The organism is Arthrobacter sp. TmtSoilC79 (assembly GCF_059739405.1).
The window spans coordinates 109731-166125 of sequence record NZ_AP046051.1; the positions used below are offsets into that span (position 1 = coordinate 109731).

General features: G+C 63.8%; 53 protein-coding genes (2 of these 53 only partly in view). 36 read left to right on the forward strand and 17 right to left on the reverse strand.

Going from position 1 to position 56395, the window contains the following annotated elements:
* The 3 genes in view from AC6JA3_RS00545 to AC6JA3_RS00555 are tightly spaced (at most 49 nt apart) and all read right to left on the reverse strand, a layout consistent with a single transcriptional unit that may run on beyond the window.
* A protein-coding gene (locus AC6JA3_RS00545) for a heavy metal translocating P-type ATPase (protein WP_497919814.1) crosses the window boundary here: on the reverse strand, positions 1 to 1906 show its 5' portion. It extends 659 nt beyond the left edge of the window; only the first 1906 of its 2565 coding nucleotides appear in the window; its start codon is at positions 1904 to 1906; its stop codon lies beyond the left edge, outside the window.
* A gap of 8 nt (positions 1907 to 1914) precedes the next feature.
* Entirely contained in the window at positions 1915 to 2148 is a 234-nt protein-coding gene (locus tag AC6JA3_RS00550) for a heavy-metal-associated domain-containing protein (protein ID WP_026541102.1), read from the reverse strand.
* 49 nt (positions 2149 to 2197) lie between these two features.
* The gene (locus tag AC6JA3_RS00555; RefSeq protein ID WP_497919815.1) at positions 2198 to 2563 is read right to left on the reverse strand and encodes a metal-sensitive transcriptional regulator; all 366 of its coding nucleotides are present in this window, start codon (positions 2561 to 2563) and stop codon (positions 2198 to 2200) included.
* A gap of 167 nt (positions 2564 to 2730) precedes the next feature.
* Between AC6JA3_RS00555 and AC6JA3_RS00560 the strand changes: the two genes are divergently transcribed.
* The 3 genes from AC6JA3_RS00560 (at position 2731) to AC6JA3_RS00570 (ending at position 5126) form a co-directional block, all read left to right on the forward strand.
* The gene (locus tag AC6JA3_RS00560) at positions 2731 to 3390 is read left to right on the forward strand and encodes an alpha/beta fold hydrolase (protein ID WP_497919816.1); all 660 of its coding nucleotides are present in this window, start codon (positions 2731 to 2733) and stop codon (positions 3388 to 3390) included.
* Positions 3391 to 3625: 235 nt separating this feature from the next.
* A complete protein-coding gene (locus tag AC6JA3_RS00565) occupies positions 3626 to 3949 on the forward strand; it encodes a prevent-host-death protein (RefSeq protein ID WP_431768451.1) in 324 nt (107 codons plus the stop codon).
* 166 nt (positions 3950 to 4115) lie between these two features.
* Positions 4116 to 5126, forward strand: a complete 1011-nt coding sequence (locus AC6JA3_RS00570) for a YdcF family protein (protein ID WP_026541106.1) — start codon at positions 4116 to 4118, stop codon at positions 5124 to 5126.
* Between the two features lie 15 nt (positions 5127 to 5141).
* Here the strand turns inward: AC6JA3_RS00570 and AC6JA3_RS00575 are convergent, their stop codons facing one another.
* Positions 5142 to 7154: a glycoside hydrolase family 3 protein gene (locus tag AC6JA3_RS00575; protein WP_497919817.1), complete on the reverse strand. Its 2013-nt coding sequence runs from the start codon at positions 7152 to 7154 to the stop codon at positions 5142 to 5144.
* A 60-nt stretch (positions 7155 to 7214) separates the two neighbouring features.
* Entirely contained in the window at positions 7215 to 8510 is a 1296-nt protein-coding gene (locus tag AC6JA3_RS00580) for an exo-beta-N-acetylmuramidase NamZ family protein (RefSeq protein ID WP_497919818.1), read from the reverse strand.
* Between the two features lie 175 nt (positions 8511 to 8685).
* Between AC6JA3_RS00580 and AC6JA3_RS00585 the strand changes: the two genes are divergently transcribed.
* The 7 genes from AC6JA3_RS00585 to AC6JA3_RS00615 all read left to right on the forward strand — a co-directional run bounded on the left by AC6JA3_RS00585 (position 8686) and on the right by AC6JA3_RS00615 (position 13737).
* The gene (locus AC6JA3_RS00585) at positions 8686 to 9594 is read left to right on the forward strand and encodes a MurR/RpiR family transcriptional regulator (RefSeq protein WP_497919819.1); all 909 of its coding nucleotides are present in this window, start codon (positions 8686 to 8688) and stop codon (positions 9592 to 9594) included.
* Positions 9595 to 9671: 77 nt separating this feature from the next.
* The gene (locus tag AC6JA3_RS00590; protein ID WP_497919820.1) at positions 9672 to 10208 is read left to right on the forward strand and encodes a GNAT family N-acetyltransferase; all 537 of its coding nucleotides are present in this window, start codon (positions 9672 to 9674) and stop codon (positions 10206 to 10208) included.
* Positions 10209 to 10259: 51 nt separating this feature from the next.
* A complete protein-coding gene (locus tag AC6JA3_RS00595) occupies positions 10260 to 10718 on the forward strand; it encodes a hypothetical protein (RefSeq protein ID WP_497919821.1) in 459 nt (152 codons plus the stop codon).
* A complete protein-coding gene (locus AC6JA3_RS00600; RefSeq protein WP_347782325.1) occupies positions 10715 to 11392 on the forward strand; it encodes a hypothetical protein in 678 nt (225 codons plus the stop codon). Before AC6JA3_RS00595 ends, AC6JA3_RS00600 begins: the two co-directional genes overlap by 4 nt.
* Positions 11393 to 11471: 79 nt before the next feature.
* Positions 11472 to 12407, forward strand: a complete 936-nt coding sequence (ppk2, locus tag AC6JA3_RS00605; RefSeq protein ID WP_043433022.1) for a polyphosphate kinase 2 — start codon at positions 11472 to 11474, stop codon at positions 12405 to 12407.
* 60 nt (positions 12408 to 12467) lie between these two features.
* Positions 12468 to 12998 carry an RNA polymerase sigma factor gene (locus tag AC6JA3_RS00610; RefSeq protein WP_081733321.1) on the forward strand — a complete coding sequence of 177 codons (531 nt, stop codon included), beginning with the start codon at positions 12468 to 12470 and terminating at the stop codon, positions 12996 to 12998.
* A complete protein-coding gene (locus AC6JA3_RS00615; protein ID WP_497919822.1) occupies positions 12991 to 13737 on the forward strand; it encodes a hypothetical protein in 747 nt (248 codons plus the stop codon). The genes AC6JA3_RS00610 and AC6JA3_RS00615 overlap by 8 nt, the downstream gene beginning before the upstream one ends.
* A gap of 48 nt (positions 13738 to 13785) precedes the next feature.
* Here AC6JA3_RS00615 and treS read toward each other — a convergent pair whose 3' ends face one another.
* A complete protein-coding gene (gene treS / locus AC6JA3_RS00620) occupies positions 13786 to 16077 on the reverse strand; it encodes a maltose alpha-D-glucosyltransferase (RefSeq protein WP_497919823.1) in 2292 nt (763 codons plus the stop codon).
* A gap of 285 nt (positions 16078 to 16362) precedes the next feature.
* Here treS and AC6JA3_RS00625 point away from each other — a divergent pair, with 285 nt between their 5' ends.
* The 3 genes from AC6JA3_RS00625 (at position 16363) to AC6JA3_RS00635 (ending at position 19808) form a co-directional block, all read left to right on the forward strand.
* Entirely contained in the window at positions 16363 to 17337 is a 975-nt protein-coding gene (locus AC6JA3_RS00625) for an NAD-dependent epimerase/dehydratase family protein (protein ID WP_497919824.1), read from the forward strand.
* Between the two features lie 56 nt (positions 17338 to 17393).
* Positions 17394 to 18698: an LssY C-terminal domain-containing protein gene (locus tag AC6JA3_RS00630; protein ID WP_497919825.1), complete on the forward strand. Its 1305-nt coding sequence runs from the start codon at positions 17394 to 17396 to the stop codon at positions 18696 to 18698.
* 186 nt (positions 18699 to 18884) lie between these two features.
* Positions 18885 to 19808: an AEC family transporter gene (locus AC6JA3_RS00635; protein WP_497919826.1), complete on the forward strand. Its 924-nt coding sequence runs from the start codon at positions 18885 to 18887 to the stop codon at positions 19806 to 19808.
* 515 nt (positions 19809 to 20323) lie between these two features.
* Here AC6JA3_RS00635 and AC6JA3_RS00640 read toward each other — a convergent pair.
* The 3 genes from AC6JA3_RS00640 to AC6JA3_RS00650 are packed head-to-tail and all read right to left on the reverse strand — an operon-like array spanning position 20324 to position 24258.
* Positions 20324 to 20830: a universal stress protein gene (locus AC6JA3_RS00640; protein ID WP_091553515.1), complete on the reverse strand. Its 507-nt coding sequence runs from the start codon at positions 20828 to 20830 to the stop codon at positions 20324 to 20326.
* Between the two features lie 58 nt (positions 20831 to 20888).
* On the reverse strand, positions 20889 to 21230 hold the full coding sequence (locus AC6JA3_RS00645) for a CU044_2847 family protein (protein WP_026541119.1): 342 nt from the start codon (positions 21228 to 21230) through the stop codon (positions 20889 to 20891).
* Positions 21214 to 24258, reverse strand: a complete 3045-nt coding sequence (locus AC6JA3_RS00650; RefSeq protein ID WP_497919827.1) for a CHAT domain-containing protein — start codon at positions 24256 to 24258, stop codon at positions 21214 to 21216. Before AC6JA3_RS00650 ends, AC6JA3_RS00645 begins: the two co-directional genes overlap by 17 nt.
* A gap of 204 nt (positions 24259 to 24462) precedes the next feature.
* Between AC6JA3_RS00650 and AC6JA3_RS00655 the strand changes: the two genes are divergently transcribed.
* Positions 24463 to 24663 carry a hypothetical protein gene (locus AC6JA3_RS00655; protein ID WP_026547727.1) on the forward strand — a complete coding sequence of 67 codons (201 nt, stop codon included), beginning with the start codon at positions 24463 to 24465 and terminating at the stop codon, positions 24661 to 24663.
* Between the two features lie 78 nt (positions 24664 to 24741).
* On the opposite strand, the gene AC6JA3_RS00660 is transcribed toward AC6JA3_RS00655, so the two are convergent.
* Complete coding sequence (locus tag AC6JA3_RS00660) at positions 24742 to 25773, reverse strand: LLM class flavin-dependent oxidoreductase (RefSeq protein WP_497919828.1); 1032 nt, start codon at positions 25771 to 25773, stop codon at positions 24742 to 24744.
* Positions 25774 to 25953: 180 nt separating this feature from the next.
* Positions 25954 to 26316 carry a CBU_0592 family membrane protein gene (locus tag AC6JA3_RS00665; RefSeq protein WP_497919829.1) on the reverse strand — a complete coding sequence of 121 codons (363 nt, stop codon included), beginning with the start codon at positions 26314 to 26316 and terminating at the stop codon, positions 25954 to 25956.
* Between the two features lie 183 nt (positions 26317 to 26499).
* Here AC6JA3_RS00665 and AC6JA3_RS00670 point away from each other — a divergent pair, with 183 nt between their 5' ends.
* Positions 26500 to 27423: a LysR family transcriptional regulator gene (locus AC6JA3_RS00670; RefSeq protein WP_026541124.1), complete on the forward strand. Its 924-nt coding sequence runs from the start codon at positions 26500 to 26502 to the stop codon at positions 27421 to 27423.
* A gap of 43 nt (positions 27424 to 27466) precedes the next feature.
* On the opposite strand, the gene AC6JA3_RS00675 is transcribed toward AC6JA3_RS00670, so the two are convergent.
* The gene (locus tag AC6JA3_RS00675) at positions 27467 to 28246 is read right to left on the reverse strand and encodes an isocitrate lyase/PEP mutase family protein (RefSeq protein ID WP_026541125.1); all 780 of its coding nucleotides are present in this window, start codon (positions 28244 to 28246) and stop codon (positions 27467 to 27469) included.
* A 112-nt stretch (positions 28247 to 28358) separates the two neighbouring features.
* A complete protein-coding gene (locus tag AC6JA3_RS00680) occupies positions 28359 to 29567 on the reverse strand; it encodes a GGDEF domain-containing protein (protein ID WP_497919830.1) in 1209 nt (402 codons plus the stop codon).
* A 358-nt stretch (positions 29568 to 29925) separates the two neighbouring features.
* Between AC6JA3_RS00680 and AC6JA3_RS00685 the strand changes: the two genes are divergently transcribed.
* Together AC6JA3_RS00685 and AC6JA3_RS00690 are read left to right on the forward strand one after the other, a co-directional pair.
* Positions 29926 to 31173, forward strand: coding sequence for a WD40/YVTN/BNR-like repeat-containing protein (locus AC6JA3_RS00685; RefSeq protein ID WP_497919831.1), 1248 nt, complete (start codon positions 29926 to 29928; stop codon positions 31171 to 31173).
* Positions 31174 to 31181: 8 nt separating this feature from the next.
* A complete protein-coding gene (locus tag AC6JA3_RS00690; RefSeq protein ID WP_026541126.1) occupies positions 31182 to 31469 on the forward strand; it encodes a MoaD/ThiS family protein in 288 nt (95 codons plus the stop codon).
* 40 nt (positions 31470 to 31509) lie between these two features.
* Here AC6JA3_RS00690 and AC6JA3_RS00695 read toward each other — a convergent pair whose 3' ends face one another.
* The gene (locus AC6JA3_RS00695) at positions 31510 to 31746 is read right to left on the reverse strand and encodes a hypothetical protein (protein WP_026541127.1); all 237 of its coding nucleotides are present in this window, start codon (positions 31744 to 31746) and stop codon (positions 31510 to 31512) included.
* A 347-nt stretch (positions 31747 to 32093) separates the two neighbouring features.
* Here AC6JA3_RS00695 and AC6JA3_RS00700 point away from each other — a divergent pair, with 347 nt between their 5' ends.
* On the forward strand, positions 32094 to 34685 hold the full coding sequence (locus tag AC6JA3_RS00700; protein ID WP_497919832.1) for an FG-GAP-like repeat-containing protein: 2592 nt from the start codon (positions 32094 to 32096) through the stop codon (positions 34683 to 34685).
* Between the two features lie 209 nt (positions 34686 to 34894).
* On the opposite strand, the gene AC6JA3_RS00705 is transcribed toward AC6JA3_RS00700, so the two are convergent.
* Positions 34895 to 36232: an MFS transporter gene (locus AC6JA3_RS00705; RefSeq protein WP_497919833.1), complete on the reverse strand. Its 1338-nt coding sequence runs from the start codon at positions 36230 to 36232 to the stop codon at positions 34895 to 34897.
* A 203-nt stretch (positions 36233 to 36435) separates the two neighbouring features.
* Here AC6JA3_RS00705 and AC6JA3_RS00710 point away from each other — a divergent pair, with 203 nt between their 5' ends.
* The 12 genes from AC6JA3_RS00710 to AC6JA3_RS00765 all read left to right on the forward strand — a co-directional run bounded on the left by AC6JA3_RS00710 (position 36436) and on the right by AC6JA3_RS00765 (position 48573).
* On the forward strand, positions 36436 to 37206 hold the full coding sequence (locus AC6JA3_RS00710) for an IclR family transcriptional regulator (protein ID WP_347782339.1): 771 nt from the start codon (positions 36436 to 36438) through the stop codon (positions 37204 to 37206).
* 518 nt (positions 37207 to 37724) lie between these two features.
* Positions 37725 to 38630, forward strand: coding sequence for a shikimate dehydrogenase (locus AC6JA3_RS00715; RefSeq protein ID WP_497919834.1), 906 nt, complete (start codon positions 37725 to 37727; stop codon positions 38628 to 38630).
* The gene (locus AC6JA3_RS00720) at positions 38630 to 40501 is read left to right on the forward strand and encodes a bifunctional sugar phosphate isomerase/epimerase/4-hydroxyphenylpyruvate dioxygenase family protein (protein WP_497919835.1); all 1872 of its coding nucleotides are present in this window, start codon (positions 38630 to 38632) and stop codon (positions 40499 to 40501) included. The genes AC6JA3_RS00715 and AC6JA3_RS00720 overlap by 1 nt, the downstream gene beginning before the upstream one ends.
* Before the next feature lie 53 nt (positions 40502 to 40554).
* Positions 40555 to 41424 (forward strand): protocatechuate 3,4-dioxygenase subunit beta, encoded by an 870-nt coding sequence (pcaH, locus tag AC6JA3_RS00725; RefSeq protein ID WP_026547718.1) that lies wholly within the window; start codon positions 40555 to 40557, stop codon positions 41422 to 41424.
* A gap of 4 nt (positions 41425 to 41428) precedes the next feature.
* Positions 41429 to 42049 (forward strand): protocatechuate 3,4-dioxygenase subunit alpha, encoded by a 621-nt coding sequence (gene pcaG, locus AC6JA3_RS00730; protein ID WP_026541134.1) that lies wholly within the window; start codon positions 41429 to 41431, stop codon positions 42047 to 42049.
* The gene (locus AC6JA3_RS00735; RefSeq protein WP_026547717.1) at positions 42046 to 43464 is read left to right on the forward strand and encodes a class-II fumarase/aspartase family protein; all 1419 of its coding nucleotides are present in this window, start codon (positions 42046 to 42048) and stop codon (positions 43462 to 43464) included. The genes pcaG and AC6JA3_RS00735 overlap by 4 nt, the downstream gene beginning before the upstream one ends.
* A complete protein-coding gene (locus AC6JA3_RS00740; RefSeq protein WP_497919836.1) occupies positions 43457 to 44260 on the forward strand; it encodes an alpha/beta fold hydrolase in 804 nt (267 codons plus the stop codon). The genes AC6JA3_RS00735 and AC6JA3_RS00740 overlap by 8 nt, the downstream gene beginning before the upstream one ends.
* Positions 44257 to 44703: a 4-carboxymuconolactone decarboxylase gene (gene pcaC, locus AC6JA3_RS00745; protein WP_026541137.1), complete on the forward strand. Its 447-nt coding sequence runs from the start codon at positions 44257 to 44259 to the stop codon at positions 44701 to 44703. Before AC6JA3_RS00740 ends, pcaC begins: the two co-directional genes overlap by 4 nt.
* Positions 44704 to 44780: 77 nt before the next feature.
* Positions 44781 to 45995 (forward strand): thiolase family protein, encoded by a 1215-nt coding sequence (locus AC6JA3_RS00750; protein ID WP_026547715.1) that lies wholly within the window; start codon positions 44781 to 44783, stop codon positions 45993 to 45995.
* Between the two features lie 14 nt (positions 45996 to 46009).
* Positions 46010 to 46693 (forward strand): 3-oxoacid CoA-transferase subunit A, encoded by a 684-nt coding sequence (locus AC6JA3_RS00755; RefSeq protein ID WP_026547714.1) that lies wholly within the window; start codon positions 46010 to 46012, stop codon positions 46691 to 46693.
* Positions 46694 to 46695: 2 nt separating this feature from the next.
* Positions 46696 to 47364 (forward strand): 3-oxoacid CoA-transferase subunit B, encoded by a 669-nt coding sequence (locus AC6JA3_RS00760; protein WP_026547713.1) that lies wholly within the window; start codon positions 46696 to 46698, stop codon positions 47362 to 47364.
* Between the two features lie 405 nt (positions 47365 to 47769).
* Positions 47770 to 48573 carry an IclR family transcriptional regulator domain-containing protein gene (locus AC6JA3_RS00765; protein WP_497919837.1) on the forward strand — a complete coding sequence of 268 codons (804 nt, stop codon included), beginning with the start codon at positions 47770 to 47772 and terminating at the stop codon, positions 48571 to 48573.
* A gap of 29 nt (positions 48574 to 48602) precedes the next feature.
* Here the strand turns inward: AC6JA3_RS00765 and AC6JA3_RS00770 are convergent, their stop codons facing one another.
* Both AC6JA3_RS00770 and AC6JA3_RS00775 read right to left on the reverse strand, forming a co-directional pair.
* Complete coding sequence (locus AC6JA3_RS00770) at positions 48603 to 48947, reverse strand: iron chaperone (RefSeq protein WP_026541142.1); 345 nt, start codon at positions 48945 to 48947, stop codon at positions 48603 to 48605.
* A 41-nt stretch (positions 48948 to 48988) separates the two neighbouring features.
* Complete coding sequence (locus AC6JA3_RS00775) at positions 48989 to 49387, reverse strand: RidA family protein (RefSeq protein ID WP_026541143.1); 399 nt, start codon at positions 49385 to 49387, stop codon at positions 48989 to 48991.
* A gap of 136 nt (positions 49388 to 49523) precedes the next feature.
* Between AC6JA3_RS00775 and AC6JA3_RS00780 the strand changes: the two genes are divergently transcribed.
* The 6 genes in view from AC6JA3_RS00780 to AC6JA3_RS00805 are tightly spaced (at most 58 nt apart) and all read left to right on the forward strand, a layout consistent with a single transcriptional unit that may run on beyond the window.
* Entirely contained in the window at positions 49524 to 50378 is an 855-nt protein-coding gene (locus AC6JA3_RS00780) for a fumarylacetoacetate hydrolase family protein (RefSeq protein ID WP_497919838.1), read from the forward strand.
* A 32-nt stretch (positions 50379 to 50410) separates the two neighbouring features.
* A complete protein-coding gene (locus AC6JA3_RS00785; RefSeq protein WP_026541145.1) occupies positions 50411 to 50893 on the forward strand; it encodes a cupin domain-containing protein in 483 nt (160 codons plus the stop codon).
* A gap of 3 nt (positions 50894 to 50896) precedes the next feature.
* Positions 50897 to 51769: an acyl-CoA thioesterase gene (locus AC6JA3_RS00790; RefSeq protein ID WP_497919839.1), complete on the forward strand. Its 873-nt coding sequence runs from the start codon at positions 50897 to 50899 to the stop codon at positions 51767 to 51769.
* A 58-nt stretch (positions 51770 to 51827) separates the two neighbouring features.
* Positions 51828 to 53537, forward strand: coding sequence for an AMP-binding protein (locus AC6JA3_RS00795; protein ID WP_026547709.1), 1710 nt, complete (start codon positions 51828 to 51830; stop codon positions 53535 to 53537).
* 14 nt (positions 53538 to 53551) lie between these two features.
* Positions 53552 to 55942, forward strand: coding sequence for a bifunctional salicylyl-CoA 5-hydroxylase/oxidoreductase (locus AC6JA3_RS00800; protein WP_497919840.1), 2391 nt, complete (start codon positions 53552 to 53554; stop codon positions 55940 to 55942).
* A 2-nt stretch (positions 55943 to 55944) separates the two neighbouring features.
* Positions 55945 to 56395: the beginning of an MFS transporter gene (locus AC6JA3_RS00805; RefSeq protein WP_026547707.1), read on the forward strand. 908 nt of this gene lie beyond the right edge of the window; only the first 451 of its 1359 coding nucleotides appear in the window; its start codon is at positions 55945 to 55947; its stop codon lies beyond the right edge, outside the window.

The window sequence follows — 56395 nt, forward strand, 5'->3', positions numbered from 1 at the left end:
CCTCGAGCCAGCCGGAGCGCCCGACAACCACGGTCTTGGTGGTTCCCTCGAAAGCAACGGTTCCCCGGACGCCGCCGCCCGGTGCGGAACTGAAGCCTTCAACGCGAGGCAGGCTGCCGCCGTCGTGCGTTGCTTCCTGCGCCGAGGCCGCAATCGCGTGGGCGATCGGGTGTTCAGAGGCGGCTTCAACCGCTCCAGCCAGCGTCAGTACGGTGGCCGATGAGTAGCCGTTGAGGCCCACGGTGTGGTCCACGGCGAGCTTCCCGCTGGTCACGGTGCCCGTCTTGTCCAGCAGGATGGTGTCCACGTGCCGGGTGTCCTCAAGAACCTGCGGCCCCTTGATGAGGATGCCCAGTTGGGCTCCACGGCCGGTTCCCGTCAGCAGTCCCACCGGAGTCGCCAGGCCCAAGGCGCAGGGGCAGGCGATCACCAGGACCGCGACGGCAGCCGTGAAGGCTGCGTTGAGGTCACCGGAGAAGAACAGCCACAGCAGGAACGTGACCAGGGCGATGACCAGCACGATCGGCACGAACACCGAACTGATCCTGTCCGCAAGCCGCGCAATGGGCGCTTTTCCAGTCTGTGCCTGGCTGACCAGTCGACCCATCTGGGCGAGCGTCGTGTCCGAGCCAACGCGGGTTGCCCGCACCAGCAGGCGGCCCGAAGTGTTGATCGTTGCACCTGTCACAGCGCTGCCCGGACCGACTTCCACGGGCACCGATTCGCCGGTCACCAGTGAAGCATCGACGGCGGAAGCACCATCCGTGACCACGCCATCGGTGGCGATCTTCTCACCGGGGCGGACCACTATGACGTCGTCCACCAAAAGTTGATCGGCAGGGATCTTCTCCTCCACGCCGTCCACCAGGATGGTGGCGTCCTTGGCGCCCAAATTCAGCAGGGCCTTGAGAGCATTGCCGGCCTTGGCCTTCGCGTTCGCCTCAAGGTAGCGCCCCAGCAGCAGGAAAGTGGTGACCACAGCCGCGACCTCGAAGTACAGTCCGCCGCCGGACATGCTTTCCATGCCGGGGTGTTCAGTCATCCGGGGATCCGCAAACAACTGCCACGCAGAGTACAAGTACGCCGCAATGACACCAATGGAGACCAGGGTGTCCATGGTTGAGGCAAAGTGTCGGGCATTCACTGCGGCAGCGCGGTGGAACGGCCAGGCAGCCCAGCTCACCACCGGCAGGGCCAGTGCTCCGGCAACCCAGCCCCAGTTGGCGAACTGGAGGGCGGGGATCATGGAGATGGCGAAAACGGGAATTGTCAGAAGCGCGGCAACGATCAGGCGCGGGCGGAGCGTTGAGGCGGCGGGGCCGTGGGCCATGTGGTCTTCGTGGGCGGTGTGCTGGGTGTGCTGGGTGTGCTCGGTATGGTTGGCTTCCGCGGCGCCGCCGGCGCCGTGCTCGGCATGCTCGGTCGTTCCTCCCTTAGACGCATGCTGCCGCACGCCGCCGGCGGCGCCGCTATGGTCGTGCTCGCTCGTGCCTGCATGCTGTCGCACGCCGCCGGCGGCGCCGCTATGTGCGGGTGCCGGCTCGGTTACAGCCGCGCCGTGCTCCTGGGTCTGTGGGGTGGACTTATGTCCGTGGCCCTCGTGATCCGTGGGGTGGCTGGTGTGGGTCTCGTGGGGGCGGGGTTCGCGGGTGTTTGGGGGTGGGGCTTGGCGGACGGTGGCTTTGTAGCCTGTCGCGTTGACTGTGTCCACGATTTGCTGGTCTGTCACGGTTGCCGGGACGGTGACGTGGGCTGATTCGAGGGGCAAGTTGACGCTGGCCTCGACTCCTTCAAGTTTGCCCAGTTTTCGTTCCACACGATTGACGCACGAGGCGCAGGTCATGCCCTCGATGTCCAGCTCGATGATCCTGTGTGCAGGTTGGTTGAAAGTCTCCTGGCTACTCAAGAGGACTCCTAAGCTTCGTTGGCTACCACCAGGTAGCCGGCTTCTGCCACGGCCTCGCCAATTTCAGACGGCGAGAGCTCCTTGGTTGATGTGATGGTCACGGTGGACAGTCCCCCGGGGTTGAGGTCTACGGCCACATTTTCGACGCCGTTGAGCGACTCAAGTTCTTCGCTCACGCTGGAGACGCAGTGGCCGCAGGTCATGCCGGAAACGTTGACGTTGGTCTGGATGGTCTGGCTCATGGTGGTCTCCTTGGTGGTGAGTTGGATGGTGTGGTGGTTGTTGGCGGAATTACCGCAGCAGGCGCCCGATGGCATCGGTGGCCTCCTTCACTTTGGCGTCGATCTGTTCGGCTCGGGCTTCAGGGTTGGGCTCGGAGGCGGCACCAACGACGCAATGGCCGATGTGCTCTTCGACGAGTCCCAGGCTGACGGCATGGAGGGCCTTGGTGGCTGCAGCCACTTGGGTGAGGATGTCGATGCAGTACTTGTCGTCCTCCACCATGCGTGCAATTCCGCGGACTTGCCCCTCGATCCGTTTCAAGCGTTTGAGGTACGCGTCCTTGTTGCTGGTGTACCCGTGGGGTGCGGTGTGCTCCGGTTCCACGTCAATGGTGGGTGCATCCGGCTGGCTCATGCTCAGGTCTGGCGTGCTCATATTTAGAATCTATACCCATGGGGGGTATGCGTCAAGTACCCCCTGGGGGTATTTTTCGGGAATTGGGCCTGCGGTAAAGCCCGGACTCGACCCATACTGGAGTCAGCGCCGTCGATGCTGCTTTATCGCCGACGCAGGCACCAATGGAGCGATGTCGGGATGGGTGGATGATGGCGGTTTTCGTACTGATTCATGGGGGCGGTTCCACGTCGTGGGACTGGCACTTGGTCCAGCCCCTGCTCGAGACTGCGGGCCATGAGGTCATTGCGGTGGACCTGCCAATCGAAGACAAGAACGCGATGCTTGAGGATTACACCCGCGCGGCAACGGAGGTGGCCGACGGCGCCCGGCACACCATCGTGGTTGGTCACTCGCTGGGTGGCTTTACGGCGCCTTTGGTCTGCCAAGAACTCAATTCGGACGGCCTGGTGTACCTCTCGGCAATGATTCCCATGCCGGGTGAGACCTTCGGTGAATGGTGGACCAATACCGGGCATGACCGCGAGACCATCCCCGCCGAAGCGTTCTTCAACCTCGTCCCTGACAACCTTGCACAGCAAGCCCGGGACAAGGAGCGTGATCAGCAGGGGGCCTGGATGTCAGGACCATGGCCCGGCCAACATCCGGACGTGCCCACACTGGCCATTCTGTGCCGTGACGACCTGTTCTTTCCGGCGTCGTTCATGCGGCTCCAAGTACAGGACCGGTTGGGAACCGAACCGGTGGAGATCCCGGGCGGCCATTACGCCACACTGAGTCACCCGGACGCTGTGGCTGCGGCGTTGGACGACTTCGCCCAAAGGATCGCACTGACACGACCAGCGTGAGTGCCAGCTGGTCTCAACTTCAGAATACGTTCTGAGTTAGTGTTATTGCATGGGTGCAGCCACAAAATCTGAAAGAACAACCCGACCTTCCCGGGCTACGGCAGCGTCCGAGTCCTTTAGAGCCCGCACGTCATTTCAGTCTTCTGAACTGAGCCGATCCTCGGCGGACGTTTTTGCGGCTGCCGCAGACCATCCCGTTAAGGTCACGCGTCGTGATGGCGAATCTCTGGTACTGATGTCGGAAAGCGCCAATGCGGCACGCGTTTCCCTGCTCGAACTCGCGGCACAACTGGTCGCTGTTTCGACGAGCATGGAGGGAACGCTCGCGGACCGGATGAGCGATCGTTTTCCTTGGATGCTGGCCCTGAGCCCGGATGACCGGGTGGCGTGCGCCGAAAAGGTGCTATCGGCGGCAAGGGCGTCCTTTGCAACCAATCAGCCTCATCTGGCGATTGCAGAACTGACATCATGGCGCGAAACGGCGACAGCCCTCGCGGCGGGGCTGGGCAGGGCACCCGTGGAGTGGTTGGAAGCCTCGGAAGCTGTCCAGCGTCCATAGCGAATGTCGAAGAACGAAAAGGTTGAGCGTCCGACCAAGAAGAGCGAGTACGAACTCCGATTTGCTTCCATCTAAGCCAGGCGAGACTGTGCCGACGTCGAACTTTACTCATGCGGTGATCAACTACCGCGGCGTCGGGGACCACACCTGCGCATAGGCTTGGACCATGCTGAACCTGGTCCTTGGACTTCTCTTTGCGGGGCTCTTCCTTGCCTCCTACCAGTCCGATCGGCGCAGGCTCCGCAACGGGGTGTTCCTGTTGGTGGCGGCGTGGCTGCTGCTTCAGGCGCTGCTGGACTTCCTCATCGACCTGAACCCGTGGTTCGAGTGGCTGAACCTGGTGATCGTAGTGGTCCCGGTGGTGAGCATTTTTGTGTTCGCCGGCTTCCTGATCGCCAACGGCATCACCATGGTCCACAGGGAGGGTCCAGGCATCAGCAGCTTCCTGCCCATCGCCGTGGGCGTGGCAGTGTTCCTCGCTCCCGTTGTGGCCTTCCTGTTCGTGCTGAGCGGGCAGCCCGTCCTGGCGGGTCTCGCCGCCTTGGCGTTCTTCCTCTGCGCTTACCTGGGCTGCGCCTTTGTGGTGTTCCTCGGGTATGCGCTGGTGTATTCAAGGATGCGGTTCAGCGCGAATCCGGCGGCCGTGATTGTCCTGGGCTCCGGCCTGATTGACGGCAAAGTCCCGCCATTGCTCGCCGCGCGCCTGAACAAGGCTTTGGAAATTTACGACGGCGGCGCACCGGTCAGGCCCGTACTGGTGCCTTCCGGTGGCCAAGGCCCGGACGAACCGCGGCCCGAGTCCACCGCAATGAAGGAATATCTGGTGGCCAAGGGCGCTTCGGCCGTCGATGTGCTGGAAGAAAACCAGGCCACCACCACCCGAGAGAACCTCGCCTATTCGGTTGCCTTGCTTGCCGACAAAGGTATCCAGGGACCGGTGCTGGTGTGCACCAACAACTACCATGTTCTCCGCGCGGCCCTCCTGTCGCGGCGCCAGAAAATCAACGCCGAGGTAGTGGGTGCTCCCACCGCCAGGTACTTCGTGCCCAGCGCCTTTCTCCGCGAGTTCGTGGCCGTGATGAGGGACAACCGGGTGACAAACCTGGTACTTTGCCTGCCGATGTTCGGGGTTGCCCTGCTCATCACGGTCGCACTGATGAACTCCGCGGTGGTGTAGTCCTTTTTCCAGGGCCTACGGCTTGGGGAGTCCCGTGGTGAACGTGTGGCTCCATTCGGTGACGGCGCCTTCGGTGAACACGTACCCCTTGCCGGGGACTGCAGTGACAGCCACGGTTCCGGACGGCTTCCTGTAGGTCCCGGCCGCGATCTCCTTGCCGTCAACCAGGTAGGTCACGCCGTCCACCGATGGAACCGTGTAGGCGTCCTGGCCCCGGCCCGGCTTGTCCGTGAAGGTGACGGCTGCCGGCGTCGTGGTTTCGTAGTGGAGGCCGAACCCCAAAGGCAACAGGACGCCGTCGCCGTCTGCTTCGGGTATGTTGACCGGCAGCTTGCCGCCGGGGTTCACTGCACCGGAGATGGCGCGGGCCACGCCGTGGAAGTTGACCGCGTTGACGCCGTAGCTGTTGAGGACGGCGGCTGCACCAGGGAAGACGCTGATGTCATAGGGATTTCGTGTGGCAACGACGATCACGGGGGTTCCGGTCGCCGCCAGTTCTGCCACCATTTGTTGCTGGGCCGCATTGGCAGTGGCGTTGTACGAGGCGAAAACCACGGCATCGACGCCGCGTGCGGCTGCTACCGCCCGTGCCCGATATGCGGCAGAGGGCGAGGCTCCGGCTTCGTAGTCTTCGGTGACGGCGAAGCCTTGTTCCTTCAGGAGGGGAGCGGCAGTTTCAGGCTTGCCGGAACCGGCGCCCACCATGAGTACCGAGCTTCCGGGGGCGAGGGGGAGGACCCTGTCCTCGTTGCGGAGCAGCGTCGCCGCCCGGTCCGAGATCTGGTTGGCCGTGGCGAGGTTGCCTGCGGTTCCCACCAACTGGTCCACGGCGTTGGGGTCCGCCATCGGCTGCTCGAAGACTCCCCGCTTGACCTTCCACTCAAGGATGCGGCGCACGGACTCATCAAGGCGGCTCTCCGTCAGCTCACCGGACTCGACGGCGGCGCGGACCCCTGCGAACGAGGCGTCCACATCGGGGGAGTTCAGGAGGATGTCCGAGCCGGCCTGGATGGCCTTGACCGCGATTTCTTCCTGGGGCCATTCGGCGGCCATCGCGGCCATATCGAGTGCATCCGTGGTGACCAGGCCCTTGAATCCGAGCTCGTCCCGGAGCAAACCGGTCAGAACCTTGTGCGACAGGGTGCCGGGCATTTCCGGGTCGATGGCCTCAACAATGATGTGGGCTGTCATGACCATGTCCACGCCACCGTCGATGGCTGCTTTGAAGGGTTTCAGGTGCTGGTTCAGGGTCTCGCGGTCGTAGGTGACGGTGGGCAGTCCATAGTGGGAGTCTACCGATGTATCGCCGTGGCCGGGGAAGTGCTTGGCAGCAGCGCCCACATTGTGTTCCTGCATGCCGTCGATCTGTGCCACGCCAAGGGCGCTGACCAGCGCCGGGTCTTCACCCATGGAGCGGATGCCGATCACGGGATTGTCCGGGTTGGAATTGAGGTCCAGGACGGGTGCGAAGTCCACATTGATACCCATGGCGCGCATCTCGGAGCCCAGGATTTCACCCTGCGCCCTGGCAAGTTCCTGATCTGCCGTGGCACCCAAGGCCATGTTTCCGGGGAGGACGGTGGCCGGTGACCCGATCCGTGCAACCAAGCCGCCTTCCTGGTCGATGGTGACGGCCAACGGAATGCCCGTCCCGTCTTGGCCTACGGCAGCTTGCTGCAACCCGTTGGACAGGCCGGCCACCTGCCCGGGATTGTTGGTGTTCCCGGACCAGGCGAAGTAGAGGACTCCGCCAAGGTTGTACTTGGCCACGACTTCAGCGGGGGTATCGACGCCGTAGCGGGCCTGGTTGCTTGCCGCCATGGACGTGTCGTCGGCCGATGAACCGTAGACGTGCGTCCAGGTCATCTGGCCGATCTTCTCGTCCAGCGACATGCCGGCAATCATCTCCTCGATGTCCGGCGAGGCAGCGACCGTCGTCGTGTGTGCCGTGGTGGGGGCGGCTGCTGCGGCGCCCCCTGCCACCGCTCCCGCGCCTGTCATGAGCAGCGCCGTGGCGGCGGCCGTCATCAACCTTGTTCCTTTTCTGAGCATGAGGGTTCCCATTCCGATCGTGAGTGTTCCGGCTGGTTAGCGGGGTCCGTTGTAGAGGAGGTATTGGCGGGTATCGCGGACGAATTGACCCAGTTCCGCCCGCCAGCTGTCCATGATGGTCCGGGCGTCAGCACCGGCGTCGAGTTGTTCGGCAAAGCGGGCCGATCCGCTCAGCAGCCCCATCCAGCGCCCGGCGTCGCCGCGCCAACCGAAGCCGGGGTACAACCGCTTTGCTTCCACCAGCATGTGCGTGCCGATTTCCAAGGCTTCTACGCGGGCAGGATCGGTGATGTGTACCTGGACTCCACCGCAGATGATTCCTTGGTTCTTGGAAAGGGTGGGCTGGAAGTAGGCTTCGCGGAAAGTGACACCTGCGAGGCCCTTGCTGTTCAGTGCCTCGGACCAGCGGTAATCCACGTAAGGAGCGCCGATCAGTTCGAAAGGCCGGGTGGTCCCGCGGCCTTCGGACATGTTGGTGGCCTCAAAGAGTGCTGTACCCGGGTACAGGAGCGCGGTCTCGGGAGTGGGCATGTTGGGGCTGGGCAGGATCCACGCGGCGCGGTTGTCCGGTCCGGTCATTTCGCGGCGCCATCCCTGTACTTCCACTATGTGGAGGTCCTGGAGGGGAGTGAGGCCGGCCGCGGGCAAGTGCACTGCATTGAAGTACTTGGCCAGCTCGCCTACGGTCATGCCGTGTTGGAGGGCGATTCCCAGCTTTCCCACTCCGGACTCGAATCCGGGCTGCAGGACCGGGCCGCGCGCTTGGCCGCCTATCGGGTTGGGGCGGTCCAGGACCACGAACCTGGCGCCCGTCCTGGAGGCGGCCTGCATGGCTCCCCACATGGTCCAGATGTAGGTGTAGAACCGCGCGCCCACGTCCTGGATGTCGAAGCAGATGGTGTCCACGCCGGATTTCTCGTAGAAGCCCACGTAGCCGTCCACTTCGGCGCCGTAAGAATCGTAAACGGTGATGCCGGTGCGGGGATCCACTGAGGTGCCTTCGCTGCCGCCGTCCTGGGCGGTGCCGCGGAACCCGTGCTCGGGGCCGAAAACGGCCCTTACGTCCACGCCGTTATCCGCCATGTCGTCAACGATCGAGTGGAAGTTTGCCAGGACTCCGGTGGGGTTGGTGATGACTCCCACCCGCCGGCCGGCAAAAATGCTCCATTTGTCCGCGGCGGCGACGTCGGCGCCGTTGATTGTGGTGCCGGGCTTCCCGGGGCGGGCAGTTTGGAGGGTGGCAGCAGTTGCTCCGGGGGCAAAGGGGGTGATGACGGCTGTTGCGGCAGCGAGTCCCGATGCGTGGAGTAGTTTTCGGCGGTTGAGTGTCATGGGGAGCCTTTCCGGATGAGCAGGGCATGACAACTTTTGTGATGTCGCTTACACCGACCGTATTCGCTGTGGAGTTGCGCGTCAATCGTTTACATGCAATGCGATGTTTGGGTAAATTATTTACATGCACGGGCCGCTACTGTGGGCTGGGCTGACCCGTCTGAAAGGAAGCTCCATGGAAGAGGCACCGAACGTGCAGTTGTCGCGGACCGTTTTGGTGCGGATACGCTCCGCATTGCCCTCCCTGCGCCCTTCCGAGCGCGCCGTCGCAGAGTTGGTGCTCGCTGATCCTTCCCGGGCCGCCATGATGTCAATCGCTGATCTCGCTGAACAGGGCGGAACATCCACCACGTCCGTTGTGCGCTTCTACAAAAAAGTGGGCTACAGCGGGTATTCCGATCTGCGCCTGGACCTCGCCCGGGAAACCGCTCGCGAAAGCCTCGCCAACAGCGTCCCGGCGGGAGTCTACGAGGACATCAACACGTCCGATTCGCTGCGGGATATCGTCTCCAAGATCGCCTTCAACGAGACCATGTCCATCGCCGACACGGCACAAGTGCTCGACGTCGACCACCTCGCCCAGGCTGTGAAGGCCATCTCCGCTTCGCGGAAGACCGACATCTTCGGCGTTGGGGCAGGAGGCTTGGTGGGCGAGGACCTGCAGCAGAAGCTGCACAGGATCGGCCGGACGTCCTTTGCTTGGTCTGACCCGCATGCGGCGCTGGCCTCTGCGGCGCTTTTGGACCACGACGGCGTTGCTGTCGCCGTCTCCCACTCGGGCACCACCGTGGACACGGTGGACTTCCTCGCGGCAGCGAAGGCGGCAGGGGCAACCACTATCGCGGTCACCAATCACGCCGACTCGGCTTTGGGGTGGGTGGCGGACATTGTGCTGAATACCGCCGCACGCGAGACTCCCTTCAGGTCCGGGGCCATGGGAAGCCGCATCGCCCAGATGATGGTGGTGGACTGCCTCTTCGTGGGAGTCGCCCAGCATTCCTATGACGCCTCGGTTTCGGCGCTCCAGAAGACCCATGCCGCGGTCCAGGGCCGGAAATTGCCGCGGGGTTCGACGCAGGCGTAGGCCTGTTGCCGGGCGAATGTTCTGTATGACCAATCAGCTGTCCCGGGATGAGTTCGCGCGCGCGGTAGGGTCGAGGGATGTTGACGCTTGTTGCCCCGGACGTTTCCTTCTACGAGTCATTCATCGAGTCCCACCGCGAATGGGATGGCACGCATCAGGATGGTGCCGGGCTGGTTGCCGGCGATGACATCAGCACGGCGGAAGGTTTCGCTGCATGGGTGGATAAGTTGCTTGGGGCTGAACATGCCGAAGAGGTGAACGGCATCGTCCCATGCACTTATCGCTGGATAACCAACGGCTCACGGTATGTGGGGGCCATCGCCTTCCGTCACTACTTGACACCGGCCCTGCTGAACTCGGGCGGACATATTGGGTACGGCGTGCGTCCTTCCGATCGTGGCCGTGGGGCAGCAACCTGGGCTTTGCAGGAAGTATGTGCCGGGCTGGCAGCCGGGGGAGGGCCCGGGCGGGTCCTCTTGACCTGTGATGACAGCAATGCGGCGTCCGCCAGGACCATCGAGCGCAACGGCGGCCAACTCGAAGACGTTCGCTTGGATGAGGAAGGCCAGCCCTTCAGGCGTTACTGGATTGAGCTCGCCATTACCGGGCAGTAAATTTGTCACCCGGGGGTTGACAGGCTTCTTAAGTGCGGGCACCATGGACGTATGATCAGTCAACCCGGGGGTGACAGCTTAACTCCGCCAGGCGCTGATCCGCAGTGGCAGCAGGTGCTCACCCATCGTGCAGCCGACGACGGCTCCCGTGAAGCAGCAGCCAACAGGTTTGCAGAACGCGGGATCACCCCGGAGCAGGTGCGCTCCGTCTTGAACGATGGCGGCGATGCCATGTACGCGGCGGCCGCAGCGGGCAGTCCTGGTTGGGCAGAAGCATTCGGCGGGCCTTTGGCCGTGGCCCTGCTGTCCGCGGAAGTCAGTGCCTTTGCCGCACATTTGAATTCCAGGGCGTCCGGAGTCAGGTCAGCGGCTGTCGCCGAGCTCCTGGACGAATACAGCGCCGTCACCGTAGCCGGAGAGCTCGGAGTGGCGCGCCAGAAGGTATACGAAATTGCACGGGCAGGTCTTCGTCCGCCCTACATTGAGAAGGTCCCTTGGAGGACACAATGAATCCGATCGAAGAGAAGGTCCAATTACCGGACCCGCAAACCCACTTTCTGGTCCATCCACTTGACCTGCCGGCAGCCCGCAAGGAGTTCCTGCTGGGCTGGTGGTTGGGCGTCTTCGCCACGCCCCAGGTCTACACGGCGCTGCTTGCCTTCTTCTGGGCAGTCAGCAACAACTACGTCACACCCGTGCTGGTCCCGCTCGTTCTGGTGGTGATTGCGGGGTGGGTCGGTTCCAGGCTCACCCGCGGCGCCTGGGACTACATTCCACGGAAACGGCATGACCGGCAGCGGCGGTTGCCTGGCCTCAGGATCAGCGCAGCGCTCGTCACCTCGCTGGCACTCCTTGCCGGGCTGGTGGTGTTCATGCTCTGGGCTTCGGGGCAGGACTTCGTCCCCGGCTTCAGTGCCTACCCCTTGGGAATGGGTGCGGCCATTGTGCTGATCATGGTCTTGGAATTGGTGGTCAAGCTTGTCCGCCGCAGGACGCTGGAGATTGTTCCCCAGGTCCTGAGCACGGTTGTAGTGGCGATCGCCCTGTGCCTGGGATTCGTCCTCCTTCCGCCGGGGGATGCCCCTGGTGTCCCGGAGATGCTGCCCGGTGCCGCCATCCTTGTGGGCGTCTGGTTGATCTGGCTGCTTTTCACCACAACGGAGTCCCGCCGCAACCACGATTGATGGCCTGCAATTCTGTTCACGTTCCCGTCACCAGTCATTGCTAGGCTCCGGGCACTACACGGCTGACCAGGAGGACCGCATGACGGAGGCAAACGCACTATCCACTTCTTTGGACAATTGGTGGGTCAGGGACAACCTGAGGGAGACCATCGATCACTTAGTGGAGCTGGGCTACACCATCAGCGGCGGGCAGGGGGAAGACCCCGACCTGATCGACCCCGGTGGATCGGCGGTGGAGACCTGGAACGAGGATTATCCCTACGAACAGCGGATGACGCGGGACGAGTACGAGATCGAGAAGTACCGGCTCCAGATCGAGCTGCTGAAATTCCAGTACTGGGGCCAGGATCGCGGACTCAAGCATGTGATCGTGTTCGAAGGCAGGGACGCGGCAGGCAAGGGCGGCACCATCAAGCGTTTCACGGAGCATCTGGATCCGCGCTCCGCCCGGACTGTGGCGCTTGCCAAGCCGTCGGACCGCGAGCAGGGCCAGTGGTATTTCCAGCGCTATATCCAGCACCTTCCCACGGCCGGCGAGATCGTCATGTTCGACCGCTCCTGGTACAACCGGGCCAACGTGGAGAAAGTCATGGGCTTCTGCACCGATGACGAATACCGCACCTTCATGGGGCAGGCGCCGGTCTTCGAAAAGATGCTGGTGGACGCCGGTATCCACGTGACCAAGTTCTGGTTTTCCGTTACCAGGCAGGAGCAGCGCACCCGTTTCGCCATCCGCCAGATCGATCCCGTCCGCCGCTGGAAGCTCTCGCCCATGGACCTTGCGTCATTGGACCGCTGGGAAGAGTACACCGACGCCAAGGAACAGACCTTCCTGCACACGGACTCGGACCACGCACCGTGGATCACCATCAAATCCAACGACAAGAAGCGCGCCCGCATCAACGCCATGCGCTATTTCCTCAATCAGTTCGAGTATGAGGACAAGGACACCTCGGTGGTCTACGACGCCGATCCGCTGATCCTCCGCCGTGGCCGCGACGCCGTAGGCGACTAACTCGCGGGCCTTTTTCCGGAAGTTGGTTACATTCTTCCTACGGCCGGACATTAACGGGGTATGAGCTTGCAAATGGAGCAGGGGGATCGTGTGGAGCCAGCCAGGCAGAAGCATTTCCTGGCGGCACACGCGGCGTGCCACGACAAGGTGTACCGCTATTTCCGGCGTCGAACCGACGGTGCGTCGACGGCGGAGGACCTCACCGCCGACGTTTTCCGGATCGCGTGGGAAAAGTCCCGTCAGGACCAGGAACTCTCAGTCCTCGTGGTGTTCGGAATTGCCCGGAACGTCCTCCGCAACCACTACCGTTCAGCCGTTCGCTCCCACAACCTCACGCAGCAACTGGAGCGGCAGCGAACCCACGAGCTGGGTACGGACGACGGCGAGGTGAGGGAAGCGCTGGACCGGCTCAGACCCGAGGAACGCGAGGTCCTTCTCCTGACGTACTGGGATGGATTCAGTTCTGCCGAGGTTTCCGACCTGCTCGATGTCACGGCCACAGCGGTCAGGATGCGGCTACACCGGGCGCGGAAAGAGCTCAGCAAACTGCTTCGGACGGACCACACCACGGAGGATCCCCGCAATGCGTAACAACGAAACGTCTACCCTGGACCGCCTGGCTTCTGCCGATCCCGCCTTGACGGTAACAGAGGATGAACTGGCCCGGAGCCGGGAGAAGAGCCTGGCTGTCATGCGCACCGATGCAGAGCAGCTTTCTGTCGGGGGCTTCGTAGAAGATCTACACCGACGCTCGCCCAAGGGACGCCGCCTCCGGGTGCTGGCCGGTGCAGGGTTGGCGGCCGCGGCAGCAGCAGTTGTTGTGGGTGTGGTCCTGACGTCCTCCATGCCGGCTCCCCCCAACGAGCAAGCTGCGCCGGCTGCAACGCAACCCGTCACTGTTCAGGAGGACGCGTCGAACCCGCCAGGCCTTTCGCCCCTGCCGGAGATTACGGGGCTCAAAGATGCGACGGGGAACGCCAGGATTATTACCGGTGGCAACGGCAATAAGGCGGCTGTTTCCACGGACGAAGACGTAAACGTCTTCATGGAAGCGCTCGCCACGGGAACCTTGGGACTGAGCAGCGGCGGCTGCATAGTCAGCAACCCAGGGGACGGAAAATTCCATGGACTGATCTTCCCCTTCGGAACCAAAGTCACTAACGAGGGGGTTGTGCTGCCCGACGGCGTGGCGTTCAACATCGGCGATGAATTCTCGTTCGGCGGCGGCGGCACTCCCGAGGGCCTGCCGCCCAACGAGTGCCTTCCATCAGGCGGCGGTTTCCTGGTTCAGTCCTGGCGCGAGGCCCCGGTTTCGACGCAGCCTGAATAACACCAAACCGCAACGTCGGCGCTCCCATAAGTGCCGACGTCGTGCGTTCTATTCGGCGGACTCTTCCTCCACAACCGGGTCCTTCAACAGCAGCGCCGTGCCTTGGAACGGCCCGAGCTGGAGGAAGAAGCTGCACAGATCATCCACCTGGCCGACGTCCTCGCCGCTGAACAGGTCATGCACGGCAGCTCCCGGAACGAGGTGTGAGGACTGGATGCTGCCGGCGATGTCCTGGTCCGAGAAGTTCAGTACGGTGACCTGGAGTGCTCCGTCGGCGAGCTGGTTGACCAACACCAGCAGCCCCCGGTTGGAGACCTCGGGCACGTCCAGCAAGGTGCTGGTGGCGATGCCCGACTCCTCCCGCACTGTGAGGATCTGCTGGAGCCGGCGTGCGTAGGAGCTTGGATCGTTGAGCTGCTCAGGCAACGAGCCGTAGAGGCTGCGGGCCCGGGCCATGCCTGCCAGCGAGGTCTTCGCTTCGGGGCTGGTTCCCATGAGGTCGTGGGCGCCGCGGTTGATCCAGCGGGTGTCACCCTGCGACGTCAGCTCCTTGACGGTCTCGCGGTCCAGGGCCGTGATACCGGTGAGGTCCCAGCCGGAGAGCGCGAAGACGCCCGGCTGCAGCGCGTTGTACATGGACAACAGCACGTGGGCATCCCGCACCTGGGCCTCCTGCTCGGGGGTGATGGCGTCCTGGTCCGTGATACCCAGCGCGGCCGTGATGAAGCTGACCGTGGTGCAGGCGATGCCGTTGGTGGTGAAGAGTGCGTTGTACGGCCCGTTCTCGCCCGTGAGGCGTTCCCGCAGGGTTTCCTGCACTTTCTCGGCAACTTCGGCGCCGGTCAGTTCTTCGCCGCCCAGCTCAAAAATGTCGTCCCTGTGGCCGGCTGCGAAGTGCAGCAACTCGTAGGTAAGTTCGTCGTGGTTCTGGAGGGCATGGACCAGGGAAGCCTGGTCCACCCCGATCTCCATGGACAGGCGCAGGGTCAAACGCAGGAATTCGGTATCTCCGGTGACGAAGGCGTAGTGGTACGCGGGCCGGGTGATGAAGTCGTACGAGAGGTCGGGCCCGGACTCCGACTGGGCTTTGATGTCATCAATGGTGAGGTTCAGTTCCTGGAAGGAGAACCCGCCCACTTTGCGGATCATGGACCCGATCAGCTGGTTTGCGGCCTCAGACAACGGGTGGCCCTCCGACCAACCCGGCTCCTCCTCCGCACTCTTTTCGACGCCGAGGAATCCGTTGGCATCAAGCCGCAACGCACCGGTGCCGAGGTCCAGCAGCGAGTGCAGGGCATCGCCGACAACCAGGCGCATGCCGGCGAAGGTTGGGTCCAGCCAGTTGATGGAAGGCTGTCCGGACTTGAAGTAGTGGAGGTAGACCCAGCGGCGGGTCTTTCCGGTGGTGTCGATGATGGGCTTGGTGGCGCTCCAGTTGGTTTCCTTCACACCGGGTTCATAGAAAATGACCCGCTGCAGCCGCCCGATGATGTAGCCCGCCTTCTGCAGGGCCTCCTCGGCAGCCGGGCTGATGTTCACCGAATCCGCGCCCTCGGGGACGTCCGGCAACAGGTGCCAGTCTTCCTCGGGGATGTCCACCATGTGGTAGATCCCCGGGTAGTCGCGGAAGTTCATCTCAGCCAGCCGGAAGTCGGCACCCTTGCCGGTGTGCCCCGGGACGATGTCGTCAATGATGGTTCCGCCGTGCTGGTTGGCGACCTCGCACATTTGGCGGAACTCTTCTTCGGTGCCGAACGCGGGATCGATCGCCATGGAGATGCGGTCAAAATGCCCGTCCACGCTGGGAGTCTGCGACCAGCCACGGATGCCGCCGGCCAGCTTCACCGGGCCTGTGTGCAAACCGCGGATGCCGATCTTGCTGAACGCATCCCAAAGCTCGGGATCACCCAGTGCCGAGAGGAAGGACTGGCCATCCTTGGTGATGAAGGACAACGGGTAGGCCGTGAACCAGACAGGTGCGCGCTCCACGGCAGCGCGGGGGTTGGGCCTGGCATAGGAGTTCTGCCACATGCTTGCCTGGCCGGAAAGCTGCCGGGCCATGGTGTTGGCGTCCCCCAGCATGGACTGGTTCCGGAGCCAATCCACATAAGTGGAGTTCAGGCCGTCGAATTCAAGGGAAGGGCGGGCCGCGAAAAATTGCCGCCTGCGGGCAATGGGCCTCAGCGCCTTGGGGCGGGCCGGGTAGAACTGCTCGTCGAAGGTGATTTCCGCCGGTTCGCTCACGCTTTCATCGGGCGTTTCCTGTGGCGTTTCCTCCGAATTTTCTTCCGGAGTTCCGCTGGTTTCTGACACGCTCTCGCTGACTGCAGGCTCCCGCACAGTTTTCTCCTTTACGTGGTCGCCGCGTCAACGCCGACCGTCCGAGGGGGTCGTTCAAGAGGTCACGTACCCGGGCTGCCCCGGACTATTCATGCTAGTCACGTTGGCCTGCGGTTTGTCGAACCCGCGAACAAGTAAGTCTCGTTATTATTCAGCGGCTTGACGTTCAGTGCTTGGAGGTCAACTGCAAAGAAGCCCGACGTCGGCACCCGGGTGAGTGCCGACGTCGGCCCTACCAATCCATCCTCACCTCCCAGTACCGTGGCTCGTGGAGATCGGAGAACAATGAAAATCGTTGTGATCGGTGGCAGCGGCCATATCGGGTCCTTCCTTGTACCCAGGCTCGTGCGGGCCGGGCATGAAGTCATCAACATCAGCCGCGGGACCGGCACTTCCTATGTTGCTGCGCCTGAATGGCAGCAGGTCCGCCAGGTAACCGCGGACCGGGAGCAGGAGGACCGGGAGGGCAGCTTTGGCGACCGGGTAGCGCAACTGGGTGCCGACGTCGTTGTTGACCTCATCTGCTTCACGCCCGAATCTGCCAGCGCGCTGGTCGGACGCCTGCGCGGCGGGACCGGCCATCTGCTGCATTGCGGCTCCATTTGGCGCTACGGCATCAGCCTGAAGTTGCCCCTTGTGGAAGGCGCGGACTCCGCTGAAGAGCCCCTGGATGAGTATGGGATCCGGAAGCGGGACATTGCCCGCATGCTCAAGGAAGAGACGGCAGCGGGCGGGTTGGCCACCACGTCGATTCATCCCGGGCACATCGTGGGTCCCGGATGGCAGCCGATCGGGCCGTTGGGAAACCTGGACCCGGGAGTGTGGAAGACGATTGCCGCAGGGCACGCACTCCAGGTTCCGGGGAACGGCACTGAGTTGATGCACCATGTCCACGCCGATGACGTCGCCCAGGCCTTCGAGAAAGCCATCCTGAACCGGGAATCGGCTGCCGGGGAAGATTTCAACATTGTTGCCCCCACCGCGTTGACGGTTCGGGGTTACGTGGGCATGGCGGCATCGTGGTTTGGCCAGGAGCCTCGTATGGAAACGGTGGGCTGGGAGGAGTTCCGCCGGAGCACCACTGAGGAATCTGCCGATATCAGCTGGGCCCATCTTTCCCGCAACCACTGCGTGAGCATTCAAAAGGCTGTGTCGATGATCGGGTACGCGCCGCGCTACGAACCCGAGGAGGCAATCCTGGAATCCCTGCAGTGGCTTGTCGCCAACGGGCAGCTCGACGTACCGAAACTGCTGGCCTAAGCCTGTACAACTGCCACCCGAAGTCCCAAGCTTAAGGGGCCACAGGGGGGAGCTTCATGGACACAGCGCCGAACAAGGACGCCACGGACAGCAGGCTCGACCACGGGTTCTTCGTCCTCGGTGGAGCCGCCACGGTATGGCTGGCATTCCTGCTGGTGGGCGAAAGCTTTCATCTGGGGTGGGGCCAGTTGTGGTTCTCCTTCGTATTCTGGGCATTCCTTGCCTACCTGCTGTTGCCGCGGTTGCACCGGATCCTGACCACCATTTACGTTCCCGGGTATTTCATTGGCCGCGCCAGGACCAGCGACGGACTGCTGGGCGACCCCGTCAACGTCGCGTTGCTGGGGGCCGAACCCCAAGTCCATGCGATCATGAGGTCCGCCGGGTGGACCCTGGCCGACGACGTCACCTTCGCCAGCAGCCGGCGCATCGTTAGTTCCACCATCTTTCGGCAGAGCTATACCGAGGCTCCGGTCAGCCCGTTGTATCTCTTCGACCGGCAGCAGGACTTTGCCTACCAGCAAGAGGTCAACAACACCCCCGGCAAACGCCACCACGTCCGCTTTTGGCGATGCCCTGAAGGGTGGCTCCTTCCAGGCGGGCACCAAGTGGACTGGCTCGCCGCCGGAACATACGACCGCAGTGTCGGCTTCTCGCTCTTCACCTTGCAGGTCACGCACAAAATCGAGCAGAACACGGACGTGGAGCGGGACCACATCGTTTCCACCCTTTCGGCTGCCGAAGCCAGTGTCTCCGTGCACGTCATCAAGGACTTTTCCACCGGCTATCACACGCGCAACGGCGGCGGTGATTCCATTTCAACCGACGGCGACCTGCCCATTGTCGATGCCCGCAGCGTCTCCGTCCCCGCCGACCAACCACCCAGCCGGACCGACAGCCGTGACCGGCGTCCGGCACCCATCGTGACCGGTGCGGTCCTGGTTGCCATCCGGGCCATAGCCGCTTTTACGTTGGCGATGACCCTGCTGACGTCAGGCGGCGACATTGGCCTTGAAGATGTCGTCCTGGATGCGGAAACCACGACGTCGGTAATCGTCACCATGGCGGTCATCGTCCTGCTGTTCGGACTCGGCGAGGTTTTCCTGGCCTGGCGGATCTTCCTTGGCAGCAATGGGGCCCGGGTGATCGCCATGGCTTTGAGCTCCATCTCGATCCTGGTGCAGGCCGTCGACTATTCCACCGGGACTGCCAACCTCACCATGGAAGCCGGCCTCTCCGGCCTGGCCTCGGATATCCTCGTCCTCTTGGCGTTGTCCAGCCAGCGGGCCAGGGTCTATGCCAAGCGGCAGCGCGTCCCGGCCGTTCCTGCGTCTGTAGTGGTTCGGCGTGTGCCTTCCTGACCTTCTTTGAGTGTTGGTTCGGCCTGACACGCCTTCCTTTGCGGCGTGTCGAGGTGGTTTCGGACCCAAAGTGGGTGGTGACGACGCGTGGCAGCCCCGCCGTTTCCTGCCCGATAGGGTTAATCCGTTCCCAGCCAGCCTGCGTCACCAGCCGGGCCTCCAGAGTTACGGATTGAGGAAAACGGTGTGGACGGAGTCCTTCAAGGTTTCTTTGTGGTCAGCGTGGTGCTGCTCATTGGCTACATCCTTGGCAGGACCAAGGCACTGGGTCCCGAGGGCAGCAAGGTTCTCTCGACGCTGACTTTCATGGTGGGGCTGCCCTGCCTGATGTTTTCGGCGATTGCCTCGCGCCATATTTCAGATGTCCTCAGTGCCACGGGCTTGATTTCGGTGGTCACCGCGGTGGCGGTCATGCTCGTGTTTACCGTGGCTGGCCTCATTGGCCGCTGGGGTGTCCGGCGGACCACTATCGGCGCGCTGTCCGTGGGAATCGTGAACTCCACCAATTTGGGGGTGCCGTTGTCCCTGTATATCCTCGGCAGCGCCACGTACGTCACGCCCATCATGCTGTTTCAGCTGGCCATCGTGACACCCATCGCCTTGACCATCCTCGACCTCACAGATCCCGCGGGCAAGCAAGTCTCCGTCTGGCGCGTGCTGTCCATCCCGTTCCGCAACCCTGTCACCGTGGCAGCAATTCTTGGGGTGGGCGTGAGCGCTTTGGGCATCGAAGTGCCCTCGCTCATCCTCGACCCCCTGGCACTTGTGGCCCAGTTGGCAGTGCCGCTGATGTTGATCATCTTCGGCATGTCCCTGCACGGGCTCTCCGTCCGGCCCGGCATCGGCGATCGGACGCCCACCACTGTGGCCGTGATCCTCAAATCTGCTGTTCAGCCAGCACTTGCCTGGATCCTGGCGGCATTCGTGTTCCATCTGGACCCGTTCAGCACGTTCGTGGTCACTGCCTGCGCCATCCTTCCCACCGGCCAAAACGTGGTGCTCTACGCGGTCCGATACGGCGTGGGCCAGGGCATTGCCCAATCCACGGCGGTGTTCACCAGCATCCTGGCCGTGCCGCTGCTTCTTGGGGCAGCGTGGCTGTTCGGCTGAGCCGTTGTGGTTTCCCATCCGCGTTGGAGTCGGCGCTCACGTCGTGGAAGTTCCGTTTCCAAAAGTAGGCGGTGCCGTCGCCACCCACTTTGAATCGGCTGAAGGCTGGACACGCCGGTGCATGCGGCGTGTTGCCGTTCTCGGAGATCCAAAGCGGGTGGCGACGGTACGCGGCCTGAAGCCGCCACCCGTTGAAGGCCGCCCCCATAAGGCTCGACGACGGCACTCACCATTAGCGCCGCCGTCGTCCGTCAGCGTGGGAGGTGAGAGAGCGTCCGGCTGGAGGGGAGGGGATGTGGAAGAGCGTCCGGCTGAAGGGGAGGGGATGTGAGAGAGCGTCCGGCTGAAGGGGAGGGGATGTGAGAGAAGGTTGCTTAAACAAAAGAGCTCCGGAGTGCGTTATTGGGGGATACGCACTCCGGAGCGGCCTTTGACAGGGGCTTTCGCTACCCTGCAGTAATCACTCTACGTTGCCCGCAACCCCTTCGCCACCACCTCGAATAACTACTTTCGCTTTAGTTTCCATGGGGAGCTTCCGGCCGCTTTTTCTGGGGCACAATCAGCACCGGCCGGCGTTGGTGATGGCTCAACCAAGCGGCCACGGAGCCGTTGAGGGCTTCAGAAATCCGGTGGCCAAACCCGGGCTCGGGTGTTCCCACGATGATCATGGAAGCGTTGATATCAGCGGCAAGCCTGCCCAGTGCCCGTGCCGGATCTCCCGCCAGCAGACGCAACGTCCACTCGGCGGTGCCGCCGTCCATCGCTTCCGCGATCGCTTTGCCGAGATCACCCCGGACGGCTTCGACGTCGGCGTTGTCCTTCTCAGGGTGCAGCGACATCCGGTGTGTCTCCCGCGAGGGGTCCCACTCAACGAGGTAGCTGGCCTCGTCCACATAGGCGCACACCAGCGGCACGCCGAGCCGCTCGGCCAACGTCCGGGCGGTCTGCAGGACCTCCACGTGCTGGTCCGGAAGAACCCCCACCACCAGGGGAATCGGTCCGCTGAAATCTTCCACAGCCATACCCTTATTGTTGCGCCGGGGTGCCCCAATGAACAGGTTGTTCAGAGGCGTAGGGGCATCAGGTTTCCGTTGGCTTGTTCCACGTCAGTCGCACCTTGAAGTTCGATGCCGTACTGGCCGAAGCGATGAACGCACCCGCCTCGGCATGGAGGTCTATCCCGAATTCCACGCTTACTTCATCAGGACGGTTTTCCAGGCTCAGAAGCTCATCGATCACCCCTTGGACCGCTGGGCGCACATGGGCCAGCGCCCGCTCAAAGGTTTGCTGGGCCCGGGCAAAGACCCCCGAATGGTCCCCGGCGTGATCGCCGCCCCTTGTTACCAGGCTCCCCGCGGCGTTCGCGACCTCCACAACTACCGTGCCGCCGTCGTCGGTAGTGAATTCAACCAACCTGCTCATGTTCCTGTCCCTTCTCCGCTGCGGCAAGGCGGCGGGCCGCCACCACCAGTCCGACCCCCGCTGCACAAACAACCACAAGCTGAATCAACACAAAGTACGCATGCGTCCGGTACCAGGACTCAAGGAAGACTCCCTTGTCCTGCACCCACACCAGCGGGACTGTCACCGTAGGCCACATGAGCAGCCATCCGAACGGCTTGGAGGTGCGGGACCTCAAGGCCAGGATCCCCGCCCACGCGCCCAGGCCCGCATGCACAAAACTGGCAACGACGGCGGTGGCGTCCACCGTTTCGTTGAGCCCGGAAAGCCCAAAAACAGCCCCGGAAACCACCACGCCCACCATCGCCGCCCTGCCGGCGGCGGTGCGGTCGGGAAGTCCCGCCACGGCCAACAGCACGTACCCCAGGGGTGCCACCAGGCCGTAGACGACGCGGAGGGACCCATCGCCCCCGCTCTCGTACCAATAGTTGTCGTCCAGCCAGAGGAAGTAGACCGCGAAGCATGCGCCAAGGCCGCCGGCCACCACCAGTGCGACACCTCCCCACAACAGCGGCATCGACCGCGGTGTCGTCAGCCCGTCTCCGGAGACCGACGCGGAAGGGCGCGGTGTTGGGGCGGCGGTTGTCGACGGTTCGCCTCTTGAAACGCCGGCGTTCGACGGCGGGATCGCTGCGGGTGCCTCGGCCACAGTGGTGGATGTGGCTGGGGCCGGTGCGGCTGGGGGTGCGCTGGCCTCGCCCGCGGCGGCGGAGGGGGCCGGGCCTGTTGCGGATGGGGCTGCGCCGGCCTCGCCCGCGGTGGCGGAGGGGGCCGGGCCTGATGCGGATGGGGCTGTTGTCCGGCCGGAGCCTTTCAATGGGCGACGGGGTTGGCCCTGGTCCGTCGAGGGCGGGGTAAATGCCGCCATTTTCCGGGCTGGCCGAACCGGGGGATCGGCTGCCGTGTACGAGCCCTCCGGCTTCCTTTCCCCGGACACCGCATCCATCCCGGTCCCGGCCACCTCAACGTTCGAAGGCTCCGTGGGCCTGGCTTTCTCCAGTTCTTCCCGGGCTGCCGTTGCAAGCCCGTCCGGATCTGCGGCGAGGGGATCCACGGTAGCCAGCTCTGCTGAAACGTCCAGCACCGCCTCCCAGGAGCCGAGGGAGGAATGGTATCGGAGCTCACCTTGCAGGTCCGAGATTCGTTGGCGGCGCTCGCAGTCCTGACGTCGGGAGGCGGCGTCAGGGAATGCGGGGTGGTCCTGGACCGCGGCGAAGCCATCTGCTGCGGCCAGCCAATCTTCGGCCTCCTCAGCCTCCAGTGCTTCGTGATAAGTGCGATCCAGTTCCAGTCTTTGCCTCGCGTTGTCTCTCAGGGTTGTCGCGTCCCGGTACCCGGGCTCAAGCGTCAGGAGGTCTTCGAACAGTTCCACGGCCTGTTCCAGTCGGCGGGCCCGCAACTCGGCGGAAGCTTGGACGTATAGTGCCCTCAGTTGCGCCCGTTTCATGGCCTGCTCTTGGGCGGCCCGAGGTTGGGGCACTCGATTGGCATAGCCCTCCCCGGCGTTGGCCTGCCCGGCATAGCCCTGCCCGGCGCTGGCCTGCGGCGAGTTGGCGCCGGGCTGTGTGCCTTGCCCGGGGCTGCCCGATACCTGCGGAGATGCCCATGGTGCCGTTTGGGTCGGTAAACGGGGGTCCTTTACCGGGTCGGGCGGTGACGCCGTCGAACCTGCGTTTGCTGGTGCCGCAGCTTGGCCGCCCGGGGTGTTGGTCGCCGTCGAACCTGCGTTGGCTGGTGCCGCAGCTTGGCCGCCCGGGGTGTTGGTCGCCGTCGAACCTGGGTTGGCTGGTGCCGCAGCTTGACCGCCCGAGGTGTTGGTCGCCGTCGAACTTTCAACTGACGCCCCGCTTCCAACCCGCGCCGTGCCTTCAACTGCCACCGGAGTGCGCGGTGTTCCTTTCAACGTGAACAGTTGAGTGGTGCCGCCGCGGACGTAGAGGGCCGGGGTGACCCATTCGAGCGTTCCGTCGGGGCTGGCCATGACTGAGATCCTGCCGACGCGCGCCGCCTCATCCACGGTGCGGCCGTTGGCGATCGCGGCGTAGAAGCCGTGGGCGAAGGCGATGGCGGCGTAGTCGCTGATGGCGAATTGCATTGCAGCGACGGCGCCAATGCCGCTCCTGACCAAGGCGGACGCCGTACCTGAGAAAAGGTCTGATTGGCCCATTTCCCCGGATGAGCAGGAGTTCAGCACCACCAACCTCGGGCGTGGCGCGGCGACGCTGAGCAGGGCCATCAACCTGACGGCGCGGACCATGGCGGCCCTGCCGTCGGGACCCACCAGGGCTATCCTGCCTTCGTCGGTTCGGGAGTCGTAGTCGCCGTGGCCCACAAAATGGACCACATGCCAAGGCCCGGCCAACAGCAAGGACTGCACATCATCCCAGGTCCCCGTTTTCGCCCAGACCAGCTCCACCCGGCCTTCGGCAACGGGCCCAGCCAAGGCCCGGGCCAAGTGTTCTTTCTCGGCAGCGACATCCAAGGAGGGCAGGTCCCGCGGCGAGGCAACAATTCCCAGGATGCGCAGAGGGGGCTCCACATCCAAGGGGTTCAAGTTGTAGTCCGGTGCGGGGATGTGGCGGAGGAGGGGCTCGGTCTGGCATAGATAGGTTTCAGTTTCGGGGTCGAACAAGGTCTCCCAGGGCATGGTGGCCAGTTCCGGCGCCGACAACCTTAGAACCACCCTGAGCTGCTGGCCGGCGTGCTGCGCGGCGCCCAGGCTGGCACGGTAGGTACCGTAAACCTCGCGGGTGAACAGGGCCTGGAATAACTGTTGTCCCACTTCCCGGACGGCCATTTCAGCCACGGGCATGGTCCTTCGCGCAGCCACGGCAGAGGCCAGGACCGTGGCTTCAAGTTGGGGGAGCCGTTCCAGGATGCCATCCACATCCAGGGTGAACGTGCCCGAAGCGTGGCCTCCCGCCGGTGCACGGACCACGTGCACCGCATATTCGCCGCGTCCAGAGCCGGCATCAATCTCCAGCTCCATGTCACAGTCCATGGCGGATCCCTTGTGTGACGGGAGTCCGGCCCAACGAAGCGTACGCCGGGAACTCTCCTAGAAACAGAGTGGCCCTAAGCGCGGCCGGCCACAAGGGCCGGACCCTTGTAGACGACCCCGCCCCGGCCTACGGTTAATCCGTGCCTGCGGCGTACTTGAACCCACGGCACATCCGAAAGAAGGCGGTCCGCGATGGAAATTTTCATGTGGTGGCTCGATCTGCACCTGGACAGCAAAGAATGGTTGCGGGAAAACCTGCGCGTCGATGAGCTTCCCCTGCCCGTACTGCAGCATATTGCCGAAGCCGGGGGACCCCATCCGGACAAGGTCAGCGGTGTGCTGACGGAGGCGGACTGGGACTTCATTGAGACACAGTCGGAGTTTGTGGACTGACGCTGCGTGGCCCGCGACGCCTGACTGACGCTGCGTGGCCCCGACGCCGGTCTGACGGGGCCTGACCCGCGACGCCGGTCAGGCGGCGGGCGTCCACCCCAGGGCCGGCCCGAGTTTCTCCGCGATGTCGGTGAGGATCTGCACATAGTCCTCGTGCTCAAAGCTGAAGGGCAGCGCGAATGCCACCTCGTCCACCTCTTGGAAACCTTGGTGGGCGTAGAGCTGCCCGGCGATCTCCTCGCTGGTTCCGATAATGTCCTGGGCGAACATCATGCCCTTCGGTCCCTGGGGCGCACGGGTACGTGGGGTCCGTTGGTCCACATACCGCTGGTATTTCTGCCGCTGGTCCGGTGAGGCCGAGTCTGTGGGAATCACCACCAGGCCTTGGGAGACGCGGGCAGGATGGCCTCCTTGGGCTGCGGCTTCGCGATAGGCGCGGATCTGGGACTGCTGGACCTTGGCAAAGTCCGGTTCCTGGTCCTTGTCCGGGAAGATCACGCTGCTGGAGAGCAGGTTGAAGCCGTTTTCCCCGGCCCACACTGCCGATTTCATGCTCGCAGCCCCGTACCAAAGCCGCGCACGCAGGCCCGGTGAATGTGGTTCCACGCGTTGTGAAAATTCCTCCACCACGCCTTGTTTGCCGGAAAATTCCCGGATTTTCTCCCCGGCGACCAGACGGGCAAGCCGGTTCACACGGGCGTAGCTGAAATCCTCCACATCGGCGGTGTCCGGGTAGAGCTCGTGCTTCACGGTGTCGTAATTCATGGGTTCCCCCACGCTCAGCCCCGGATTGATGCGTCCACCGGAGAGAAGGTCCACGGTGGCCAGGTCTTCGGCCAGGCGCAAGGGGTTTTCCCAACCCAGCGGCGTCACGGCAGTTCCCAGCTCAATCCTGGAGGTGCGCTGGCTTGCCGCTGCCATGACCGCAACGGGCGAGGAAATCCCGAACTGCAGATGCCGGTGCCGGAGCCATGCGCTGTCGAAACCCAGCCGTTCCCCAAGCTCGATGATCTCCAAGGTGGACCGGTGCCCTGCGGCCGGATCCGCGGGATCGAACAGGCCGATGGTGAGGAAACCAAGTTTGCGCAGGGGATGTTCGGGAGTGGGCATTGGCTTCCTTCACAGATTGGGCGGCGGCTACTGCCCAGAATAGGCTCCGGTACCAGGCACGACGTCGGGACGTTACCTTTTGTGATGCCGGTGCCGGTGCCGGTGCCGGCGCCGTTCCCGTTGCCGGTGCCGGTGCCGGCGCCGTTGCCGTTGCCGTTGAAGGACTTTGGTGCCGGGAGGCTATGCGGCGATGGCGCTGGGGCGGGTGGCCGCGACGATGACCTGGGCGGCGGTGTCCGGGCCAAGCGACGGGGTCCTTTGAGCCTGTTCCTGGGCCTGTGCCTGCTGAGCCTCGCGCTCCTGCCGTTCCTTTGCCCGCATCCGGAGCAGCGAAACTGCTGAGATCAGGAACCAGGCCACGTTGGTCGCTACGGAAGGCCATGCACCGTGGAGCGTCCCATTGATGATGAAAGCGCACGAACCAAGGAGGTTGACGGTTTGGAAGGTAGTGCCTGCCTGCAACCAACCCATGGACACTGACAAGTAGCCGCCGAGCATTGCCACTGCGCCGGCCCAGCCGGTGATTTCGAACAGCAGTTCCATGGGATTTCCTTTCGGGATTTGGGCACCCCGGAAGGCGCCGGTGAGCGGCGTGTGATCCGGAGTGGAGGCTTGATTAGCTGATCGGTATTTCGAGGCTGAATCGTGCTTTTGAGTCAATATTGGGCGAGGATTGCCTTTAGATCAATTGCAATCTTCTGAAGGCGGAGTTTAGGAGCGCTTAACATGGATGTGGACCCCCGCAGACTCCTGGTCCTTCTTGCTGTCGCCCGCACCGGAGGCGTCCTCGCAGCTGCCGATGAACTGCGCATTACGCCCTCCGCGGTGTCCCAGCAGCTGAGCAAACTTGAGGCCGAGGCAGGGCAGTCGCTGCTCCTGCGAACCCCCAAAGGGTCAGTGCTCACACCCGCGGGCCTGGCCATGGCAGAGGCGGGGGAAGAGATAGAGCGGGCGCTCAACGTCGCAAGGGCCCGGATGCAGAGCGAAGTGAATATCGCAGGCGTTGTAAGGGTGGGCGGCTTCACCAGCTTCATGCGCACGGTAGTGATCCCGCGCCTTCCGGAATGGCGGAGCCAATACCCCCAGCTGCAGATCCAGATCGTGGAGGACAGCTTCCCTGCGGTGATGAGGCTGATTCGCCAGCGCCAGCTCGATGCCGTGGTGATCGAACAGGACTCGACGGCGGCAGAGCAGCATCCGATGGCCGCCGGAATGGTCCAGGAGCCCTTGATGGATGAGCCGTGGAAACTTGTGGTGCCCGCAGGCAGCCTGCTGGGCACGGATAACATCGATCTCAGCCGCTTGCACTTGCCCTGGCTGGGGGTGGAGTCATCAGCAGCCAATACTGCAGTGCTCGGACGCCTCCGGCACTCCACGGGGGCACGGATTGAGACTGTTCATCAGTACCACGACACCCTGACGGCGCTGGCACTCGTCGCCGCCGGCGAGGGGGTGGCCATTGTGCCCACCCTTGCGCTCACGGGAGTGGTCCACGACCATGTGGACATCCTGGACGTTCCTGGTTTAGGCACCAGGCACATCGCCCTGCGACGCTTCGACCGCCGTCGGGCAGCGAGCCTGCCCGTGGACACGGTGGCCCGGCTTCTGCGGGAATCCGCAGCTGCCTTCGACACCCGCTCCGGCTCCTGACCTGTCCCGCCGCCACCGGCGGAACGGGCCAGGAGCCGCCCGGCTAGTTCAGCGCCGGAGTGTCGGTCGGGATCACGCCGGAGCCGTAAAGATCCGAGGCAAGATCCTGCAGTGCCCGCAAGGCCACGCGCTGGGTGAACGGACCGTAGGACACCCGGGCCACGCCGAGTTCCTGGAGTTCTGCAGCGGGAAGGGCTCCCGGGGCGCCGATCACGGAAAGCTTGCCGTGGCCGAGGCCTTCAACCAGCGGCTCGATGACCTCACGGGTCATGGCGCCGGGCACGAAGACCAGGGCAGCACCGGCGTCGAGGAAAGCGCGGCCGCGGGCGATGGCATCCTGGATGCTTTCTTCAATGGGGCGCTCGCCGCCCCGCACAATGGCATCGGTGCGCGCATTGAGCTGGAATGCGATTCCTTCATCTGCGGCAGCCGAGATGATTGCCTGGACGCGGGCAACGGCTTCGTCGAAGGGACGGAGTCGGTCTTCGACGTTTGCACCGACCACTCCAATCGCAATCGCCCGGCGGATGGTCTCGGCCGGGTTGTCGTAGCCATCGTCCAGGTCTGCACTGACAGGGTGATCCACGGCGTCGACAATCCGCTTTACTCCATCCAGCGCGACGTCCAAAGGCATGGTTCCGTCGGCATATCCGAAGGACGCAGCAATGGAATGTCCTGCCGTCGCAATCGCCTGCGTCCCAGGAAGCTCTGCGATGGTCCGGGCGCTGATGGCGTCCCACACGTTCACCACGCTCAGGATTTCGGGGGCCTCGTGCAGGGCTTTCAGCTTTTGTGCGCGTGCATTGGTGTTTGCTTCAGTCATCGTCGCTCTCCGTTAATGTTTGTCCTCCGTGATTCACGGGTGGGGACCACTCTCACTTGCCACCCACAGCCTAGGCATAAGGCCACACGAGGCGATACCAACCTATGTGAACTTACGACGGCGGACGGCTGGCTTCAGGCGCGGGTTCCGTTCCCGCAGGCACGGCTCCCACCACCCGGTTCCGCCCCTGCGCCTTCGCGCTGTAGAGGGCGGCGTCGGCCACGTTGATCATGAAGGAAAGGTCCTGGACGTCGGTTCCCGTGGAGGTCACCCCGTAGCTGACTGTCGGGAAGGGCAACCCGTCCGGACCCCTCATGGACTGCAGGTGGTCACTGATTTCGGAGGCGATTGCCTCGGCCCTCTGTTGGGAGGCGCCGGGCAGGAAGAGGATAAACTCCTCCCCTCCATACCGCCCTACGAGGTCTGTTGACCTGACCGAGGCGATGCAGGCTGCAGCGAAGGCGCGGAGGGCTGCGTCTCCGGCTGAATGCCCATGCTCGTCATTGATTGCCTTGAAATGGTCCAGGTCGGCGAGGATCAAAGCTGCCCCCCGGCCGGACGGCCGGGCAAGGGACCGGGCTGCAAGGTCCAGGAACGCACCCCTGTTGAGCAGGCCCGTCAGGTGGTCACGCTCGGCACGTTCCCGGAGGCGTTTGATCAGCTGCTTGTTGCTGAGCGTATTCATGGTGGAGGACACGGACACCAGGAGCATCAAATGCATGAGGGCCGCCGGCGCGTAACCAAAGAAGTCAAGGAACACCGAGCTGTTGGGCCCGGCTGCCACAAAGGTGATGCCGCGGGACAAGTAGTACAAGGCAGTCAGCGCGGCAATCAAGGACAGGAACGTGGTGATCCGCGAGCGTCCGGGCCTCGCGAACCACAGTTCCACGGCGGCCAGGCTGATTCCCAGCGTAGTCAGGCTGAGGTACGTCAAGCCGCCCGACCATACTCCGGATCCCGGGTCATCCAATGCCGAGGCAAGTCCGCTGAGCAGGGGAGCCGGTACCAGGAGCCACGGGGTGGCGCGGCGGTCCCTTAAGGTACGGGCTCCCGCCCAGAGGCAGAAGGTACCGGCAACAACCAGGGCCTTGCCCAGCGGGTTTGCCCAGAATTGCGAGGCCGTCCCGTTCAGGAGGAACGCGGCGTTGCCAACAAAGAACAGGCATAAGGCAACCCGCCACCACCCGGCGTATGCCGAGTGTCTCCGCTGGGACGACACACAGGAAATGACGATCAGGGCCAGGGTGACCAGGCCGAGGACCATCCTTACGGAGAAGGGGTCCAGGACTATTGCTCCCTCTTGCAGTGCTGCTGCAACCATGGCGCGGCCCCGCTAACGCGCTGGGACCGCAGAGTTCCCTTGTGACGGCTTCATGGCTCCCTGACCTCGCAAAACATTTGTTCCCCCAACAACGTTGTTCCGGCCTCGTGACCGCAAAACCACAGTCAAGCACGTTTTCTCCCGCGCCGGGGGACAACGGTGGTTCTGGCTGCAGAAAAGTTTTTTTCTATTTCCGCGTCACGATCTGGAGTTTGGCGACACTGTAACCGTTAGGAGTTCTTTGCCCAGAGTTTGAACGCAATGGAAAGTCCGGCCGAATCTGCTGAGGGCATCCCAAAACTGCGACTATCCACATACGCCCGGAAAACCGTTGCCACCCACCCGCACCGATGGTTCGATGGGACTCATGGCAACCGCAGATAACGCAGAGAGTTATGTCCTGGCTATCGGGACCAAAAAGGGCCTGTGGCTGGCAACCAGCCCGGACCGCAAGGATTGGTCCCTCTCCGGCCCGCACTTCCTGATGAGCGAGATACCCAGCATCGGGATAGATACGCGCAACGGCAAAACCCGGATCATGGTGGGAGTCCGTTCCGAGCATTGGGGGCCCACCGTCGCCCACTCCGACGACCTTGGAGCCAGTTGGACCGAGCCGGAGCAAGGCGCCATCAAATTTCCGGAGGGCACGGATGCAGCCCTGGAACGCGTCTGGCAGATCTACCCCGACGCCGAGTCCCGGCCCGGCGTGGTGTGGGCCGGGTGTGAACCGATTTCAGTGTGGAAATCCACCGACGGCGGCGAACACTTCGAGTTGAACCGCGGACTGTGGGACCACCCCCACCGCAGCGAATGGGGTGCCGGTTACGGGGGAGCGGCGGCACACTCGATCGTGGTTGACCCGTCCGGCGATAAAGTCCACATCGCCATGAGTACGGGCGGGGTGTACAGATCGCTCGACGGCGGGACCTCCTGGGAGCCCCGGAACAAAGGAATCTCGGCCTACTTCATGCCCGATCCCAACCCCGAGTTCGGGCAATGCGTCCACAAGATCGCGGCAGACGCCGCCGTCGAGGGCCGTTTGTACGCTCAAAACCATCACGGCGTGTACCGCTCGGATGACAACGGGGAGAACTGGGAATCGATCGCGGACGGGTTGCCTGCGGATTTTGGTTTCGTCATGCTGACGCACCCGCGGCGCGAAGGAACCGCGTGGGTGATTCCGTTGAAGGCCGATGGCGAACGCATCCCGCCGAACAGCAAGCTCAGCGTCCACCGCACCAATGACGCCGGCAATACGTGGACCGAACTGCACGCCGGTCTCCCGGACCATGAGTACAACGCCGTCCTGCGCGATGCCGCGTCCGTGGACACGGCCGAGCCCGTGGGGGTGTATTTCGGAACCCGCGGAGGTGCCGTCTATGCCAGCGCTGATGAGGGCAGCACCTTCACGGAAGTTGCCTCACACTTGCCGGACGTCCTGTGCGTAAGGGCCGCCGTCGTGGTGGACAACACGGCAGGAGTGGAAGCGCCACTGGCTGCGGCGGAAGCCACAGTGATTGCCGAAGCCGCAGTGATAGTGGAGGCAGCGGCCCAGGAGATTGACCCCACTCCGGGCGATCAAGCCAGCGCGCCGGTGCCGGGTTAGGCCCCGTTGTGGCTGACTTTACGGTCCTGCTGCCTGGTGTCCTGCAGCCCCTCGTCGGCGGACAGTCCTATCTGACTGCGTCCGCCGACGGGGCTGTGACCGTTGGACAATTACTTGATGTGGTGACCGGAGATTACCCGGTGCTGGCCAGGCGCTTGCGTGATGAAACCGGGTCCCTCCGCCGTTTCGTGAATATTTACGTGAACGGTGATGAGGTGCGGCGTCTGAAGGGTCTTGATACGGAGGTCGCTGCCGGACAGGAGGTCCTGATTGTCCAGTCCGTGGCCGGCGGCTAAGCAGGATTGACGGCTAAGCGGGATTTGGGGTCAGGCCGGTTCAGGCGACGCGCCAAACACTGCATTCGTCGGTATTGATGGCTTTCCTCAACCCTGAGGCGTGGTCCATGATCCAGACGACGCCGATACCCGGCGCGGTCTCCTGAACCAGTCCGCGGCGGATGACCACGTCATCGTAGGCGGGTCCCACGGACAGGCGGGCTTCGATCTCGTCTCCACGGTGGAGCTGGCTGATCGCGCGTATACGTGTTGTGTGAGTTGTGACTTCCTTCAGCATGGTGGCCTCCTGGGCTGGAGCTTGTGCCTGCACTTGCCGGCTATTCCAGTGTGGCCCGGCATTGTTGCCACGGTATTTCGGGCCGGTTAGGGTCCGGTTAGGATTCCGGGTTGGTTGCATTTCAATCGACCCAGCCCTGCCTTCCCGGCGTGGTGGGGCTGCGGCTGTAGCCTGATCTCGGTTCTTGAGACTCACAGGAGCCACAGGCTCCGTCCCCGGGAGATTCAATGGGTGTTTTGCGGCGATCCATCGCGCTGTCCACAGGCTTGATGGTGTTTGCCACCGGCCTGTTTTTCGTTCAGGCCCCTGCAACAGCCGTTCCTGTCCCAGGCCCGGACAATCCGAACGTGAAGTTCATTGAGGGCACGCCCCACTCGGATCACACGTTCGAAGAGCCGCCGGTGGGCGGCGCACCCAAGGGACAGTCCGACGTCGACTCCCTCCTCAGCAACGGTGCAGCAGCGATTGGCCCGGGCGGTGACATCCGTGTCCGGCTGGTGACGGCAAAACTCGCGGACAACTCCAACACTGTCTCCATGGCTGACGCCGAAAAGACTGTGGCCGCCACCAGTTCCTACTGGCAGGCAATGACAGCGAACAAGCTCTCCATGACGGTCAACAGCAAGGTTGCCGGGCATCAATCCCAAGCGAAATCCACCGACAGCTACAGCACCATCATCTCCACCATCACCAGCGAGCTGAAGTGGTCGGCGAGCCCGTACACGGCGCTGGTGATCTTCATTCCCACCACCACGTTGTCCGGAAACGCGCTCGGCGCCGGCTACAGCAGCGGCAGTTACAGCGGCCGCGTCCTGATGCCGCAGATCAGCAACTTCTCCAATAACGTCATGAGCCATGAGTTCGGCCATGTCATCGGCATGATGCACGCTGATGCGCTGCAGTGCACCAGCGGGGCGTCCGACGTCGGAGTCAACAGCAACGGCCAGTTCACGGACCCGTCCTGCTACATCCGCGAGTACGGCGATACCACCGACATCATGGGCGCTGCGCAATGGAACTCGCCCGTCATCAGCTCCACTTTCTGGGACTACGGCGGACTCGGGCGAGGCGATGAGATCCGCGACACCGGCGTGGCCGCGGGAGTCAAGAGCTACACGCTTAAGCCCTGGGGAGGCACCGAAGCCCAGCGGGCCCTCAAGTTCACGGACCCCGTCAGCAAGGAGGTCTATTACCTGGAACTTCGGCAGCCGGTTGGCTACGACAGTTACCTTTCAGGCGGCAACAAAGGCGTCAAAATTGTCCAGCGCGGCGGTGCCACGATTGCTTCGTCGCTGATCCTCATGCCGGACACCACGCCGTTCAGTGGTTGGTACAGCCAGAACCACGCCTGGCAGGCCGGGAGCACTTTCACCACCTACACAGGTACCAGGGTGACCATCAACTCGGTCAGTTCAACCTCCGCCACGGTCACCATCAATGCGGACACGAAACTCAAGACACGAATGAGCTTCTCCGCCGGAGATTTCGACGGTGACAAGCTGGCCGACGTCCTTTCCCGCGAAGCGGACGGTTCGCTTCTCCTCTACGCAGGCCTCCCCGGGAACCGCCTCGAGGACCCTGTACGGATAGGCTCCGGCTGGGACATCTTCAACGCGGTCCTGGGCACGTCCGATTTCACTGGCGACGGCTTCGCCGACATCCTGGCGCGCAGCAGCGACGGCGCCTTATGGCTCTACCCGGGCAATGGCAAGGGCGGCTTCCTGCCCCGAAGCCAGGCAGGGTATGGCTGGCAGGGCTTTACGCAGTTGGTGGCTCCCGGTGACTTCAACGGCGACGGCCGGGCAGACCTCATTGCCGGCAGTTCCGACGGCCGTCTCTGGCTTTATCCCGGCAACGGTTCGGGTGGATTCCTGGACCAGCGGCAGATCGGCCAAGGCTGGGATGTGTTCACCAGTCTTTCCGCGGCGGGCACTTTCGGTGGCGGCATGGCAGGACTCCTTGCCCGCACGTCGGACGGCGCTCTCTTCGTCTACCCCGGCGACGGCGCGGGCAGCCTCCTGCCGCGTACCGCCGTCGGAACCGGTTGGAACCTGGCCGGTGACATTGTTGGCGGGCAGGAATTTACCGGCGACGGCAAGGCGGATGTCCTTGGCGTTGGTTCCGATATGACGCTTTACCCGGGTGACGGGACCGGCTTTGCCGAGCGGCTGGCGATCGGAAGCGGTTGGAACCAATTCAGCCAGGTGTGGGAAGCCGGTGATTTCGACGGCGACTCCGTGGGCGACATCCTGGCGCGGGGAGCCAACGGCATCCTGTGGCTCTACCCGGGCAACGGGTCGGGCGGCTTCCTGCCGCGCGTACAGGTGGGGACCGGGTGGAACATCTTCACGTCGGTTCTGAGCGTCGGCGACTTCGACGGCGACAGGCACCCGGATCTGGTGGCCCGGGCCTCCGATGGGACGCTGTGGCTCTATCCGACCGATGGGAAGGGGCAGTTCCTGGCCCGCAAACAGATCGGTACGGGCTGGCAAGGATTTACTGAGCTGCTGGCACCGGGCGACTTCTCCGGCGATGGCCGCTCCGACATCCTGGCACGCGCCGCGGACGGAGCCTTGTGGCTCTACCCCGGCAACGGTGCCGGGGGATTCCAGCCGTGGAAGCAGATCGGGACTGGCTGGAACATCTTCAACGCCGTCATGCAGGGCAGCGACTTCAACGGTGACGGCCGGGAAGACGTCCTGGCCCGCGGAACCGACGGCGCACTGTGGCTCTACCCGGGCAATGGCACCGGGGGCTTCCTGACACGGCAGTACCTGGGGTCCGGGTGGAACATGTTCACTTCCTTTGCTGCCCTGGGCAACGCCTTTACGGGGACGGGCGATCCGTCCCTGGTGGGCGTGGCGGGCGATGGAACACTGCTTCTCTACTCCGGAACGGGTTCTGGAAGGTTCAAGCCGGTGGCGTTGGACCCGCGGTAGGTCGTCGTCTGAGTTGTCCATAGGTGAGCCTCAGGCCTGACGCCGGGGAATTGTTGAATAGGGCGACGCAACGTGGAAGTGGGAAGCGCTCCCTCCCGGTTGCCCTGGTTCCTCAGGTTCAAGAAGAGCGAAAAACCCGGAATGCCGTGTGGCATTCCGGGTTTTTTCGCTGCTTCTCCGGTCTCAGCCCAGCGGGGCTGAGTACGGGCTTACGCGTGCTGGGTTTGCTTGGGCAGGCCGAGCTCTGCCGTGGGCGTCTTGGCGGATTCGCGGGCGGTGGAGGCCGAGATGACGGCGATGAGGCAAACTACGGCTGTGAAGATCGAAACTGGGACCCATCCGCCAGGCTTGGTTCCGCCGATCGCGGTGACGATGGTGGGCGCGAAGCCTGCCGCAAGGAAGCCAAGCTGGGTGCCGATGGCCAAGCCGGAGAAGCGGACTTTAGTGCTGAACATCTCGCCGTAGAACGAAGGCCACACGGCGTTGGCTGCCGCGTAGCCCAGTGAGAAGTACGCGATAGCGGCGATGAACATAAGCGGCGTGGAGCCGGATTCGAAGCTCAGGAAGAAGAATGGTGTCATGATGGCGCTCGCCACGGCCCCGTAGATGAACACGGGCTTGCGTCCGATGCGGTCTGCGAGCATGCCGAACAGCGGCTGGGTTCCCAGGGCAACAACGTTGGCCGCAACCACCAGCCACAGAGTGATGGTGCTGTTGACCCCGGCGACATCCTGGGCGTATTTGATGGCGAGGGTGCCGAAAACGGTGCTGACTGCTGCAATGAAAGCGCAGCAGATGACCCGCAGGACGTCCTGCCAGTGGTGCTTCAGCAGGTCTGCGATGGGAAGCTTGGCGATCTGGTTGTTCTTCTGGGCTTCAGCGAAAGCGGGCGGTTCGTGCAGGGTGCGGCGGATGAAGAAGGCCACAAGGACAACCACTGCGCTGAGCCAGAAGGGGATGCGCCAGCCGATTCCGTATTTGATGTCATCCGGCAGCGCCACCACGGGGATGAAGACCAACGCGGCCAAGATCTGGCCTCCCTGGGTTCCAGTGAGGGTCCATGACGTAAAGAAAGATCGGCGGTTGTCTGGAGCGTGTTCCAAGGTCATGGATGACGCGCCAGCTTGTTCACCGGCTGCGGAAAGTCCCTGGCACAACCGGGCGAGCACCAGCAGAGCGGGCGCCCACCAGCCGATTGTTTTGAAATCAGGGAGGCAGCCGATCACGAACGTCGACGCGCCCATCAGGACCAAGGTAAACATGAGGACCTTTTGCCGGCCGATCTTGTCTCCGAAATGACCCAGGAATGCCGCACCGATGGGGCGGGCCAAGTACGCGAAACCAAAGGTGGCAAAAGACATGACAGCCGCATTGGCGTCGGCGGAGGGGAAGAACACGTGGGGGAAGATCAGGGCTGCGGCGGAGCCGAAGATGAAGAAGTCGTAGTACTCCACCGCGCTGCCCAGGAAGCTGGCAAGTGCGGCTTTCCGGGGTGTTCCTGTGGTGGTTTCAGTGCCTGGCGTCGCTGACGGCATTGTTTGGCTCATGGAAGGTTCCTTCTGTGACGACGATGTCGCGGATCTGGCTTCGGTGGGAAGACCAGAGCGAGGTGCGGCCGGATCATCCCTAAAGTAACCACATGGTGAGAGCTACTTGTGCAATATAGCAATAGTGGCTGTGAGTGGGGTCACTTGTCAAGAGATGTCACCACCATCTAGAAATAGCTCTCACTATGTGGGAGCATCGAGTCATGAGTGTGAAAGAAGACACAAAGACCGACATGGTCGGCAAAGCCCTGAGTTTGTTGGTCCTGCTGGGCGACGAGCCGCGCGGCGCCAGCGCGGCGGACCTGGCAAGGAGTGCAGGCCTGCCCTTCAGCACCACCTACCGGCTGCTGGGCTCGCTGACACGGGACGGGTTTGTGGACTACGAGCCCGACGGGCGGCGCTACCACCTGGGCCTGCGCGTGTTCCAGCTGGGGCAGCGGGTTTCCAACCACCACGGCTTCGCGGCTACGGCACTGCCTGTCCTGCAGCGGGTCACGGAGCGGACGCATGAGGCCACCATCCTTTCTGTCCGCGACGGCAACCATCACCTGACGGTCAACAAGGTGGATGGCCCCAAGACGTTCCGCGTCACCAGCGATCCCGGCCATCTCGGTGCCCTGCACACGACGTCCGTGGGCAAGGCCATTGTGGCTTTCGAGGAAGAGGTGGAGCGGAAGCGCCTGCTGGAAGAGCTTCCCCTGGACCCTCTCACGGAACGTTCCATCACCGATCGCGACGCGTTCCGTGAGGAAATCGAGCAGGTCCGCCGCCAGGGTTACGCCGTGATGGACGAGGAGAATGAGGTCGGAATGCGCGCCGTCGCGGTTCCCGTCCTCAACTCCCAGGGGCATGCGTTCGCATCGCTGGCAGTCGCCGTGCCCGTCTTCCGGATGGGCATGGAAGAACTGATCGCGCACGTCCCCACCCTGCAGGAAGCCGCAGCTGAGTTGTCGGCCCGCCTGCCCCAGCGCTAGCCCCCGTTGTGAGGCCTGCTTTGCACGCCAAACACGATGGATACCCAGCAGAGTGGGCCCCGCAACGCACACCCCCGACGTTTGCCAGGCCCGCTTTGCACACCAAACACGCGGGATACCCAGCAGAGCGGGCCCCGCAACGCACAGCCCCTCTCGTTGGGAGGCCCGCTTTGCGCGCCAAGCACGCGGGATACCCAGCAGAGTGGGCCCCGCAACGCATACCCCCTCTCGTTGCGAGGCCTGCTTTGCACACCAAGCACGCGGGATACCCAGCAGAGTGGGCCCCGCAATGCACACCCCTCTCGTTGGGAGGCCCGCTTTGCACACCAAACACGATGGATACCCGGCAGAGCGGGCCCCGCAACGCAGCACCAAACAGAACTCCGCCAGTCAAATGTTCGCGATAAGAACAAGCGTGCGGAATATGAACACTTGTAGTAATCTCAATAACACCCGGACAGGCGGCGCCCTCCAAAAGCGCCAAACGCCCGCGGTGCTGAAGTCAAAGGAGCTTTAGGATGAGCAACCGAGCCGAGTCCGTTCTGGTGGGCCTCATAGGCGAAGGCGTCATGCCCTCGCTCACGCCGCCCATGCATGAACGCGAAGCCGATGTGCAAGGCCTCCGCTTGCTGTACCGCCCCCTGGACCTGCTGGAACTCGCATTGCCGGCCACCGCCGTCGGGGATCTCCTGACCGCAGCGAACCGTATGGGTTACAACGGCCTGAACATCACGCACCCGTGCAAGCAGTTGGTGCTTGAGCATCTCGATGAAATTTCCGACGACGCCCGCCGCCTGGGTGCCGTCAATACAGTCCTGATCCAGGATGGTCGGCTGATCGGCCACAACACCGACTTCTCCGGTTTCGGCTCGGCGCTCGCCGACGGGCTCCCCAAGGCAAAACTGGATCGCGTGGTCCAGCTTGGTGCGGGAGGTGCCGGCTCCGCCGTCGCCTACGCCCTCCTCACAGCCGGCGTCAAAACGCTGGACCTCGTGGATATGGACCCGGTGCGCGCAGCAGAACGCGCTGCCGAACTGGGTGCACTCTTCCCGGAAGCCACCGTGACGCCGCGAAGCACCACCGAGCTGCCGGGGATCATGCCCCTGGCTGACGGATTGGTGCACTGCACCCCGATCGGCATGGCCGCCCACCCCGGTCTGCCTTTGGACATCGAACTCCTGGAGCCGCGGCACTGGGTGGCGGACATCGTCTACCGGCCTATTGAAACGCAGCTGGTCCGCCAGGCCCGCGCCAAGGGATGCGACGTCCTCGACGGCGGCCGCATGGCAGTCGGTCAGGCGGCGGACGCTTTCCAGCTCATCACCGGCCGCAAAGCCGACCGGGACCGGATGCGCGCCCACTTCCTGGAGCTGATCGCGGCGGAAGACGCAGCAACCCCCGAGCTGGCAAAGGCGGGCCACTGATGCGCACCGGAATCGCAACGGTCTGCCTGTCCGGCACGCTGAAAGAGAAAATGCAGGCCTGCGCCATTGCGGGCTTTGACGGCATCGAGATCTTCGAACAGGACCTGGTCACCTCTCCGCACAGCCCGGAGGAAGTACGGAAAATGGCCGCGGATCTTGGCTTGGGCCTTGATCTCTATCAGCCGTTCCGCGATTTCGACGGCGTCACTCCGAACCTGCTGAAGGCCAACCTCAAGCGGGCAGAGGCCAAGTTCAACCTGATGGAACGCCTTGGCATGGACACCATCCTGGTCTGCTCCAACGTCGCCACGGCCACCATCGACCACGACGACCTCCGCGCTGAACAGCTGGCCGAACTCGCCGGATTGGCAGGGGACCACGGCGTCAAGGTTGCCTACGAGGCACTGGCCTGGGGCAAATACGTCAACGACTACGAGCACGCGTACCGCTTGGTGGAGATGGTGGACCACCCCAACCTCGGCACCTGCCTGGACTCGTTCCACATCCTGTCCCGCGATTGGAACACCGCACCGATCGAGGACATCAAAGCGGAGAAGATCTTCTTCGTCCAAGTTGCCGACGCCCCCAAGCTCTCCATGGACGTGCTCTCCTGGAGCCGGCACTACCGGGTTTTCCCCGGGGAGGGCCAGTTCGAACTCGCCAAGTTCATGGGCCACGTGGTCCGCGCAGGTTACGCCGGGCCGGTGTCACTGGAAGTTTTCAACGACGTCTTCCGGCAGTCGGACACCGAGCGCACGGCTGTTGATGCCATGCGCTCCCTGATCTGGCTTGAGGAGCAGAGCGCCACCTGGCTCTCAAGCACCTCCGCGGAAGCGGGAACTGACGCAAAAGCCGCATCCCGCCGTCGTTATCCCATGGAACTTGCCACGCTGCCCAAGGTGAACGAGCCCGCCGGCTTCAACTTCGCCGAGGTCAAAGCGGACGACACCGCGCAGCTGGAGAAGCTCCTGGGCCAGCTCGGATTCGAGTTCGAGGGCCGGCACCGCACCAAGGACGTCCAGCTCTGGACCATGGGCCAGGCCCGCGTGATCATCAACGAACAGGCGGCATCCCATGCGGAACCGGCGATCGCCGCTTTGGGGTTCGACGTCGACTCTCCAGTGATTGCCTCCGCCCGCGCCCAGCAGCTCAAGGCACCCGTGGTTGCCCGCAAGGTCCAGGCCGACGAGGAAGTCTTCCAAGGCATCTCCGCGCCCGATTCCACCGAGATCTTCCTGTGCCAGGGAAGCCCGGACGGCACCGCGGCCTGGACGCACGAGTTCGGCGAAGGGCGGGAACACGCCCCCAGCACGCAGAACGCCGTGATCGACCACGTGAACCTCGCCCAGCCGTGGCAGCACTTTGACGAGGCCGTCCTCTTCTATACCAGCGCCCTTGCCCTGGAACCCCAGCCGTTCGCCGAAGTTCCCAGTCCCAGCGGCCTGGTCCGCTCGCAGGTCATGGAAACCAGCAACGGGGAGGTCAGGCTGGTCCTGAACCTTGCACCGGCCCAGCAGGCACAAACAGCGCGCAAAACGTATCAGGAACACATCGCCTTCGCCGTGGACGACCTCGTGGCCACCGCCCGGTCCGCCCACCAAAGAGGCCTGGAGTTCCTGCAGATTCCGGCCAACTACTACGAGGACCTGGACGCCCGGTTCGATCTCGAACCCGGATTCCTGGCCACCCTCAAGGAGCTGAACCTCCTGTATGACCGGGACGCCAACGGCGAATTCCTCCACTTCTACACCGCCTCAGTGGGCAGTGTGTTCTTCGAAATGCTGGAACGCCGCGGCAACTACGACGGTTACGGGGCGCCCAACGCCCCGGTGCGTCACGCCGTCCAATACGACTCGCTCCACCGGGTGTAAACCCACCGCCGCCCCGCAAGCCAACAGAAACCATCAACCGAAAGGAGCCGGCCGTGCCACACGAACAGACAGCACAGGCGCTCGAATCCGAGGAACTCGTGCCGCCCGCAGAGCCGCAGGCCGCCCACCAAGCCAAAAAGGTGGAAACCCAGGCGGATCTCAGTGCTGAGATCAAGGGCATCGGGGACCGCTATGCCGAGGCACTGAAGAACGGGAAAGGCCCGGAGACCATGCCGCGGCTGGACTACGCGCCGTACCGCAGCAGCATCCTTCGCCACCCCACCAAGAGCCTGCACCACGCGGACCCGGAAACCATTGAGCTCTACTCGCCGGCGTTCGGACACCAGGACGTGCACGCACTGGAGTCGGACCTGACCATCCAGCACAACGGCGAACCGCAGGGTGAACGCATCATCGTCGCGGGCCGGGTCCTCGATGGAGACGGCCGCCCGGTGGCCGGCCAGCTGGTGGAAATCTGGCAGGCGAACGCATCAGGCCGCTACATCCACAAGCGCGACCAGCACCCCGCACCCCTGGACCCGAACTTCACCGGCGTCGGGCGTTGCATCACCGGCGACGACGGCTCCTACAGCTTCACCACCATCAAACCCGGCGCCTACCCGTGGAAGAACCACCTGAACGCCTGGCGTCCGGCCCACATCCACTTCTCCATGTTCGGCTCGGAGTTCACGCAGCGGATCGTCACCCAGATGTACTTCCCGGGTGACCAGCTCTTCCCGCTGGACCCCATCTACCAGTCGATCGTGGACCAGGACGCCCGCGACCGCCTCGTGGCACAGTATGACCACGAGCTCACCAGTCCCGAATGGGCGCTCGGCTACAAGTGGGACATCATCCTGACCGGTTCCAAGCGGACCTGGACAGAAAACGAAGCATACGGCGACGCCGGGGACGAGGAGTAAGCGCATGAGCAAGCTGGCACCCACACCGGGCCAGACCGTAGGCCCTTTCTACGGCTACGCCCTCCCCTTCAACAAGGACAACGAACTCCTGGCACCCGGAAGCCCCGGCAGCATCCGCCTCCAGGGCACCGTGTACGACGGCGCCGGCAACCCCATCCCGGACGCCATCCTGGAAATCTGGCAGCCTGATTCCGAGGGCAACATCGTCCAGCGCACAGGCTCCCTGGTCCGCGACGGCTACACGTTCACCGGATGGGGCCGCGGCTCTGTTGGCAACTCGGGCGTGTACACCTTCACCACGGTCAACCCTGGCCCCACGGCTCCGGGGGCGGCAGCGTTCATCTCCGTTGCCGTGTTCGCCCGCGGCCTCATGAACCGCCTCTTCACCCGCGTCTACCTCCCGGAAGATGAGGAAGCGCTGGCCAACGATTCCCTGCTGAGCTCCCTGGATCCCGAGCGCCGCAAGACGCTCATCGCCCGCCGCGACCCTGACGGCGGCCTCACCTGGGACATCCGCCTGCAGGGTGGCGACGAGACCGTGTTCCTGGACTTCCAGCAGGACGGATCGCTGGATAACAGCGTCGGGAACAACCAGGAAACTGCCGAAACGGAAAACCCGGCATGATCGACGGCGACTTCGGCCTCCTCAGCCCCGTTTCGGCGTCGCCCTCCGTGGTGGCGCTGACGGGCGACCGTGCCATGATCGCGGCAATCCTCGACGTCGAAGCCTCCTGGGCTGCTGTCCTCGAGGAAGCGGGGCTGGCTCCCGCCGGATCCGCCGCCGTGGTGGCCGAAGCCGCCGATCCCGGTTCTTACGACGTTCTTTCGGTAGCGGAGCGCGCCCAAGGCGGCGGAAACCCGGTGATTCCCTTGCTCGGAGACTTGCGGGCCCGGGTCCGGGAGTTGGACACTGCTGGAATCGGCGCCGCCAAAGCTGTGCATACATCGCTGACCAGCCAGGACGTCCTCGACTCCGCCCTCATGCTTCTCGCCAGCCGCACCGTTTCCTCGTTGCTGGCCGAGGTCAAGGGCACGACGACGGCGCTCGCCACCTTGGCGGAACAGCATGCGGACACGCTGTGCGTGGGCAGGAGCCTGACGCAGCATGCCCTGCCCTATACATTCGGGCTCAGGGCGGCGCAGTGGTTCCAAGGCGTCGCCGGCGCGGCCACGCGGTTGGAGTCGCTGAACCTGCCGGTGCAGTTCGGTGGTGCCGGGGGAACGCTGGCTTCGGGTACCAAGCTCACTGCGCGATCCGGCTCAACGCCGTTCGACTTGGCTGATGCGTTGGCTGCCCAGCTGGGCCTTGCGCCCGCTCCCGCTCCTTGGCACAGCAACCGGCTGGCGGTCACGGCCCTCGGCGACGGACTTGCGGCCCTCATCGATTCCTTCGGAAAAATCGCGGCCGACCTGCTGTTCCTGAGCCGTCCCGAAGTTGCCGAACTCGGCGAACCCCTGGCCGCCGGGCGTGGTGTTTCCTCGGCCATGCCGCAGAAGCAGAACCCCGTGCTGTCAGTGCTGATCCGCAGTGCAGCGTTGCAGGCACCCGGTCTCGCATCGCAACTGCACCTCGCCGCAGCAACCTTCAACGATGAGCGCCCAGATGGTGCCTGGCACAGTGAATGGCCGGCACTTCGCCGGCTCTTGGCCTTGACGCTCGGGGCTGCCGGACACGTCCGTGAACTCGTCGAAGGACTGCGGGTCTTCCCCGATGCGATGCGCAGGAACCTGGAGATCTCGGGACCGCTGCTCCTCAGCGAAGGCGTCTCAGCCGCCGTCGCCCCCCTCCTTGGGGAGGACGGGAAGCAGAAGCTGCAGGGCGTCGTCGATGAAACCCTCAAAGCCCCCGCCGCTGAACAGTCCCGGATTTACACCAAACTCCTGCGCGAAACGGTGCCTGTGGACAAGCTCTCCGACGCCGAACTTGATGCACTCCTGAACCCCGCAAGCTACCTGGGCGAGGCCCGGGAAATCAGTCGTCGGATCCTTGCCGCCTACCCGAACTTTGCATCATCATCGAAGGGAGCCGCTCGTGGCTAAACCAATCGTCAAGGCCGTGCTGCTCTCCCCGCAGCGCGGGCTCGGAACCAAACCGCTCCTGGTGGTGGGCCCGTCGTTGGGTACGTCCACGGTTCTTTGGACCGAAACCGCGGCCCTCCTCGGCGACGAGTACGACGTCATCGGTTGGGACCTTCCCGGCCACGGCATTTCGCCGACCACCACAGAAGGTTTCGATGTCGCGGAACTGGCGGAAGCCGTCGTCGATCTCGTTGACTCTGTTTCGCCGGGCGCGTCCTTTCACTATGCGGGTGTTTCGCTCGGTGGGGCCACCGGCCTCCAACTCGCCATCAAGCATGGCCACCGCCTTCGCAGCCTGTCCGTCCAGTGCAGTGGCGCCAAGCTGGGCACGCCCGAAGGCTGGCTGGAGCGCGCCGAAACGGTCCGCAGGTTGGGCACACCCGTGATGATCCAAGGCTCGGCAGAACGCTGGTTCGGTCCCGGTTTCATGGACCGGCAGCCGGAGATCAGCAGCCGCCTCCTGCATGCCCTCCGCGACGCCGACCGCTTCGGTTACGCGTTCTGCTGTGAGGCCCTCGCCGCGTTCGACGTCCGCGAGCAGCTCGGCAGCATCACTGTCCCCACGCAGGTGATCGCCGGCGTCGAGGATTCGGTGGCCCCGCCGTCGATGGCCGAAGCCGTGGTTTCCGGCATCAAAGCCGGCGGCGGTTTGGCCGAGGTGCAAACGCTCGACGGCGTGGGTCACCTGGCGCCCGCCGAGGCACCCGCCGCTGTGGCCGACTTGATGCGCACCTTTATGAAGGAGAACGGACTGTGAGCACTGTGTCCCCGGACAATTTCGAACGGAACGGCGCCGTGCAGCCGGACTCCACCATCCAGGACCTGTACGACGCCGGAATGGTGGTCCGCCGCGAAGTACTGGGCGACGCCCATGTGGACCGGGCCAACGCCGGCAAGGACTCCTTTACCGAGGATTACCAGGACATGATCACCAGGATCGCCTGGGGTGGCATCTGGACGCGGCCCGGCCTGAGCCGGCAAATGCGCTCCGCCGTCACCCTCACAGCACTGGTGGCGCACGGTCACTGGGAAGAGCTCGCCATGCACATCAGGGCAGCCCTCAACAACGGCCTGAGCAGGGACGAGATCAAGGAAATCCTGCTGCAGACCGCCATCTATTGCAGCGTGCCGTCAGCCAACTCCGCGTTCAAGACGGCCCAAAAAGTATTCGCCGAGATCGACGCCAACGAACCCAACTGAGTCGCAGTTAAGCGCGTTTAGCCCCCCAAAACGCGCACTATTGCGACTCAGTTGGGAAAGAGAACGAAGGAAAACCCATGAATCAGGCTTTTGTGTACGACGCCGTGCGCACGCCCTTTGGCAAGTTCGGCTCCGGCCTTGCCGCTGTCCGTCCCGATGACCTTGCTGCCCACGTGGTCCGCGAGTCCGTCAAGCGTGCTCCCGGCCTGGATGTCGAGAGGATCGACGAGGTGGTGTTCGGCAACGCCAACGGTGCCGGCGAAGAAAACCGCAACGTTGCCCGCATGGCCACGCTGCTCGCCGGGCTTCCGGTCTCCATTCCGGGAACCACGGTCAACCGTCTGTGTGGATCTTCCTTGGATGCAGCGATCATCGCTTCGCGCCAGATCAACGCCGGCGACGCCGACCTCATGCTCGTGGGCGGGGCCGAATCCATGTCCCGTGCGCCCTGGGTGTTGCCGAAGACGTCCAAGCCCTACCCGGCCGGTGACATGACACTCGCCTCCACCACGCTCGGTTGGCGTTTGGTGAACCCGGCCATGAACAAGGACTGGACCATCTCCTTGGGCGAAGCCACCGAACGGCTGCGGGAGAAGTACGGAATCACCCGTGAGCGCCAGGATGCTTTTGCGGCTGATTCACATAATCTGGCCGATGCTGCGTGGAACGAAGGCTTCTACGATTCTTTGGTGTCGCAGGTTCCGGGCACTGACCTGGTCCGCGACGAGGGCATCCGAGCAGGTTCATCGGCGGAGAAGCTGGGCGGTTTGAAGACCGTGTTCCGGCCTGAGGCTGACGGGCCCGACGGCGGTACGGTCACCGCCGGGAATGCCTCGCCATTATCCGACGGTGCTTCGGCGGCGTGGATCGGCTCGGAGGCTGCTTCTGGGCTGCTGGGCATGGAGCCCCTGGCCCGCATCGCCGGCCGGGGTGCGCACGGCAACGATCCCCAGTACTTTGGCTTCGCCCCTGTGGAGGCCGCAAACAAGGCCCTCGCGAAGGCGGGCATCGGCTGGGACCAGGTTGGCGCCGTCGAACTTAACGAAGCGTTCGCCGCGCAATCGCTGGCGTGCGTTGACGCGTGGGGGATCGATCCCGCGATCGTGAACCAGCACGGCGGTGCGATCGCGATGGGTCACCCGCTCGGTGCCTCCGGTACCCGCATCCTGGGTACGCTCGCCCGTTCGCTGCAGGCGTCCGGGCAGCGTTGGGGCGTCGCGGCGATCTGCATCGGCGTGGGCCAAGGCCTGGCCGTGGTGCTCGAAAACGTCACTGCCGGCGCGTCGGCATAAGAAGGGGTTGAGTCATGCTGAATTTCATTGACACTGTTGGCGAGGCTGTCGCCGGCATCAAGGACGGTTCCACCGTGATGATCGGCGGGTTCGGCAACGCCGGGCAGCCGTTCGAACTGATCGATGCCCTCATGGATTGCGGCGCCAAGGACCTGACCGTGGTGAACAACAACGCCGGCCAGGGTGACCAGGGCCTGGCGCTGCTGATCAAGGAAGGCCGGGTCCGCAAGATGATCTGCTCCTTCCCGCGGCAGTCCGATTCCTGGCACTTCGACGCCAAGTTCCACGCCGGAGAGATCGAGCTGGAACTGGTCCCGCAGGGCAACCTGGCCGAGCGGATCCGGGCCGCGGGTGCAGGCATCGGCGGCTTCTTTACGCCCACCGGCTATGGCACCACGCTGGCCGAGGGCAAGGAAACCCGGTTGCTGGACGGCAAATGGCAGGTCTTCGAAACGCCGATCCACGCCGACGTAGCCCTGATCAAAGCACTCAAGGCCGACGGCAAGGGCAACCTCGTGTACCGCAAGACCGCCCGGAACTTCGGCCCGATTATGGCTGCCGCTGCCAAGCACACCATTGTGCAGGTCTCGGAGATCGTGCCAACCGGTTCCCTGGATCCGGAAAACGTGGTGACCCCGGGAATTTACGTCAACAGCGTGGTCCGCGTCGGCGGTTCCAGCGCAGAACAGGTGGCCTGATCATGAGCACCCAAACCAGCCTCCAGACCTCCGAAAAGCCGCTGGGCCGCGACGAACTCGCCCAGCTGGTGGCCCGCGACATCGTCCCTGGCTCCTTCGTGAACCTGGGCATCGGCCAGCCAACATTGGTGTCCAACTACCTCACCGAGGAACAGAACATCACGCTCCACACGGAGAACGGGATGCTCGGGATGGGCCCGGCCGCCGTTGGGGATGACGTCGATGGTGACTTAATCAATGCTGGGAAGATCCCCGTCACGGAGCTTCCCGGGGCCTCGTACTTCCACCACGCCGACTCGTTCGCGATCATGCGCGGCGGGCACCTGGACATCTGCGTGCTCGGCGCCTTCCAGGTTTCCGCAACGGGTGACCTCGCCAACTGGCACACCGGAGCGCCCGACGCCATCCCCGCCGTCGGAGGTGCCATGGACCTGGCCACCGGCGCCAAGGACGTGTTTGTGATGATGACTTTGCTGACGCGCGAGGGCGTGTCCAAGCTCGTGGAACAGTGCACCTACCCGCTCACTGGCGTCGGCTGCGTCACCCGCGTGTACACGGACAAGGCTGTGTTCCTGACAGGACCCGACGGCGTCACCGTCCGCGAGACGTTCGGCTGCACTTTCGAGGAAATCCAGGAGCTCGTACCGCTGCCGCTGAAGAAGGCAGAGTAGGCCCCGCACGTTGGGTCCCTTCGCGTTGTGGGGCCCGTTCTGCAGGGTATTTTGCGGGCTAAGCGTGAGGAGTGGGCCTCGCAAGTTGGGTCCCTCCCCGTTGTGAGGCCCGTTCTGCAGGGTATTTTGCGCGCTGAGCGTGCGGAGTGGGCCTCGCAACGTTGGGCCTCCCCGTTGTGGGGCCTGGTTTGCAGGGTATTTTGCGCGCTGAGCGTGCGGAATGGGCCCCGCAACGTTGGGTCCCTTCGCGTTGTGGGGCCCGGTTTGCGTGCGTGATCCCGGGTTTGGGGCGCAGAGTAGGCCCCGCACGTTGGGTCCCTTCTCGTTGTGGGGCCTGTTCTGCAGGGTATTTCGCTCGCTAAGCGTGCAGAGTGGGCCCCGCAACGCAATCTAGGATTGGAAACCATGACCGACTCCGCAGTTACCCCACAGGCCAGCGACCAGTACGTCCAGTCGCTGGCTCGGGGTCTCGCTGTGATCCGGGCCTTTGACGCAAGCAACCCGGTGATGACGCTCAGCGAAGTCGCAGCCCGCACGGACCTGACCCGCGCAACGGCCCGGAGATTCCTGCATACCTTGGTTGAGCTGGGCTACGTCCGTACTGACGGCAAGACGTTCGCGCTCACGGCCAAGGTGCTGCAGCTTGGCTACTCGTATCTCTCCGCGCTGTCCCTGCCCCAGCTCGCCCAGCCCCACTTGGAGCAGCTCAGCCTGAAGCTGGGGGAGTCGACGTCGGCCGCGGTCCTGGACGGTCCGGACATCTTCTACGTTGCCCGCGTCGCCACCCGCCGGATCATGAACGTCGGCATCACCGTGGGCACCCGCTTCCCGGCGTACGCAACGTCCATGGGGCGCGTCCTGCTCGCCGGATTGCCCCACGCCAAGTTTGAGGCCTACCTTTCGACGGCGGAACTCACCCCGATCACGCCGCGAACCGTGGCCAGCGTGCCCGACTTGAGGGCCGCCGTCGAGCATGTCCGTGCGCAAGGCTGGTGCCTGCTGGACCAGGAGCTGGAAATCGGCCTGATGTCCATCGCGGCGCCGGTGTGGAACCACAACAACGGCGACAATGTTGCCGCAATAAACGTGTCCCTGCAGGCCCAGGCCGTCGCAGCCCAGCCAGACCCAGACGTGTACCTCGACGCCGTCCGGCAGGAAGTGGTGGCCACGGCCAACGCGATCTCTCAGGACGTGTCCGCCAAGCACTAACCCACCCGAGTCTGTCGGTCAGCCGGGGGCTACTTCCGGATCGCCGCCAGCCGTGTCTCCAGGATCCGCCGCACCATCGAGTCGGGCACGGGGTTGTCTGCCGAGAACCGCAGCGTCCCCGGCGACCACGAATAGCCGCCAAGCTCCTCCGACATCTCCGGCAGGATCTGCCCGCTGAACGGGTACAGGGCCAGGTGTTTCTTTGTTTCGAGCACGCTCACCAAGCCCTTGCCATCAACCAGCAGCGCGGGCATCCCGTAGCTGACGCCTTCTTCGGCGTCGGGCGCGAGCTCGCGGGCGATCCCCACAATCCGCTCAAGAATGCCGCGATTGCCGGCAGAGACGCTCTCCAGATATTCGGTGACGGTTCCCATAGGGACATGCTTCCCCATGCGCGCCGCAGGTGCCAGAGTCTTTAGCGCTCGGGAATCACCGCGATGCCCTGGATTTCGATCAGGGCCTCTTTCTGCCACAGCCGTGTGACCCCGATGCCAGCCATGGCCGGATACTGCGAGCCGGCCATTTCACGCCAGATGCGTCCGATTTCGCGGCCGTTGGCCATGTAGTCGTCCACGTCCGTGAGGTAGATGGTCACGTTGACCAGGTCTTCAGGCTGTCCGCCGGCCTCGCGCAGGGTGGTGATGACGTTGGAGAACGCCTGCGTGAACTGTTCCACGATGCCGCCGGGAACGATGTTCATGTTCTTGTCCAGAGCGGTCTGCCCGCCCAGGAACACGGTGTTCCCGGCAAGAATGCCGTGTGCGTAGCCGGATGGTTTGGCCAGCGATTCCGGGTTGATTGTTGTGTGGCTCATGCTGTTCCTCCTCGTTGTGGCAACTGCAAAAACTTTTGGAAAGCCTCTGTGCAGATCATTTCCGCCGTGCTACGTTGAGCATATGTGACGATCGTAAAAAAGTCGACACATCGTAAAACTCGAAGGGAACCCCCACATGAAACTCGCCACCTTGCGCACGGCCAACGGAGGTACGACGGCGGCGCTCGCCACGGGCGCCGATTCCTACCTCACGCTGCCCGCCACCGACGTCGGGGCCCTCCTGGCCCAGCCGGAATGGCGGATAGTGGTGACGGAGGCCGCGGCATCCAAGGAGCAGAGGGTCATCGCCGCCGGTGAAGCCGTGCTTGCGCCCCTCCTTCCCCGCGCCGGCAAAGTCATCTGCTGTGGCCTGAACTACGGTGACCACATCCAGGAAATGGGCCGGGACCTGCCGGAGTACCCCACGCTGTTCGCCAAGTACGCGGACACCTTGGTGGGAGCCAACGACGCCGTGGAAGTCCAGGGCAGCGACCGTGTCGACTGGGAAGCCGAGCTGGCCGTCGTCGTGGGTTCCGAGCTGTACCGGGCGGATGAAGACCAAGCCCGTGCGGCAATTGCCGGATACACCGTGGCCAACGATGTTTCCATGCGCGATTGGCAGAGCCGGACGCTGCAATGGTTCCAAGGCAAAGCCTGGGACGGCAGCACCCCTGTGGGCCCGGTCATGGTCACCGCCGATGAAGCGGGAGAACACTTCGAGGTCCGCGGCTACGTCAATGGCGAGCTCGTGCAGCAGGGAAACACCAGCACCTTGGTGTTCGGCCCGGCCCAGTTGCTGTCCTACATCTCCCAGTTCACCGTCCTGCGTCCCGGCGACCTCGTCCTGACGGGAACGCCCGGGGGAGTGGGCATGGGGATGACCCCGCCACGCTTCCTCAAGGACGGGGATGTCCTGACTACCGAAATCGACGGGATCGGGCGTTTGGAAAACCAGTTCCGCATCCACGCGTCAATCCCGGCAAGCGCCTAAAAACGCCTAGAACCACACCGAAGGAGAACCCCATGAGCCAGAGCACCACCGAATACGTCCTCGAAGGCGACAACTCCATCTACGCCCAGGCCGACGGCAAGGTTGTCCCCGTCGTCACCCGTGCCGGCGCGGAAGACACCAACACTGCCCAGTCCGGCGACTGCATCCGCGTCTCCGGAGTGAGCATCCAGCACACTCCGGCAACCAAGATCTGGTTCGGCCAGGTATCCAACACCCCCGGGTACCGCTCACTCCCGCACCACCATGGCGAGGCCGAAACGGGTGGCTACGTACTCCGGGGGCACGGCCGGATCTACTTCGGCGAGAACTACTCCGAATTCCTGGACATGAAGGCCGGCGACTGGGTTTTCGTGCCGCCGTTCATGCCCCACGTTGAAGCCAACATGTCCGTCACCGAGGAGCTCGTCTGGCTGACGGCACGCACGCCGGAGAACCTGGTGGTCAACCTCGAAGACGTGGCCGACGAAACCCTCGCCGACTACCGCCGGGCCTAAGCCATGATCACTGGAACCCTGACCTCGGAGACCTTCCTCAAGGCCGTTGAACTGACGCCCACAACGGCTGAAGTTTTCGATGAAGCCTATGAAGCGACCACACAGTACGTGCCGTGGCCAAAAGCCTATGGTGGAGACATGGTGGCACAGGCCGCGGCCGCAATGATGCGGTCCGTTGATGCTGACAGGACTCTGCACTCGATGCACAGCTACTTCATGCGTCCGGTGGATATTGGTTCCAGTGTCCGCTACGAAGTGGAGCGCCTGCGGGATGGCCGGGGCTACTCCACGCGTACCGTCCGCGGCTTCCAAAACGGCAAACCCGTCTACGCGGCCATGGGTTCGTTCCAGGTTCCCGAGAACGGACCGGACTTCCAGCCTGAGGCCCCTGCCGCCGTCGAGCCTGAATCGCTGCGGACAGCGGCGGAAGCGCTGGAAGGCGTCGACGGCAGAGCCGCTGACTACTGGTCCACGGGCCGGAGCTTCGATATGCGCCATATTCCTGGTCCGGTATATATCGATCTGGAAGGTGGATCGGTTCCGCAGCAGGCGATCTGGGTGAAGGCATTCGACGCACTGCCCGACGACGCCGACCTCCACCGCACAGCCTTGGCTTACGTGTGCGATTACACGATTTTGGAGCCACTGCTCCGGGTGAATGGCCTCAATTGGTCCAGCCCGGGACTCGCCACCGCAAGCCTGGACCACTCCATGTGGTTCCACCGCGACGGTCGCGCCGACGACTGGGTGCTCTACGCCCAGGATGCCATTTCCGGTCAGAGCAACAGGGGCCTTGCCATGGGCCGCTTCTTCGACCGCCAAGGACGTCTGCTCGCCACGGTGGCCCAAGAAGGCATGATCCGCGCCGGCGCGTAGATAACTTTCCACCTCCCCAACCATCAGCTTCAACGACGCACCACTGAAAGGACCGGCCATGAGCATGATGCCATCGGCCCACGTGGACACGTTCACCCGCGACCACCTGCCGCCCGCCGATACCTGGCCTGCGCTTGAATTCACCCTCCCCGAACTCCACTACCCGGAGCGGCTCAATGCTGCTGCCGTGCTGATCGACGACGCTGTTGAACAGTTCGGCGCGGATCGCCCCGCCCTCTGGACCCCGGACGGCGTTGTCTGGACCTACGGCCAGCTCCAGAAGCGCTCCAACCAGGTGGCCCAGGTCCTTACCGAAGACCTCGGCGTGGTCCCCGGCAACCGCGTGCTCCTGCGCGGGCCCAACAACCCGTGGATCGTGGCCGCCTGGCTCGGCGTGCTGAAGGCCGGCGCCGTAGTGGTGACCACCATGCCCATGCTGCGCTCCACCGAGGTCGCCACCCTGATCGACCTCACCAAGCCGGTAGTGGCCATTTCCGACCACCGGTTCGTGGACGAACTCGCGATTGCGGCTGAGAACGATACGGCCGGCGTCAAGGTACAGGTCCTGACGTACGGGGCCGGCAATGGATTCGACGACGACGGCGACCTCGCCTCGCGCTGCGGGCACAAGAGCGGCCGGTTCACGGCAGTGGATACCGCCGCTGACGACGTTGCCCTGCTGGGTCCGACGTCGGGCACCACCGGTGTGCCGAAGGTGACCATGCACTTCCACCGGGACATCCTGGCCAATGCGGACACCTTTGCCCGCTACATCCTGCAGCCCACGGCTGATGACGTGTTCGCCGGTTCCCCGCCCCTGGCCTTCACGTTCGGACTGGGCGGCCTGGTGGTCTTCCCGCTCCGGTTCGGCGCGTCCTCGCTTCTGACCGAGAAGGCCGGTCCTGTGGAACTCGCGGAGCACGCCGCCGCAGCCGGGGCCAGCATCCTCTTCACGGCACCAACCGCCTACCGGGCGATCCTGAAAGAGAAGCGAGGAGATCTCCTCCGGGGCCTGCGCATCGCCGTTTCTGCCGGCGAGCACCTTTCCAAGGAAACCTGGGACGCCGTGCATGAAGCCACGGGTCTGCGGTTGGTGAACGGGATCGGTGCCACGGAGATGCTGCACGTCTTCATTTCCGCTGCCGGCGATGACATCCGGCCCGGAACCACCGGCCGTGCCGTGCCTGGATTCAGGGCCACCATCCTGGATGACGACGGCAATGAGCTCGGCGCCGGCAACATCGGCCGCCTGGCCGTGATTGGTCCTACCGGATGCCGGTACCTGGATGATGCCAGGCAGGCGAACTACGTTGTACGTGGCTGGAACGTCACCGGAGACACGTTCTCCATGGACGTGGACGGCTACTTCACCTATCAGGCCCGCTCGGACAACATGATCGTCTCTTCCGGCTACAACATCGGCGCGCCCGAAGTTGAAACGGCCATCGACCAGCACCCTGACGTCGTGGAGAACGCGGTCATCGGGGTTCCGGACGAGGAGCGCGGCAGCATCGTCTGCGCGTTCATTGTCCTGCGCGAAGGCGTCACCGGCGATGCCACCAAGCGCAAGGAAATCCAGGACTTCGTGAAGCAGACCATCGCCCCGTACAAGTACCCCCGGGACGTGCGCTTCGTCAACGAACTTCCGCGCAATCCCAGCGGAAAACTCCAGCATTTCAAGCTCCGTGACGGCCTTTTTGCCAAGGACACCGGCGCGAACGCGAGCCAGAACGAACAACTTACCCCCGCCGGCCAGAGCCAGGCCTGAGAAGGAGCAACACCATGAAAATCGCAATCGTTGGAGGCGGCCCCGGCGGCCTGTACTTCGCAGCACTGATGAAGCAGTTGGACCCCTCGCACGACATCACCCTCTGGGAACGCAACGCTGCCAGCGACACCTTTGGCTTCGGCGTCGTGTTTTCCGATGAGACGCTCGGCGGCATCGGCAATGCCGATCCCGTGGTGGCCGAATACATGAGCCGCCGTTTCGCCCGCTGGTCGGACATCGACATCCACTTCCGCGACCAGATGATCACCGTGGGCGGACAGGGCTTCGCTGCAATGAGCCGCAAGGAACTGCTGGAACTGCTCCAGCGCCGCTGCATCGAACTGAACGTGGACGTGCGCTTCAGCACCCTGGCCCCGGCCGTTGAAGAACTCGAAGCCAACTACGATCTCGTACTTGCAGCGGACGGCATCAACTCCCAGATCCGCGCCAAATATGCTGACTCGTTCAAGCCGAACCTGGACCCGCGGACCAACAAGTTCATGTGGCTGGGCACCAACCAGGTGTTCGAGGCCTTCAAGTTCTTCGTGAAGGAAACCGAGTGGGGCGTCATGCAAATCCACGGTTACCCCTACTCGGATGAGGGTTCCACGTTCATTGTGGAAATGCACCAGGACGTGTGGCACGCTGCCGGCTTCGATGAGACTGCCAACGAGATCTTCCCTCCCGGCGTCTCGGATGAAAAGGCAATCGCCAAGATCCGCGAGATCTTTGCCGAGGAACTGAACGGCTACGAGGTTCTCACCAACAACTCCAAATGGATCAACTTCACCACGGTCCGGAACGAGAACTGGCGCCACAACAACGTGGTGCTGCTGGGCGACGCTGCCCATACAGCCCACTTCTCCATCGGTTCCGGTACCAAGCTGGCTATGGAAGACTCGCTGGCATTGGCTGCCTGCCTGCACGAACACCCGGACGTTGAGTCCGCCCTCGCCGCGTATGAGGCTGAGCGCCGGCCCGTGGTCGCTTCCACGCAGCGTGCGGCCCAGGCGTCCTTGGAGTGGTTCGAGCGCATCGGCCAGTACAAAGACCAGGACCCCACCCAGTTTGCGTTCAACCTGCTCACCCGCAGCCGCCGCATCACTCAGGAAAACCTGCGCCTGCGCGATCCCGAGTTCGCCGACGCCGTAGACCGCGGCTTCGCTTCCTCCCAGGGACTGCCAGAGGTGGCCCCGGCCATGTTCCAGCCGTACCGCATTGGTGGGCTGGAGCTGAAGAACCGCATCGTGGTCTCCCCGATGGACATGTACTCCGCCACGGACGGCATTCCCGGTGACTTCCACAAGGTCCACCTCGGTTCCAAAGCCCTCGGCGGTGCCGGCCTGGTGATGACCGAAATGGTCTGCGTCTCCGAAGCCGGCCGCATCACGCCCGGCTGCAGCGGCCTCTACACAGATGAGCAGCGTGACAGTTGGAAGGAGATCGTGGACTTCGTTCACGGCCGTTCCACTGCCAAGATCGGCGCACAGTTGGGTCACTCAGGTCGCAAGGGCTCCACCAAGCTTATGTGGGAAGGCATCGACCAGCCGCTCGAGTCCGGCAACTGGACCGCCGTCGGGCCCTCTGCGCTGCCGTATAGCCCGCAGAACCAGACGCCCGTGGAGCTGGACCGCGCCGGCATGGCCGCCATCAAGGCCGAGTTCGTTGCTTCCGCAGTCCGTGCCGACGAGGCCGGGTTCGACCTTCTGGAAGTCCACGCCGCCCACGGCTACCTGTTGTCCTCCTTCCTTTCGCCGGTGTCCAACAAGCGGACCGACGAATACGGCGGCAGCCTGGAGAACCGGCTGCGGTTCCCGCTGGAAGTGTTCGACGCCGTTCGCGCGGCTTGGCCGGCCGACAAGCCGGTGACGGTACGCATCTCCGCCACGGACTGGATCGAGGGTGGCAACACTTCCGATGATTCCGTGGCCATTGCCCGCGCCTTCGTAGAGCACGGCGCAGCCGGCCTGGATGTTTCCACCGGCCAGGTCGCCAAGGAAGAGAAGCCTGCCTACGGCCGCAGCTACCAGACGCCGTTCGCCGACCGTATCCGTCAGGAAGTTGCCGCTCCGGCAGGTGTGGCCGTGATCGCCGTCGGCGCCATCTCCAGCTACGACGACGTGAACTCCATCCTGCTCGCCGGCCGTGCGGACCTGATCGCCCTTGGCCGTACGCACCTCTACGATCCCCAATGGACCCTGCACGCTGCCGCTGAGCAGGAATACCAGGGCCCCGGTGCCGAGTGGATCCCGCAGTTCCGGGCAGGCCGCCGGAAGCCACCGAGCTCCCGCACTGACGCCGTTCGTCCGCGCTTGTCCTTGCTCAAGGAAGCGGAAATCGAAGAGGCCAACACCCACCTTCGCTGGACTCCCGAGTCCGCCGCCGCATCGGTTTTGGTGAAGTAGCCATGGCCACCGCACCGGTCAACGACTGGAACGTGCCCAAGAAGACCACCGGAGTGGTCCTCTTCTGCTGCTGGCTTGCCATCCTGGCCGAAGGCTACGACGTCGGCGTCCTGGGAGCCATCCTCCCCGCTCTCGCCGAATACAAGGAATGGAACCTCAGCCCGCTGGCTCTCGGCGGCCTCGGCTCATATGCCTTGATCGGCATGCTTATCGGAGCACTGTTCATCGGTACCCTCAGCGACCTCGTGGGCCGCAAAAAGATGCTCCTGGCTTCCATGGTGATCTTCACGATTACCCAAGCCGGCGCAGCGTGGGCACCTACCCCGGAACTGTTCGGAATCTTCCGTCTGATCGGCGGGCTGGGCATGGGTGGAGTCATCCCGGTGGCAGCGGCCCTGACCATCGAATATTCGGCACCGAACAAGCGGTCCTACAACTACGGCCTCATGTACT

Bases quoted from the DNA above. Each gene is read 5' to 3' on its own strand.
- AC6JA3_RS00550 (WP_026541102.1), bottom strand. From the start codon at position 2,148: ATGAGCCAGACCATCCAGACCAACGTCAACGTTTCCGGCATGACCTGC.
- AC6JA3_RS00555 (WP_497919815.1), bottom strand. From the start codon at position 2,563: ATGAGCACGCCAGACCTGAGCATGAGCCAGCCGGATGCACCCACCATT.
- AC6JA3_RS00560 (WP_497919816.1), top strand. From the start codon at position 2,731: ATGATGGCGGTTTTCGTACTGATTCATGGGGGCGGTTCCACGTCGTGG.
- AC6JA3_RS00565 (WP_431768451.1), top strand. From the start codon at position 3,626: ATGTCGGAAAGCGCCAATGCGGCACGCGTTTCCCTGCTCGAACTCGCG.
- AC6JA3_RS00570 (WP_026541106.1), top strand. From the start codon at position 4,116: ATGCTGAACCTGGTCCTTGGACTTCTCTTTGCGGGGCTCTTCCTTGCC.
- AC6JA3_RS00575 (WP_497919817.1), bottom strand. From the start codon at position 7,154: ATGACGGCCGCCGCCACGGCGCTGCTCATGACAGGCGCGGGAGCGGTG.
- AC6JA3_RS00580 (WP_497919818.1), bottom strand. From the start codon at position 8,510: ATGACACTCAACCGCCGAAAACTACTCCACGCATCGGGACTCGCTGCC.
- AC6JA3_RS00585 (WP_497919819.1), top strand. From the start codon at position 8,686: ATGGAAGAGGCACCGAACGTGCAGTTGTCGCGGACCGTTTTGGTGCGG.
- AC6JA3_RS00590 (WP_497919820.1), top strand. From the start codon at position 9,672: ATGTTGACGCTTGTTGCCCCGGACGTTTCCTTCTACGAGTCATTCATC.
- AC6JA3_RS00595 (WP_497919821.1), top strand. From the start codon at position 10,260: ATGATCAGTCAACCCGGGGGTGACAGCTTAACTCCGCCAGGCGCTGAT.
- AC6JA3_RS00600 (WP_347782325.1), top strand. From the start codon at position 10,715: ATGAATCCGATCGAAGAGAAGGTCCAATTACCGGACCCGCAAACCCAC.
- ppk2 (WP_043433022.1), top strand. From the start codon at position 11,472: ATGACGGAGGCAAACGCACTATCCACTTCTTTGGACAATTGGTGGGTC.
- AC6JA3_RS00610 (WP_081733321.1), top strand. From the start codon at position 12,468: ATGAGCTTGCAAATGGAGCAGGGGGATCGTGTGGAGCCAGCCAGGCAG.
- AC6JA3_RS00615 (WP_497919822.1), top strand. From the start codon at position 12,991: ATGCGTAACAACGAAACGTCTACCCTGGACCGCCTGGCTTCTGCCGAT.
- AC6JA3_RS00625 (WP_497919824.1), top strand. From the start codon at position 16,363: ATGAAAATCGTTGTGATCGGTGGCAGCGGCCATATCGGGTCCTTCCTT.
- AC6JA3_RS00630 (WP_497919825.1), top strand. From the start codon at position 17,394: ATGGACACAGCGCCGAACAAGGACGCCACGGACAGCAGGCTCGACCAC.
- AC6JA3_RS00640 (WP_091553515.1), bottom strand. From the start codon at position 20,830: ATGGCTGTGGAAGATTTCAGCGGACCGATTCCCCTGGTGGTGGGGGTT.
- AC6JA3_RS00645 (WP_026541119.1), bottom strand. From the start codon at position 21,230: ATGAGCAGGTTGGTTGAATTCACTACCGACGACGGCGGCACGGTAGTT.
- AC6JA3_RS00650 (WP_497919827.1), bottom strand. From the start codon at position 24,258: ATGGAGCTGGAGATTGATGCCGGCTCTGGACGCGGCGAATATGCGGTG.
- AC6JA3_RS00655 (WP_026547727.1), top strand. From the start codon at position 24,463: ATGGAAATTTTCATGTGGTGGCTCGATCTGCACCTGGACAGCAAAGAA.
- AC6JA3_RS00660 (WP_497919828.1), bottom strand. From the start codon at position 25,773: ATGCCCACTCCCGAACATCCCCTGCGCAAACTTGGTTTCCTCACCATC.
- AC6JA3_RS00665 (WP_497919829.1), bottom strand. From the start codon at position 26,316: ATGGAACTGCTGTTCGAAATCACCGGCTGGGCCGGCGCAGTGGCAATG.
- AC6JA3_RS00670 (WP_026541124.1), top strand. From the start codon at position 26,500: ATGGATGTGGACCCCCGCAGACTCCTGGTCCTTCTTGCTGTCGCCCGC.
- AC6JA3_RS00675 (WP_026541125.1), bottom strand. From the start codon at position 28,246: ATGACTGAAGCAAACACCAATGCACGCGCACAAAAGCTGAAAGCCCTG.
- AC6JA3_RS00680 (WP_497919830.1), bottom strand. From the start codon at position 29,567: ATGGTTGCAGCAGCACTGCAAGAGGGAGCAATAGTCCTGGACCCCTTC.
- AC6JA3_RS00685 (WP_497919831.1), top strand. From the start codon at position 29,926: ATGGGACTCATGGCAACCGCAGATAACGCAGAGAGTTATGTCCTGGCT.
- AC6JA3_RS00695 (WP_026541127.1), bottom strand. From the start codon at position 31,746: ATGCTGAAGGAAGTCACAACTCACACAACACGTATACGCGCGATCAGC.
- AC6JA3_RS00705 (WP_497919833.1), bottom strand. From the start codon at position 36,232: ATGAGCCAAACAATGCCGTCAGCGACGCCAGGCACTGAAACCACCACA.
- AC6JA3_RS00710 (WP_347782339.1), top strand. From the start codon at position 36,436: ATGAGTGTGAAAGAAGACACAAAGACCGACATGGTCGGCAAAGCCCTG.
- AC6JA3_RS00715 (WP_497919834.1), top strand. From the start codon at position 37,725: ATGAGCAACCGAGCCGAGTCCGTTCTGGTGGGCCTCATAGGCGAAGGC.
- AC6JA3_RS00720 (WP_497919835.1), top strand. From the start codon at position 38,630: ATGCGCACCGGAATCGCAACGGTCTGCCTGTCCGGCACGCTGAAAGAG.
- pcaG (WP_026541134.1), top strand. From the start codon at position 41,429: ATGAGCAAGCTGGCACCCACACCGGGCCAGACCGTAGGCCCTTTCTAC.
- AC6JA3_RS00735 (WP_026547717.1), top strand. From the start codon at position 42,046: ATGATCGACGGCGACTTCGGCCTCCTCAGCCCCGTTTCGGCGTCGCCC.
- AC6JA3_RS00750 (WP_026547715.1), top strand. From the start codon at position 44,781: ATGAATCAGGCTTTTGTGTACGACGCCGTGCGCACGCCCTTTGGCAAG.
- AC6JA3_RS00755 (WP_026547714.1), top strand. From the start codon at position 46,010: ATGCTGAATTTCATTGACACTGTTGGCGAGGCTGTCGCCGGCATCAAG.
- AC6JA3_RS00760 (WP_026547713.1), top strand. From the start codon at position 46,696: ATGAGCACCCAAACCAGCCTCCAGACCTCCGAAAAGCCGCTGGGCCGC.
- AC6JA3_RS00765 (WP_497919837.1), top strand. From the start codon at position 47,770: ATGACCGACTCCGCAGTTACCCCACAGGCCAGCGACCAGTACGTCCAG.
- AC6JA3_RS00770 (WP_026541142.1), bottom strand. From the start codon at position 48,947: ATGGGAACCGTCACCGAATATCTGGAGAGCGTCTCTGCCGGCAATCGC.
- AC6JA3_RS00775 (WP_026541143.1), bottom strand. From the start codon at position 49,387: ATGAGCCACACAACAATCAACCCGGAATCGCTGGCCAAACCATCCGGC.
- AC6JA3_RS00780 (WP_497919838.1), top strand. From the start codon at position 49,524: ATGAAACTCGCCACCTTGCGCACGGCCAACGGAGGTACGACGGCGGCG.
- AC6JA3_RS00785 (WP_026541145.1), top strand. From the start codon at position 50,411: ATGAGCCAGAGCACCACCGAATACGTCCTCGAAGGCGACAACTCCATC.
- AC6JA3_RS00790 (WP_497919839.1), top strand. From the start codon at position 50,897: ATGATCACTGGAACCCTGACCTCGGAGACCTTCCTCAAGGCCGTTGAA.
- AC6JA3_RS00795 (WP_026547709.1), top strand. From the start codon at position 51,828: ATGAGCATGATGCCATCGGCCCACGTGGACACGTTCACCCGCGACCAC.
- AC6JA3_RS00800 (WP_497919840.1), top strand. From the start codon at position 53,552: ATGAAAATCGCAATCGTTGGAGGCGGCCCCGGCGGCCTGTACTTCGCA.